General features: G+C 70.1%; 55 protein-coding genes, 2 tRNA genes, 1 rRNA gene and 1 pseudogene (1 of these 59 cut by a window edge). 37 read left to right on the top strand and 22 right to left on the bottom strand.

Features of this window, described 5'->3' with window-relative positions; translation table 11 throughout:
* From JIG36_RS49560 to JIG36_RS49530, 7 genes are all read left to right on the top strand, one after another.
* Nucleotides 1-459 carry the final stretch of a cobyric acid synthase gene (locus JIG36_RS49560; protein ID WP_203383915.1) on the top strand. The gene continues 1,077 nt to the left of window position 1, outside the view, so 459 of the gene's 1,536 nt are visible here — the last part of the coding sequence; its start codon lies off the left edge, out of view; it ends in the stop codon at nt 457-459.
* A complete protein-coding gene (locus JIG36_RS49555) occupies nt 452-1,054 on the top strand; it encodes a uridine kinase family protein (RefSeq protein ID WP_203383914.1) in 603 nt (200 codons plus the stop codon). Before JIG36_RS49560 ends, JIG36_RS49555 begins: the two co-directional genes overlap by 8 nt.
* Nucleotides 1,051-2,112, top strand: coding sequence for a M48 family metallopeptidase (locus tag JIG36_RS49550; protein WP_203383913.1), 1,062 nt, complete (start codon nt 1,051-1,053; stop codon nt 2,110-2,112). The genes JIG36_RS49555 and JIG36_RS49550 overlap by 4 nt, the downstream gene beginning before the upstream one ends.
* 21 nt (nt 2,113-2,133) lie before the next feature.
* Entirely contained in the window at nt 2,134-3,489 is a 1,356-nt protein-coding gene (locus JIG36_RS49545; protein ID WP_203383912.1) for a dipeptidase, read from the top strand.
* A gap of 10 nt (nt 3,490-3,499) precedes the next feature.
* On the top strand, nt 3,500-4,981 hold the full coding sequence (locus tag JIG36_RS49540; protein ID WP_203383911.1) for an FAD-dependent monooxygenase: 1,482 nt from the start codon (nt 3,500-3,502) through the stop codon (nt 4,979-4,981).
* A gap of 111 nt (nt 4,982-5,092) precedes the next feature.
* Nucleotides 5,093-5,389, top strand: a complete 297-nt coding sequence (locus tag JIG36_RS49535; RefSeq protein ID WP_203383927.1) for a hypothetical protein — start codon at nt 5,093-5,095, stop codon at nt 5,387-5,389.
* Nucleotides 5,390-5,740: 351 nt separating this feature from the next.
* Nucleotides 5,741-7,339, top strand: coding sequence for an ATP-dependent DNA ligase (locus tag JIG36_RS49530; RefSeq protein ID WP_203383910.1), 1,599 nt, complete (start codon nt 5,741-5,743; stop codon nt 7,337-7,339).
* 290 nt (nt 7,340-7,629) lie between these two features.
* On the opposite strand, the pseudogene JIG36_RS49525 reads toward JIG36_RS49530, so the two are convergent.
* Nucleotides 7,630-8,424 (bottom strand): annotated as a pseudogene (locus tag JIG36_RS49525) (SURF1 family cytochrome oxidase biogenesis protein); the annotation flags it as partial.
* 101 nt (nt 8,425-8,525) lie between these two features.
* On the opposite strand from JIG36_RS49525, the gene JIG36_RS49520 reads away from it, so the two are divergent.
* Together JIG36_RS49520 and JIG36_RS49515 are read left to right on the top strand one after the other, a co-directional pair.
* Nucleotides 8,526-9,998: a cobyrinic acid a,c-diamide synthase CobB gene (locus tag JIG36_RS49520; RefSeq protein WP_236050030.1), complete on the top strand. Its 1,473-nt coding sequence runs from the start codon at nt 8,526-8,528 to the stop codon at nt 9,996-9,998.
* A gap of 137 nt (nt 9,999-10,135) precedes the next feature.
* Nucleotides 10,136-10,762: a TIGR03086 family metal-binding protein gene (locus JIG36_RS49515; protein WP_236050029.1), complete on the top strand. Its 627-nt coding sequence runs from the start codon at nt 10,136-10,138 to the stop codon at nt 10,760-10,762.
* 146 nt (nt 10,763-10,908) lie between these two features.
* Here JIG36_RS49515 and JIG36_RS49510 read toward each other — a convergent pair whose 3' ends face one another.
* A complete protein-coding gene (locus JIG36_RS49510) occupies nt 10,909-13,122 on the bottom strand; it encodes a transglycosylase domain-containing protein (protein ID WP_203383907.1) in 2,214 nt (737 codons plus the stop codon).
* 83 nt (nt 13,123-13,205) lie between these two features.
* Here JIG36_RS49510 and cobC point away from each other — a divergent pair, with 83 nt between their 5' ends.
* From cobC to JIG36_RS49490, 4 genes are all read left to right on the top strand, one after another.
* Nucleotides 13,206-14,258: an Rv2231c family histidinol phosphate aminotransferase CobC gene (cobC, locus tag JIG36_RS49505; RefSeq protein WP_203383906.1), complete on the top strand. Its 1,053-nt coding sequence runs from the start codon at nt 13,206-13,208 to the stop codon at nt 14,256-14,258.
* 134 nt (nt 14,259-14,392) lie between these two features.
* Complete coding sequence (gene cobT / locus JIG36_RS49500) at nt 14,393-15,439, top strand: nicotinate-nucleotide--dimethylbenzimidazole phosphoribosyltransferase (protein WP_268919961.1); 1,047 nt, start codon at nt 14,393-14,395, stop codon at nt 15,437-15,439.
* Between the two features lie 277 nt (nt 15,440-15,716).
* Nucleotides 15,717-16,904: a uroporphyrinogen-III C-methyltransferase gene (cobA, locus tag JIG36_RS49495; RefSeq protein WP_203383905.1), complete on the top strand. Its 1,188-nt coding sequence runs from the start codon at nt 15,717-15,719 to the stop codon at nt 16,902-16,904.
* Nucleotides 16,905-16,990: 86 nt separating this feature from the next.
* Nucleotides 16,991-17,368: a VOC family protein gene (locus JIG36_RS49490; RefSeq protein WP_236050028.1), complete on the top strand. Its 378-nt coding sequence runs from the start codon at nt 16,991-16,993 to the stop codon at nt 17,366-17,368.
* Between the two features lie 92 nt (nt 17,369-17,460).
* On the opposite strand, the gene JIG36_RS49485 is transcribed toward JIG36_RS49490, so the two are convergent.
* Nucleotides 17,461-18,900, bottom strand: coding sequence for an alpha,alpha-trehalose-phosphate synthase (UDP-forming) (locus tag JIG36_RS49485; protein WP_307873238.1), 1,440 nt, complete (start codon nt 18,898-18,900; stop codon nt 17,461-17,463).
* Nucleotides 18,901-19,075: 175 nt separating this feature from the next.
* Here JIG36_RS49485 and JIG36_RS49480 point away from each other — a divergent pair, with 175 nt between their 5' ends.
* The 5 genes from JIG36_RS49480 to JIG36_RS49460 all read left to right on the top strand — a co-directional run bounded on the left by JIG36_RS49480 (nt 19,076) and on the right by JIG36_RS49460 (nt 23,173).
* Nucleotides 19,076-19,576 (top strand): hypothetical protein, encoded by a 501-nt coding sequence (locus tag JIG36_RS49480; protein WP_203383904.1) that lies wholly within the window; start codon nt 19,076-19,078, stop codon nt 19,574-19,576.
* A 122-nt stretch (nt 19,577-19,698) separates the two neighbouring features.
* Nucleotides 19,699-21,375: an energy-dependent translational throttle protein EttA gene (ettA, locus tag JIG36_RS49475; RefSeq protein ID WP_184953255.1), complete on the top strand. Its 1,677-nt coding sequence runs from the start codon at nt 19,699-19,701 to the stop codon at nt 21,373-21,375.
* On the top strand, nt 21,368-21,781 hold the full coding sequence (locus JIG36_RS49470; protein ID WP_203383903.1) for an acyl-CoA thioesterase: 414 nt from the start codon (nt 21,368-21,370) through the stop codon (nt 21,779-21,781). Before ettA ends, JIG36_RS49470 begins: the two co-directional genes overlap by 8 nt.
* A 16-nt stretch (nt 21,782-21,797) precedes the next feature.
* Entirely contained in the window at nt 21,798-22,457 is a 660-nt protein-coding gene (locus JIG36_RS49465) for a DUF8185 domain-containing protein (protein ID WP_203383902.1), read from the top strand.
* A 131-nt stretch (nt 22,458-22,588) separates the two neighbouring features.
* Nucleotides 22,589-23,173, top strand: coding sequence for a type III secretion system chaperone family protein (locus JIG36_RS49460; protein WP_203383901.1), 585 nt, complete (start codon nt 22,589-22,591; stop codon nt 23,171-23,173).
* Between the two features lie 285 nt (nt 23,174-23,458).
* Here the strand turns inward: JIG36_RS49460 and JIG36_RS49455 are convergent, their stop codons facing one another.
* The 4 genes from JIG36_RS49455 to JIG36_RS49440 all read right to left on the bottom strand — a co-directional run bounded on the left by JIG36_RS49455 (nt 23,459) and on the right by JIG36_RS49440 (nt 27,888).
* The gene (locus tag JIG36_RS49455; protein WP_203383900.1) at nt 23,459-24,715 is read right to left on the bottom strand and encodes a PKD domain containing protein; all 1,257 of its coding nucleotides are present in this window, start codon (nt 24,713-24,715) and stop codon (nt 23,459-23,461) included.
* 88 nt (nt 24,716-24,803) lie between these two features.
* Complete coding sequence (locus tag JIG36_RS49450) at nt 24,804-25,241, bottom strand: globin (RefSeq protein WP_236050041.1); 438 nt, start codon at nt 25,239-25,241, stop codon at nt 24,804-24,806.
* Complete coding sequence (locus JIG36_RS49445; RefSeq protein WP_203383898.1) at nt 25,238-26,608, bottom strand: MFS transporter; 1,371 nt, start codon at nt 26,606-26,608, stop codon at nt 25,238-25,240. The genes JIG36_RS49450 and JIG36_RS49445 overlap by 4 nt, the downstream gene beginning before the upstream one ends.
* Nucleotides 26,609-26,817: 209 nt before the next feature.
* Nucleotides 26,818-27,888, bottom strand: coding sequence for a mechanosensitive ion channel family protein (locus tag JIG36_RS49440; protein ID WP_438870817.1), 1,071 nt, complete (start codon nt 27,886-27,888; stop codon nt 26,818-26,820).
* A 214-nt stretch (nt 27,889-28,102) separates the two neighbouring features.
* On the opposite strand from JIG36_RS49440, the gene JIG36_RS49435 reads away from it, so the two are divergent.
* On the top strand, nt 28,103-28,651 hold the full coding sequence (locus JIG36_RS49435; RefSeq protein ID WP_203383897.1) for an HNH endonuclease: 549 nt from the start codon (nt 28,103-28,105) through the stop codon (nt 28,649-28,651).
* A 3-nt stretch (nt 28,652-28,654) separates the two neighbouring features.
* On the opposite strand, the gene JIG36_RS49430 is transcribed toward JIG36_RS49435, so the two are convergent.
* Together JIG36_RS49430 and JIG36_RS49425 are read right to left on the bottom strand one after the other, a co-directional pair.
* Nucleotides 28,655-29,458 carry a class F sortase gene (locus JIG36_RS49430; protein WP_307873237.1) on the bottom strand — a complete coding sequence of 268 codons (804 nt, stop codon included), beginning with the start codon at nt 29,456-29,458 and terminating at the stop codon, nt 28,655-28,657.
* 31 nt (nt 29,459-29,489) lie between these two features.
* The gene (locus tag JIG36_RS49425) at nt 29,490-29,993 is read right to left on the bottom strand and encodes a hypothetical protein (protein WP_203383895.1); all 504 of its coding nucleotides are present in this window, start codon (nt 29,991-29,993) and stop codon (nt 29,490-29,492) included.
* Between the two features lie 205 nt (nt 29,994-30,198).
* Here JIG36_RS49425 and ctaJ point away from each other — a divergent pair, with 205 nt between their 5' ends.
* The 3 genes from ctaJ to JIG36_RS49410 all read left to right on the top strand — a co-directional run bounded on the left by ctaJ (nt 30,199) and on the right by JIG36_RS49410 (nt 31,708).
* A complete protein-coding gene (gene ctaJ, locus JIG36_RS49420) occupies nt 30,199-30,537 on the top strand; it encodes an aa3-type cytochrome oxidase subunit CtaJ (RefSeq protein WP_307873236.1) in 339 nt (112 codons plus the stop codon).
* Nucleotides 30,538-30,601: 64 nt separating this feature from the next.
* The gene (locus JIG36_RS49415; protein ID WP_307873239.1) at nt 30,602-30,982 is read left to right on the top strand and encodes a DUF5130 family protein; all 381 of its coding nucleotides are present in this window, start codon (nt 30,602-30,604) and stop codon (nt 30,980-30,982) included.
* Between the two features lie 159 nt (nt 30,983-31,141).
* Entirely contained in the window at nt 31,142-31,708 is a 567-nt protein-coding gene (locus JIG36_RS49410; RefSeq protein WP_236050036.1) for a Uma2 family endonuclease, read from the top strand.
* On the opposite strand, the gene pepN is transcribed toward JIG36_RS49410, so the two are convergent.
* The gene (pepN, locus tag JIG36_RS49405; protein ID WP_203383893.1) at nt 31,705-34,263 is read right to left on the bottom strand and encodes an aminopeptidase N; all 2,559 of its coding nucleotides are present in this window, start codon (nt 34,261-34,263) and stop codon (nt 31,705-31,707) included. The two genes, JIG36_RS49410 and pepN, sit on opposite strands and share 4 nt — an antisense overlap.
* A gap of 128 nt (nt 34,264-34,391) precedes the next feature.
* Between pepN and JIG36_RS49400 the strand changes: the two genes are divergently transcribed.
* The 5 genes from JIG36_RS49400 (at nt 34,392) to JIG36_RS49380 (ending at nt 37,955) form a co-directional block, all read left to right on the top strand.
* Nucleotides 34,392-35,021 carry a DsbA family protein gene (locus JIG36_RS49400; RefSeq protein ID WP_203383892.1) on the top strand — a complete coding sequence of 210 codons (630 nt, stop codon included), beginning with the start codon at nt 34,392-34,394 and terminating at the stop codon, nt 35,019-35,021.
* Nucleotides 35,022-35,111: 90 nt separating this feature from the next.
* Nucleotides 35,112-35,324, top strand: a complete 213-nt coding sequence (locus JIG36_RS49395) for a hypothetical protein (RefSeq protein WP_203383891.1) — start codon at nt 35,112-35,114, stop codon at nt 35,322-35,324.
* 10 nt (nt 35,325-35,334) lie between these two features.
* Nucleotides 35,335-36,531 carry a DUF1015 family protein gene (locus JIG36_RS49390; RefSeq protein ID WP_203383890.1) on the top strand — a complete coding sequence of 399 codons (1,197 nt, stop codon included), beginning with the start codon at nt 35,335-35,337 and terminating at the stop codon, nt 36,529-36,531.
* Nucleotides 36,532-36,535: 4 nt separating this feature from the next.
* Nucleotides 36,536-37,450, top strand: coding sequence for an alpha/beta hydrolase (locus JIG36_RS49385; protein WP_203383889.1), 915 nt, complete (start codon nt 36,536-36,538; stop codon nt 37,448-37,450).
* A 28-nt stretch (nt 37,451-37,478) separates the two neighbouring features.
* Nucleotides 37,479-37,955: a ribose-5-phosphate isomerase gene (locus JIG36_RS49380; RefSeq protein ID WP_203383888.1), complete on the top strand. Its 477-nt coding sequence runs from the start codon at nt 37,479-37,481 to the stop codon at nt 37,953-37,955.
* Here JIG36_RS49380 and JIG36_RS49375 read toward each other — a convergent pair.
* Both JIG36_RS49375 and JIG36_RS49370 read right to left on the bottom strand, forming a co-directional pair.
* Nucleotides 37,952-38,353, bottom strand: a complete 402-nt coding sequence (locus JIG36_RS49375) for a hypothetical protein (RefSeq protein WP_203383887.1) — start codon at nt 38,351-38,353, stop codon at nt 37,952-37,954. The genes JIG36_RS49380 and JIG36_RS49375 overlap by 4 nt on opposite strands.
* Before the next feature lie 24 nt (nt 38,354-38,377).
* A complete protein-coding gene (locus JIG36_RS49370) occupies nt 38,378-39,598 on the bottom strand; it encodes a GNAT family N-acetyltransferase (protein ID WP_203383886.1) in 1,221 nt (406 codons plus the stop codon).
* A gap of 103 nt (nt 39,599-39,701) precedes the next feature.
* On the opposite strand from JIG36_RS49370, the gene JIG36_RS49365 reads away from it, so the two are divergent.
* Nucleotides 39,702-40,331, top strand: coding sequence for a DNA-directed RNA polymerase II (locus tag JIG36_RS49365; RefSeq protein ID WP_203383885.1), 630 nt, complete (start codon nt 39,702-39,704; stop codon nt 40,329-40,331).
* Here the strand turns inward: JIG36_RS49365 and JIG36_RS49360 are convergent.
* The 7 genes from JIG36_RS49360 to JIG36_RS49330 all read right to left on the bottom strand — a co-directional run bounded on the left by JIG36_RS49360 (nt 40,328) and on the right by JIG36_RS49330 (nt 46,906).
* Nucleotides 40,328-41,200 carry an SDR family oxidoreductase gene (locus JIG36_RS49360; RefSeq protein ID WP_203383884.1) on the bottom strand — a complete coding sequence of 291 codons (873 nt, stop codon included), beginning with the start codon at nt 41,198-41,200 and terminating at the stop codon, nt 40,328-40,330. The two genes, JIG36_RS49365 and JIG36_RS49360, sit on opposite strands and share 4 nt — an antisense overlap.
* 28 nt (nt 41,201-41,228) lie before the next feature.
* Nucleotides 41,229-41,585, bottom strand: coding sequence for an AtzH-like domain-containing protein (locus JIG36_RS49355; RefSeq protein ID WP_203383883.1), 357 nt, complete (start codon nt 41,583-41,585; stop codon nt 41,229-41,231).
* A gap of 64 nt (nt 41,586-41,649) precedes the next feature.
* Nucleotides 41,650-43,263, bottom strand: a complete 1,614-nt coding sequence (locus tag JIG36_RS49350) for a SulP family inorganic anion transporter (protein WP_203383882.1) — start codon at nt 43,261-43,263, stop codon at nt 41,650-41,652.
* Nucleotides 43,260-43,919, bottom strand: a complete 660-nt coding sequence (locus JIG36_RS49345; protein ID WP_203383881.1) for a cysteine hydrolase family protein — start codon at nt 43,917-43,919, stop codon at nt 43,260-43,262. The genes JIG36_RS49350 and JIG36_RS49345 overlap by 4 nt, the downstream gene beginning before the upstream one ends.
* Nucleotides 43,920-43,923: 4 nt before the next feature.
* Nucleotides 43,924-44,619: a biuret amidohydrolase gene (biuH, locus tag JIG36_RS49340; RefSeq protein WP_203383880.1), complete on the bottom strand. Its 696-nt coding sequence runs from the start codon at nt 44,617-44,619 to the stop codon at nt 43,924-43,926.
* Complete coding sequence (locus JIG36_RS49335) at nt 44,616-46,208, bottom strand: allophanate hydrolase (protein ID WP_307873235.1); 1,593 nt, start codon at nt 46,206-46,208, stop codon at nt 44,616-44,618. The genes biuH and JIG36_RS49335 overlap by 4 nt, the downstream gene beginning before the upstream one ends.
* Before the next feature lie 62 nt (nt 46,209-46,270).
* The gene (locus JIG36_RS49330; RefSeq protein WP_203383879.1) at nt 46,271-46,906 is read right to left on the bottom strand and encodes a GntR family transcriptional regulator; all 636 of its coding nucleotides are present in this window, start codon (nt 46,904-46,906) and stop codon (nt 46,271-46,273) included.
* A 623-nt stretch (nt 46,907-47,529) separates the two neighbouring features.
* Between JIG36_RS49330 and JIG36_RS54730 the strand changes: the two genes are divergently transcribed.
* On the top strand, nt 47,530-47,943 hold the full coding sequence (locus JIG36_RS54730; RefSeq protein ID WP_369076891.1) for a LapA family protein: 414 nt from the start codon (nt 47,530-47,532) through the stop codon (nt 47,941-47,943).
* 142 nt (nt 47,944-48,085) lie between these two features.
* On the opposite strand, the gene JIG36_RS49320 is transcribed toward JIG36_RS54730, so the two are convergent.
* A tRNA-Gly gene (locus JIG36_RS49320) sits at nt 48,086-48,156 on the bottom strand.
* Nucleotides 48,157-48,289: 133 nt separating this feature from the next.
* Here JIG36_RS49320 and JIG36_RS49315 point away from each other — a divergent pair.
* From JIG36_RS49315 to clpX, 5 genes are all read left to right on the top strand, one after another.
* Nucleotides 48,290-48,363 (top strand) — tRNA-Pro (locus tag JIG36_RS49315).
* A 37-nt stretch (nt 48,364-48,400) separates the two neighbouring features.
* Nucleotides 48,401-49,750 (top strand): trigger factor, encoded by a 1,350-nt coding sequence (tig, locus tag JIG36_RS49310; RefSeq protein ID WP_203383877.1) that lies wholly within the window; start codon nt 48,401-48,403, stop codon nt 49,748-49,750.
* A gap of 264 nt (nt 49,751-50,014) precedes the next feature.
* Nucleotides 50,015-50,644: an ATP-dependent Clp protease proteolytic subunit gene (locus tag JIG36_RS49305; protein ID WP_203383876.1), complete on the top strand. Its 630-nt coding sequence runs from the start codon at nt 50,015-50,017 to the stop codon at nt 50,642-50,644.
* 11 nt (nt 50,645-50,655) lie between these two features.
* Nucleotides 50,656-51,312 carry an ATP-dependent Clp protease proteolytic subunit gene (locus JIG36_RS49300; RefSeq protein WP_203383875.1) on the top strand — a complete coding sequence of 219 codons (657 nt, stop codon included), beginning with the start codon at nt 50,656-50,658 and terminating at the stop codon, nt 51,310-51,312.
* A 216-nt stretch (nt 51,313-51,528) separates the two neighbouring features.
* Nucleotides 51,529-52,818: an ATP-dependent Clp protease ATP-binding subunit ClpX gene (clpX, locus tag JIG36_RS49295; protein ID WP_203383874.1), complete on the top strand. Its 1,290-nt coding sequence runs from the start codon at nt 51,529-51,531 to the stop codon at nt 52,816-52,818.
* A gap of 139 nt (nt 52,819-52,957) precedes the next feature.
* Here the strand turns inward: clpX and JIG36_RS49290 are convergent, their stop codons facing one another.
* Entirely contained in the window at nt 52,958-53,527 is a 570-nt protein-coding gene (locus JIG36_RS49290) for a PadR family transcriptional regulator (protein WP_203383873.1), read from the bottom strand.
* A 69-nt stretch (nt 53,528-53,596) separates the two neighbouring features.
* On the opposite strand from JIG36_RS49290, the gene JIG36_RS49285 reads away from it, so the two are divergent.
* Complete coding sequence (locus JIG36_RS49285; protein ID WP_203383872.1) at nt 53,597-53,956, top strand: nuclear transport factor 2 family protein; 360 nt, start codon at nt 53,597-53,599, stop codon at nt 53,954-53,956.
* Nucleotides 53,957-54,062: 106 nt separating this feature from the next.
* Nucleotides 54,063-54,860 (top strand): carbon-nitrogen hydrolase family protein, encoded by a 798-nt coding sequence (locus JIG36_RS49280; protein ID WP_203383871.1) that lies wholly within the window; start codon nt 54,063-54,065, stop codon nt 54,858-54,860.
* Between the two features lie 62 nt (nt 54,861-54,922).
* On the opposite strand, the gene JIG36_RS49275 is transcribed toward JIG36_RS49280, so the two are convergent.
* Nucleotides 54,923-55,138 carry a hypothetical protein gene (locus JIG36_RS49275; protein WP_203383870.1) on the bottom strand — a complete coding sequence of 72 codons (216 nt, stop codon included), beginning with the start codon at nt 55,136-55,138 and terminating at the stop codon, nt 54,923-54,925.
* A gap of 598 nt (nt 55,139-55,736) precedes the next feature.
* Between JIG36_RS49275 and JIG36_RS49270 the strand changes: the two genes are divergently transcribed.
* Nucleotides 55,737-55,804: ribosomal RNA gene (locus JIG36_RS49270) — 16S ribosomal RNA — on the top strand; the annotation flags it as partial.

The raw sequence follows: 55,804 nt of genomic DNA, 5'->3' as shown, positions 1-55,804 counted from the left end.
ACCGTACGGGGAATGGGTCTTCTGCCCCTGGAGATCGCCTTCGAGAAGATCAAGACGCTCGCGCGCCCGCGCGGTGAGGCGCTCGGCGCGCCCGTCTCGGGTTACGAGATCCACCACGGCGTCGTCTCCCGATCAACAACAAAACCGCTGCTCCGGTACGCCGATGGGCGGCCCGAGGGTGCGATCGAAGGCAACATTTTCGGCACCCACTGGCACGGCGCTTTCGAGTCCGACGAGTTCCGCCGCCGGTTCCTCACGCTGGCCGCGCGTCAGGCGGGCCGGCATGGCTTCACCGTGGCTCCGGCAACCCGGTTCTCCGCCGTACGGGATCAGGCCCTTGACCTGCTGGGCGATCTGATCGAGGAGCATGTCGACACGGCCGCGCTCCGTTTTCTGATCGAGAACGGACCGCCGCCGGGGTTGCCGTTCCTGCCGCCGGGGGCGCCGACGCGTGCCTGAGCAGCGGTTCGACGACCTGGCCGCTTCCGTGACGGGGCTCGAACCCCGGCTCGGCGGGACGCGCCTGATCGCCGTGGACGGGCCGAGCGGCGCGGGCAAGACGCGGTTCGCCGACGCGCTGGCCGACGCGCTCGGCGCCCCGGTCGTGCACACCGACGACCTGCTCAATGGCTGGGACGACCAGTTCATGTTCTGGGCGCGGCTGGAAGAAAAAGTGCTCGATCCGCTGAGGAAAGGGCGGGCGGCGACCTATCGGAGCTTCGACTGGGAAAAGGGTGATTTTTCCGGTACGCCGATCGTGGTGCCACCCGTCGCGGCCGTCGTGCTGGAGGGTGTCAGCGTGGCGCGGCGTGAGATTCGTCCCGAACTTTCCTTCGTCGTGTTCGTCGACGCCCCGGCGCGACTTCGCTGGGACCGCGCGATCGCCCGCGACGGGGACGACAGTGTTGCGTATCGGAAGTACCTTGGGCGCTGGCGGGCCGCCGAGGACGCGCACTTCGCCGTGGACGAGACGGCCGCGTGCGCGGATCTGATCGTCGACGGTGCGCACCAGGCCGTGCAGGGTTATTTCCTCTCGAAGGGACTTCCACGATGACCGACGAAGAGAACCGCCCGGTACGCCGGCGGGTCACCTTGACCGGCATCAGCTCGCGGGCCTGGGAACACCCCGCCGACCGGGGCGCGCTGACCGCCCTGCGCGAGCTGCGCGGCTTCGACGACGTGGTCAAGACGTTCTTCGGCATGTGGAACGAGCGCGGCTTCCGGCTGCAGTTCCTGGCCGGGGCGATCCGCGTCGACCACCGGCAATACCCGCGGGTCTACCAGCGCTTCACCGAGGCCGCCACCACCCTCGACGTGGTCGAGCTGCCCGAGCTCTACGTCACTCAGGACCCCATCATCAACGGGTCCGCGATCGGCCTCGACAAACCGTTCATCGTGGTCACGACCGGCGCTCTCGAGCGCCTGGACGACGATGAGTTGCGCGCGATGCTCGGCCACGAGATCGGCCACGTCCGCAGCGGCCACGCGGTCTACAAGACGATCATGATGATCCTGACCCGCTGGGCCGCCAACCTGAGCTGGCTGCCGGTCGGCGCCATCGCGCTGCGGGCGATCATCGCGGCCATGTTCGAGTGGTGGCGCAAGGCCGAGCTGTCGGCCGACCGCGCCGGGCTGCTCGCCGGGCAGGACCCGGCCGCCTCGACCCGCCTGCTGATGAAGCTGGCCGGCGGCGGCGACCTCTCGCAGATCGACACCGCGGCCTTCCTCGAGCAGGCGGCCGAGTACGAGAGCGGCGGCGACCTGCGCGACAGCATCCACAAGATCGGCATGACGGCGTGGAGCACCCACCCCTTCCCGGTCGCCCGGGCCGCCGAACTGCGCAAGTGGATCGACTCCGGGGCGTACGCGGAAATTCTCGGCGGCGACTACCCGCGCCGCGACAGCGACGGCGACGCCTCGGTCACCGACGACGTCAAGGCGGCCGCCAACTCGTACCGCGAAACGTTCAACAATTCGCAGGATCCGCTCGTCGGACTGCTCCGCAAGCTCGGTGACGGCGCCGCTGACCTGGCCGGATCGGCCGCCCGGGGTGCCCGCGGGTGGATGGGTGACGCGTCACGCCGTGGTCGTCAGGACAACGACGACAACTGAACGAGCCTTAGGATCACTCATATGACGTTGAGTGAGACCGATCTGCGCGCCGCGATCGCGCGGGAGATGCCCGGAGTCCGTGCCGACCTGGAGCGGCTGGTCCGCATTCCGGGCATCGCGTTCGAGGGCTTCGACCACTCCCACGTCGAGCGGTCGGCCGAGGCGGTGGCCGAGCTGCTGCGCGGCTGCGGCCTCGACACGCAGATCGTGAAGCGCGGCGGCCAGCCCGCCGTGATCGGTCGCCGGGCCGCCCCCGAGGGCGCGCCGACCGTGCTGCTCTACGCCCACCACGACGTGCAGCCCGCGGGTGACCCGGCGCTGTGGACGAGCGACCCGTTCGAGCCGGTCGAGCGTGACGGCCGGCTCTACGCCCGCGGCGCCGCCGACGACAAGGCCGGCGTGATGGCCCACGTGGCGGCGTTGCGCGCGTTCGGCGACCAGCTGCCGGTGGGCGTGGTGGTGTTCGTCGAGGGCGAGGAGGAATACGGCTCCGACTCGCTCGACGCGATCATCGAGGAGTTCCGCGACGAGCTGCGCTCCGACGTGATCGTCATCGCCGACTCCGGCAACTGGGACATCGGGCAGCCCGCCCTGACCACCTCGCTGCGTGGCCTGGTCAACCTGTTCGCCGAGGTCAAGGTGCTCAAGAGCGCGGTGCACAGCGGCATGTTCGGCGGCCCGGTGCCCGACGCCCTGACCACCCTGGCCCGCCTGCTCGCGACCCTGCACGACGACACCGGCGAGGTCGCGGTCGACGGGCTGGTCGGTCGTGAGGGCGCGAGCGTCGACTACCCGGCCGACCGTTTCCGGCACGAGGCGGGCATGCTCGACGGCGTCGAACTGGTCGGCCAGGGCACCATCACCGACCGCATCTGGACCAAGCCGTCGATCTCGGTGCTCGGCATCGACGCGCCGCGCACGTTCGAGGCCGCCAACGCACTGCAGCCTGCGGCCAAAGCCAAGATTTCCGTACGGCTGGCTCCCGGCGACGACCCCAAGTCCGCGTACGCGGCGGTGCGCGCCCACCTCGAGAAGCACGTGCCGTGGGGCGCTCAGGTCGAGGTGACCCTGGAGAGCGACGGCTCGCCCTGCGTGATCGACGCGACCGGTCCGGCGTACGAGGCCGCGCGCGCCGCCTTCCGCTCGGCGTGGGACGGCACCGCCCCGGTCGACATGGGCGTGGGCGGCTCGATCCCGTTCATCGCGACCTTCCAGGAACTGTTCCCGCAGGCCGCGATCCTGGTCACCGGCGTGGAAGACCCGTACTCGGGCGCCCACGGCCCGGACGAGAGCCTGCACCTCGGCGAGTTCGAACGCGTCTGTGTCGCCGAGGCCCTGCTCCTCAAGAACGTGGCGGAGTCTCTTTCGACGAAGTAAGGGGCGGCCGATGGCCGAGCTGTCGTGTGACGTGCTGGTGGCGGGCGCGGGTCCGACCGGGCTCATGCTCGCCAACTGGCTGGTCAAACTCGGGGTCGACGTGATCGTCGCGGACGGCAAGGAAGGGCCGACGCGCGAGTCGCGGGCCCTGGTCGTCCAGGCCCGCAGCCTGGAGATCTACGACCAGCTCGGTCTCGCCGACCAGGTGCTCGACGCCGCCAGCCGGGCCGACGCGCTCGCACCCGGCTTCGGCGACCGGGCGTTCGGGCGCATCCCGCTCGGCCCGCTCGGCGGCGACCGCACGCCCTATCCGTACATCGAGATCCTCGAGCAGAGCCGCAACGAGGAGATCCTCTACGAGAACCTGCAGAAACTCGGCGCCGACGTGCGCTGGGAGACGCCGGTGACGGCGGTCAAGCAGGTCGAGAACGGCATCGAGGCCAAGGTCGGCAACGACACCGTCCGGGCCCGCTTCTGCGTGGGCTGCGACGGGTCGAACTCGGCCGTCCGCAAGGCGCGGCGCATCGCCTTCGAGGGCATCACCAACCCCCACCAGTTCTACGTGATCGACGCGCTCGGGGTGGCCGGCCTGGTCGAGAACGCGATCAACGTACGAGCCGGGAGCTCCGACTTCCTGCTCGGCTTCCCGATGCGCGGCCGGCACGCGTGGCGCCTGATCGGCCTGGTCCGCGACGAGGACGGCGACGGCCGCCTCACCGAGGAAGACGTGCGCCCCAAGATCAAAGACTTCGCGGTCACGTACGCCGAGTCGCGCTGGTTCGCCACGTACAAGGTGCACCACCGGGTGGCGGCGACGTTCCGTGACGGGCCTTTCCTGCTCGCCGGTGACGCCGCCCACGTGCACTCGCCGGTCGGCGGGCAGGGCATGAACACCGGCCTGCAGGACGCCCACAACCTGGCCTTCAAGCTGGCCGACGTGCTGCAGGGACGCCGCAAGGACGCGTGGCTCGACCGCTACGACGCCGAGCGCCGTCCGGTGGCCCGCACACTGGTGAGCACCACCGACCGGATCTTCGGGGCGGTGACCTCGCAGCGGCCGATGACCCGGGCGTTGCGCCGCCTGGTCGTGCCGCTGATCGCACCCCTCGGCGTCCGGTTCGTTCCCCGCGGGTCGGGCGGGTCCCGGCTCTTCCAGTACGTCTCGCAGATCCGCATCCACTACTGGATGACGCCGAACGCGCAGGCCGCGGCCGGTGGGCGACGTGATCCCGTGGTCGGGCGGCGGCTGCCGTGGGCCGGGGGCAACTTCGCGGTGCTGCGCGATCTCAAGTGGCAGATCCATGCGTACGGGGGAGTGGCCGCCACGGATGTCCCCGACCTCGGTGTGGCGGTGCACGTCTTCGCGCCCGCGCCCGAGCCGACGGGTCTTCGGGCGGGGCGGCTCTATCTGGTGCGGCCTGACGGGTTCGTCGCCGCCGAGGCCGCTGTGGACGAGGCCGCCGGGGTCTTTCCCGCACTGATGCGGAGCTGAGTTCGGTCCGCCACTCTGCGTCTTACCGCTGGTCACGCTGCGTTTCTGTCTGGCTGGTCACGCAGAGCAAGTTGGTGCGGGGCGCCGTCGCGTCCTGTTAGGATATCGAACATGCGTTCGAACGATGTGCCCGCCTCGGTGTCCCTGGTGGTGCGACCCAAGCTGGCCGCGCCGCGCAACACAATCGATCGCCTGCGCTCCCACGACCGCCTCGAGTCCATCGCCCGCCTGCGGGCGGCCGTCCGGGCCATGGACGGTGTCGACGTCTCGGACTGGGACGACGGCGCGCTCACCGACCACCTCGAAGACCTCTCGGCCACGTTGTGCGCGATCGACGCCCAGGTGGCTCGCGTGGCCGACGCGGTCCGCGCCCGGGGTTTCCGCATCTCCGAGCCGAAAGCGGCCTGACCCGCAGCGACCTTCCGCTGGTTCGCGTGCTGCTTCTCTCCGTCGCCGCTGGTCCGCGCGGGCTGGCTCGGCTTTCCGCTCTTCCTTGCCAGACTTCCGCTGGGCGCTGGGCGCTGGGCGCTGGGCGCTGGGCGCTGGGCGCTGGGCGCTGGGCGCTGGGCGCTGGGCGCTGGGCGCTGGGCGCTGGGCGCTGGGCGCTGGGCGCTGGGCGCTGGGCGCTGGGCGCTGGGGTGATCTCCGGCGCCTTGCTCGCGTTGGATTCTGGCTTCGGCTGTCGCTGCGGGGCGAGAGGTGCAGGTCGGGGGTGGTTCTCGGGCGGAAAATGTCAGGGGGTGCTGCCAGGATGTGGGAGTGCGATTCCTTGACCTGGCGGCGACCTCGGCGGCCGTGGCGGCGACCTCGGGGCGCAAGGCGAAGATCGAGCTGCTGGCCGACGCGCTGCGCCGGCTCGACCCGGATGAGATCGCGCCCGGGTCGGCCTATCTCGCCGGTGAGCTGCGGCAACGGCAGACCGGCGTGGGCTATGCCAGCCTGCGTGAGCGTCCGGCGCCCGCGGCCGAGGCCAGCCTCACCGTGGGCATGGTCGACGCGCTGATCGCTGACATCTCCGTGGTGGCCGGGGCGGGTTCCCAGGCCAAGCGGCGCGAGCTCGTCGCCGCCCTGTTCGGCGCGGCCACGGCCGACGAGCAGCGGCTTCTGGTCGGCCTGTTCAGCGGCGAGCTCCGCCAGGGCGCCCAGTCCGGGCTGCTGGCCGACGCCATCGCCAAGGCGGCCGGGGTGCCGCTCACCGCGGTCCGGCGGGCGCTGCTGCTGTCGGGCGATCTCAAGCAGGTCGCCGTCGCCGCACTCGCCGGGGGCGCCGCCGCGCTGGCCGAGATCCACCTGCGGGTCGGCACCCCGCTCACGCCGATGCTGGCTCAGAGCGCGCCCGACGTCGGCGCCGCGCTGCTGGCGACCGGATCGCCGGCAACCGTCGACGTGAAACTCGACGGCATCCGCATCCAGGTTCACCGCTCCGGCGACGAGGTGGCCGTCTTCACCCGCAGCCTCGACGACATCACGGCCCGCATGCCCGAGGTGGTCGAGGCCGTCCGCAAGCTCCCGCTGCGCGAGGCGGTGCTCGACGGCGAGGCGATGACTCTCGACGCGTCCGGTCGCCCTCGGCCGTTCCAAGAGACGTCGAGCCGGGCCGCCACCCGCGGAGCCGCCGCCACCCGCGGAGCCGCTGCGGGCCGGCAATCCGCGCCCGCCGCGGGCCGCAAGTCTGCCTCCGCCGCGGCCGACCGTCTCGCCCTCGTGCCGTTCTTCTTCGACGTGCTCCACCTCGACGGCACCGACCTGCTCGACGAGCCGGGCCGCGTGCGCTGGCAGGCGCTGGCCGAAGCCCTGCCACCCGAGTTGATCGTCGGCCGCACCACCGTGACCAGCGAGGAGGAGGCCGCCGCAGCCTTCGCCGCAGCGTTGGCGGCAGGCCAGGAGGGCGTGGTCATCAAGGCCGCCGAGGCCCCCTACGACGTGGGCCGCCGTGGCTCGGCCTGGGTCAAGGTCAAACCCCGCCACACTCTCGACCTCGTCGTGCTGGCCGTCGAGTGGGGTCACGGCCGTCGCAAGGGCTGGCTGTCAAACCTGCACCTAGGCGCCCGCGATCCCGAAACGGGCGGGTTCGTCATGCTCGGCAAGACGTTCAAGGGCCTGACCGACGAACTGCTCCGCTGGCAGACCGAACGCTTCCAGGAACTGGCCACCGGCGACGACGGCTGGGTCGTGCGTGTCCGCCCCGTCCAGGTGGTCGAGATCGCTTTCGACGGCGTCCAGACCTCCCCGCGCTACCCAGGCGGCGTCGCCCTCCGTTTCGCCCGCGTCCTGCGCTACCGAGACGACAAGCCCGCCGCCGAGGCCGACACCATCGACACCGTCCGCGCGATCGGCGGCCACACCCCACCCGAGTAGCGTTCCGCCTGACCCCGCACCCCGGAGCTCGGGCCGCGAGCGCTGGATCAATCCTTGTGGGCTCGGTCGGCGTCGGAGACGCGGTCACCCTTCGCGGCCGCTGCTGCGGCGCGCTTGCGGTCGGCCTCCTCGACGCGGTCGCCTGACGTCTTGACGGCCGCGGCGCGACGCCGGTCAGCCTCCTCCACGCGGTCGCCCGAGGGGGCGGCGCGACGACGGTCGGCCTCTTCCACCCGGTCGCCGGAAGCGGCGGCGCGGCGCCGGTCGGCCTCCTCGACGCGGTCGCCGCCGGGGGAGCGGGGGCGGTCGGCCGGGGACTTCGCGCGGGCCGGCTCGCCTCCGCGGGCCTCCTTGCGGGCGTAATACACGTAGGCGGCCAGCGCCATCAGCGCGAACAACCACCACTGCACCGCGTAGCCGCCGTTCTGCCACGAGTCCTCGTGGTCGATCGGGATCTGCCGGAAGGCCGCGTCGCCCGGGGGCGTCTGGGAGGTGAGCAGCACGTAGGCGCCGTACACGGGATAGGGCATTTCCGGCGCCAGGCGGGACAGGGAGATGCGGCGGGTGTCCAGGCGGCCGTTGCGCTGCTCGACCGGGGCGGGTCGGCTTTCCGACAGGTGGATCTGGCCGACCACCGTCACCTCGCCCGTCGGCGCGGGTGGCACCACGGGCGGGGCCAGGGCGCCGCCGGGCGGGGCCGGCACCCAGCCCCGGTCGACCAGCACGGCCGTTCCGTCGGCCAGGACGAGCGGGGTCACGATCTCGAACCCGACGTCGCCGTCGACCGTGCGGCCGCGCGCCTGGATCTCGTGGGTGGGGTCGTACGTGCCCGTGACGGTTACCTTTGTCCAGGCCAGGTCTTTGCCGGGGGCACCGCCGGCGGCTCCGGAGACTGTCGGGCGGCTCAGCGTGGAGGTGAGCGGGACGGCCGCCACGGAGTCTGCGGCGTCGATCCGGTCGTTGATCGCGCTGCGTTCCTCGTAGCGCCTCAACTGCCAGTTGCCGAGCAGCACCATGACCAGCGCGGCGGCCACCGCCAGCGCGGCCGCGGCCAGCCAGCGAGGGCTCAGCAGGAAGCGGTACACGCAACGAGGCTACCCGTCGCCCGGGTGGCCACCGCCTGCGCCGGGTACTGTCCCACTCCGGCAGTCGACAGCAGGCGATACACGCACCGGGAGAGTCATTGATGAGCGCCCAGCCCCGCCTGGTCGTGAGCGCCCCCGCCTCGGGGCACGGCAAGACCGCGATCGCGGTCGGCCTGCTCGCGGCGTGCGCGGCCCGTGGCGTCCCGTCGGCCGGGTTCAAGGTCGGCCCGGATCACACCGACGCCGCGTACCTCGGTCTCGCCGCCGGCCGCCCCGGCCGCAACCTGGATCCGCGCCTGGTCGGGGCGCAGCGTATTGCTCCGCTTTTCCTGCACGGCTCGTCCGGCGCGCAGATCTCGGTGATCGAGGGCGCGATGGGCCTGTTCGACTCGCTGACCGGTCAGCCCGAGATCGACGGCACGGCCGCGGTCGCCGCCGTGCTGCACGCGCCGGTCGTGCTCGTCGTCGACGTCGCCTCGATGGGCCACTCGCTGGCCGCGCTGGTGCACGGCTTCCGCATGTTCGACGAGATGGTGCATCTGGGCGGCGTGATCCTCAACCGGGTCGCCTCCCCGCGCCACGAGCAGATGCTGCGGACGGCCCTCGACGACATCGGCATGCCGGTGCTGGGCTCGCTGCGCCGCGGTGACCTGCCCAACGTGCTGCCGGCCCGCGCTCACGGCCCGGTGCCGGTCGCCCACCGTACGGTCGAGGCGAGCCGGGCCGTACGCCGGCTGGGTGAGGCCGTCTCGGCCGGTCTCGACCTCGACCGCATCATGGCCCTGGCCAACTCCGCGCCCCCGCTTCCGGGCCCGATCTGGACTCCGTCCGAGGCGGCCGGCGCTGAGGTGTTCGAGCAGCGTCCGGTGGTCGCGCTGGCCGGCGGGCCGGGGGCTCCTTACACGTACGTCGAAACGGCCGAACTGCTCACCGCGGCCGGCGCCGACGTGGCCGTGGTCGACCCGCTGCGCGACGAGTGCCTGCCGCCCGGCACCCGGGCCCTGGTCGTCGGCGGTGGCCTGCCCGAGGGCTACGCCGAGGAGCTGTCCGCGAACCGCCGGCTGTGCAACACGGTGGCCAAGTTCGCCGCCGACGGCTGGCCGGTGATCGCCGAGGGGGTGGCCCTGCCGTGGCTGGGCCGCGACTTCGACGGGCGTCCGATGTGCGCCGTGCTCGACGCGTCCGCGGTCACCGGCGACCAGACCGTGGCCGGCTACCGCGAGGCGACCGCGCCTTCCACATCGCCGCTGGCTCCGGCCGGCGCCCGCATCACCGGCTACAAGCAGCACCGGGCCATCGTCACGCCGCGTGCGGGGGCGATCCCGGCCTGGACGTGGTCGGGCGGCAACCCGGAGGGTTTCGTCTGGCGTCAGGTGCACGCCTCGCAGCTGGGCCTGCACTGGGCGGCCGCGCCCGAGATCGCCAAGCGGGTGGTCTCGGCCGCGATTTCCGGCCCGGCGCAGCTGCTGCCGCCCGTGCCCCTGCGGCCGATGCCTCCGACCGCGGCGCCGCCCCTGGTCAAGCAGGCTCCCGAGCCCAACCTGAACGACACCGTGGACATCACCACATCCTGAAGATCATCGCAGATGTGCAAGATCGACGTGCGAAAATGCGCGGCGCCGGGAAGCATCCGTGAAAACGCCCTTCAGCGAGCGGGAAACTGTCGCACCCCGGCCGTAACGTGGTGTTAACAGGTACGACGCGAAGGAGGATGGCCGTGGCCGATCGTGTTCCTCTGGATTTCGACCCCCCGGTCCGGGTGCTGCGGGCATTGTTGCTCGGTGTCGACAACGGTGAGTTGTCGAATCCCACGCCCTGTCCCGAGTGGACCGTCGCCACCCTCCTCGATCATCTGATGGGTCTGTCCGTGGCCTTCACCCAGGCCGCCCACAAGCGGGTCGACGTCCCCGAGACGCAGACCGCGCCCGCCCCCTCGGCGCAGCACCTGTCCCGTCACTGGCGCAGCCGCCTGCCGGTCCTGCTCGAAGATCTCGCCAACGCCTGGAAAGACCCGGCCGCCTGGACCGGCACGTCCCAGGCCGGCGGTGTCACCATGCCGGCCGCGGCCCTGGGCCACGTCGCCATGAACGAACTGATCATGCACAGCTGGGACCTGGCCCGCGCCACCGGTCAGGAATACTTCGCCGACCCGCGCACCCTCGAGATCCTGATCGAGTTCCTGGCCGAGGGTCCCGAGGAGGGGACACCCGGCCTGTTCGGTCCGCGGGCGTCACTCGGCGACGAGGCCACCCTGCTCGATGAGGCGCTGGCCCTGGCCGGCCGCGACGCGAGCTGGCGCCCACCCCGTCGCCGCCACATAGAAGCGCCGGCCGCGTAACGACCGGCGGCAGCGTCGCGGTCAACAGAGGCGGTCGCGGGGTCAAGTGGCGGTCGCGGGGTCAAGAGGTGGTGGCGCGGTCAAGAGGCGGTCGTGCGACAAGGGCGCCAGCGCGATGAGAACTGCGCCGGCACCGGAAGCACGGGTCAGTCGTCCGAATCGTTGCCCGACCGGTCGCGGTCCTCGTCACGGTCGCGATCGCGATCCTCGTCGCGGTCACGGTCGCGGTCCCGGCTGCCCCAGCGCGACACCAGATCGTCCGAGGGTGGCGTGAACTTGGCCTTCGGCTGCCCCTTCAGCGCGTCCTTGAGCGTCTCGGCCACCGTGAACTTCGAGGTGGTCGACCGGTTCGACCCGACGTTCTTCTCCGGGTTGTCGGGGTCGGCCACAAAGGCGGCCGCCGCCAGCTGCGGGGTGAAGCCGCAGAACCAGGCCGACTTGTTGCTGTCGGTCGTCCCGCTCTTCCCGGCGATCGGGCGCTTCAACGTCGAGTAGACCATCTCGGAGGTGCCCCACCCACCGCAGCTGCCCCGGGCCGCGCCATAACCGGTGACGCATCGGGCGGCGTCGGTGGCGGCCCGGGCGACATCGACAGTGACCGCCCGGTGGCATCGGGGCGCGGCCACCGCCTTGCCCTTGTAGGTGACTTCGGCGCCGTCACGGTTCTTGATCGCCCGTACGGGAAGAGGTTGGCAGTAGTTGCCCTCGGCGGCCAGCGTGGCGAAGACGTTGGCCATCTCGATCGGCGTCACGTCGCTCACGCCCAGCGTGAACGCGCCCCACCCCTCGGCGTGCTCGGGCGACGCCAGCTTCCGGTCGATGTCGGTGCGCCAGCGCAGGCCCAGCCGCTCGGCCATCTTGACCGCCTTGTCCGCGCCCACCTTCTGCTCGAGCTGCACGAAGTACGTGTTCACCGACTTGCTGAAGCCGCTCCACATGGTCTGGTCGCCGGTCATCGAGGGCGACGAGTTCTTCGGGCACCAGTGCACGCCGCAGGTCGCCGGCCCGGGCGCCGTGATGTATTTCGAGTAGAACCGCGGCGGGCTGTAGAACGACGTGCTCAGCGGCATGCCCTCGTCCAGCGCGGCCAGCATCGTGAAGATCTTGAAGGTCGAGCCGGCCTGGTAGCCGGCCATCGTCCCACCGCCGAGCAGCGGGTTCACCGTGTTGGGATAGTTGCCCTTGGCGTGGCGGTAGCGGCTGTGCTTCTCGTTGTCGCGCTGGTCGAGCGAGTAGCGCCGGTTCACCGCCATGCTCACCACCCGGCCCGTATCGGGCTCGATGATCACTTGGCCGTGCGCGATCCGGCTGCGCCGCTTCTCCTTGTCGAGGATGTGCTTCATGGCCGAGGCCTGCACCTTCGGGTCGATCGAAGTGATCACCCGGTACCCGCCGCGGCGCAGGTTCTCCTCCCGCTCCATCGGGTTGGTGCCGAACGCCGGCTGGTCCTTCCACCACGACTTGAAGTAGTCGCAGAAGAAGCCCCAGTCGTTGCGCTTGTCGGCGATGCTGATGCAGTCGTTCGGCGGTGAGCTCAGCTTCAGCTTGATCGGCTCCCGCTTGGCGTCGGACGCCTGGGCCGGAGTGATCGCCTTGATCTTGAGCATCTGGTCGATCACGTAGTTGCGGCGGCTGGTGGCGGCCTGCCGGTCCTGGGTCGCCGGGTCGTAGGCCGACGGCGCCTTGACCAGGCCCGCCAGCAGCGCGGCCTCGGTCAGGTTGAGATCGCGGGGCAGCTTCGAGAAGAAGACCTGAGAGGCGGCGAAGATCCCGTACGCCCGGTGGCCGTAGTACGCCGCGTTCAGATAACGCTCCAGGATCTCCTGTTTGCTCATGCGCTTCTCGAGCTCGATGGCCATCCGCATCTCGCGCAGTTTGCGCTGGGTGGTCTGCTCGGTCGCCTCGAGCGCCGCCTTCGGGGTCTGCGCGCCGTCCCGCAGCGCCATCCGCACGTACTGCATGGTCAGCGTGGACGCACCCTGTGACACTCCGCCGGCCTTCTGGTTGGCCACGAAGGCGCGGGCCACACCCTTGGCGTCGACCCCGTTGTGCTCATAGAAGCGGGTGTCCTCGGAGGCCACGATCGCCTGGGTGATGTACGGGGACATGTCGGCAATCCTGATCGGCTTCCGGTGCTCCTCGTAGAACATCGTGAGCAGCGTCCGGCCGTCCTTGGCATAGACGTACGTCGTCTGGGCGGTCGGCACCTCGATCAGCTCTTCGGGCAGGCCCTGAAGAGCCTCGGTGCCCGCCTTGACGCCGAGTCCGGCGAGAGCGGCGAGGGGGTAGGCGAGACCGGCGATCACGAGACCCGCGATCAGGCCGGCACGGACGAGGGGTGCGACTTTTCCGGCTGCCACCTAATGAAGGTATGACAAAGACCTTCATATCCGCACGGATCGGCCGAAAGTAAGACGCCGATCGGGTCGGGCATGCTGAGGCCATGACTGTCGACCTCGGCCATCACGGCGACGCGGAGGTGGGCGCCGGTCTGATCGATCTGGCGGTCAACGTGCGTCACGAGCCCCGGCCGGCCTGGTTGGCCGAGCCCCTGCGGCAGTCGCTGGACGACCTCGCCGCCTATCCGGACGCGACCGCCGCCACCGCCGCCGTGGCCCGGCGCCACGGCCGTGACCCGCGCGAGGTCCTGCTCACGGCCGGTGCGGCCCAGGCCTTCGTGCTGCTCGCCCAGGCCCTGCGCGGCGCCCGCCGCCCGGTCGTCGTGCACCCGCAGTTCACCGAGCCTGAGGCGGCCCTGCGTCACGCCGGCCACGAGGTCGACCGGGTGCTGCTGCCCGAGGAGCATGGTTTCCGCCTCGACGCCTCGCTCGTCCCCGGCGACTCCGACCTGGTCTTCGTCGGCAACCCCACCAACCCCACGTCGGTGCTGCACCCGGCGGCCGAGATCGCGAAGCTGGCCCGCCCCGGCCGCGTGCTCGTCGTCGACGAGGCGTTCTCCGACACCACCCACCGGGAGGGTGTCGCCGGGGAGCCCGAGTCGCTGGCCGGTCGGACCGACCTGCCCGGCCTGGTCGTGCTGCGCAGCCTGACCAAGACGTGGGGGCTGGCCGGTCTGCGCATCGGCTATCTCCTCGGCCCCCGTGACCTGCTGCCCCGGCTGGCCACCGCGCAGCCGCTGTGGGCGGTCTCGACGCCGGCGCTGGCCGCGGCGATCGCCTGCGCGTCCCCGGTGGCGGTCGCGGCCGAACGGGAGATCGCGTCCCGCCTCGCCGACGAGCGCGTCCACCTGGTGCGGAGGCTGCGGCACGTGCCGAACCTCACGGTCGCGGGCGATCCGGCGAGCGCTTTTGTTTCCGTACGGTTGGAAGGCGCCGACAAAATCCGTCTTGAGCTGCGGGAACGTGGTTACGCGGTCCGCCGTGGCGACACGTTTCCGGGGCTGGGCGCCGACTGGCTGCGGATCGCGGTGCGCGACACTGCCACCACCGACGCCTTCGTCGACACCCTGACCACCGTGCTGGAGGAGCGCCCGTGACCACCGAGCCGCAGCAGCCGCCCGTGACCGCCGACTCGGAGCAGCCGTCCGCCGGCACCGCGTCGGAGCCAGGCGCCGCGTCGGAGCTGGGCGCCACGCCGGAGCCGGGGGCCGCGCCGGAGCTGGGCGCCGCGTTGGCCGAGACTCTCGCCGCGATCAAGCCGGCTGACGAGACCGCCATGGCCGCGGCCCGCGATCTGCAGGCCCGCCTCACCAAGCCGGCCGGTTCGCTGGGTGCGCTCGAGGAGCTTTCCGTACGCCTGTCCGGCCTGGCCGGCACATGCCCGCCGCCCCGGCCCACCCCGGCCACGGTGGCCGTCTTCGCCGGTGACCACGGCGTGCACGCCCAGGGCGTCACCCCGTGGCCGCAGGAGGTCACCGCCCAGATGGTGGCGAACTTCGTGGCCGGCGGCGCCGTCGTCAACGCCTTCGCCCGCCAGGTCGGCGCCGACGTGATGGTCGTCGACGTCGGCGTGGGCGTGCCGCTGCACGGCGGCGCCACCCTGCTCGACGCGAACATCCGCCGCGGCACCCGCGACCTCTCCGTAGGCCCGGCGCTGACCCGCGACGAGGCGCTGGCCGCCGTCGAGGTGGGCATCGGCGTCGCCCGAGCCCTGGTCGCCTCGGGCGCGAAGTGCCTGATCACCGGCGATATGGGCATCGCCAACACGACTCCGGCGGCCGCCCTGACCGCCGTCTTCACGGCGACCGACCCGGCCCTCGCGACCGGCCGTGGCACCGGCATCGACGACGCCATGCTCGAGCACAAGGTCGACGTCGTCCGCCGCGCCCTCGCCCTCCACCGGCCCGACCCGGCCGACCCGCTCGGCGTGCTGGCCACGGTCGGCGGCCTCGAACACGCCGCGCTGACCGGTTTCATCCTGGGCGCGGCCGCGCTGCGGATCCCGGTGGTCGTGGACGGCGTCATCGCCGGTTCGGCCGCCCTGGCCGCCGCCGCGTTCGCCCCCGACGCGGTGGCCGCGATGGTCGCCGGGCACCGTTCGGCCGAGCCCGGCGCCTCGGTCGCACTGGCCCACCTCGGCCTCGAACCGCTCCTCGACCTGGGCATGCGCCTCGGCGAGGGCAGCGGCGCCGCGCTCGCCCTGCCGGTCGTCGAGGCCGCCGTCCGCGTCCTGCACGAGGTCGCGACCTTCGACTCAGCCGGGGTGTCCGAGAAATGAGCACGCGGGCGGTCGGGCGTCTCAGAGAAACGAGGGCGCGGGAGGCCGGGCGTGCCGGAGGAGTGGGCACGCGGGCGGTCGGGCGTCTCAGAGAAACGAGGGCGCGGGAGGTCGGGCGTGCCGGAGGAGTGGGCACGCGGGCGGTCGGGCGTCCCCGAGAAACGAGGGCGCGGGAGGTCGGGCGTGCCGGAGGAGTGGGCACGCGGGCGGTCGGGCGTTTCGGAGGAACGAGCGCGCCGGAGATGCCGGGCGCGGTGGAAGCAGGAGTGTCCGAGAAATGAGCATCTATCCCCTCGGGCTCAAACTGGCCGGCCGCCGCGTGCTGGTGGTCGGTGGCGGAGCCGTGGCTACGCGCCGGGTGCCCGCCCTGCTCGCTGCCGGCGCCGTGGTCGAGATCGTGTCGCCCGAGCTGACGCCGGCCCTGCGCGGCCAGGTCGACGCCGGCCGGGCCACCTGGAGCGAACGCCGGTTCGAACCGTCCGACGTCGACGGCGCCTGGCTGGTGCACGTCGCGATCGACGACCCGGAGGCGGCCGCCTCAGTGAGCGCGGCCGCCGAGGAGCGCCGGGTTTTCTGCGTACGGGCGGACGACCGTGACGCCGCGACGGCCTGGACCCCCGCCGTCACCCGGCACGGGCAGGTCACCGTGGCGGTGACCGACGGTGGCGACCGGCGGCGCGCGATGGCCGTCCGTGACCTGGTCGCGCACGCCCTGGAGAGCAGCCCGCCGGCTGCCCCCGAGCACAAGGGCGTGGCCCTGGTCGGCGCCGGCCCGGGCGACCCCGAACTGATCACCGTGAAGGGCCGCCGCCTGCTGGCCGCGGCCGACGTGGTGGTCGCCGACCGGCTGGTGCCCGGCATGCTGCTGGGCGAGCTGCGGCCCGAGGTCGAATTCGTCGACGCCGCCAAGATCCCGTACGGGCCGGCCGCGGCGCAGGAGGAGATCAACCGGATCCTGGTCGAGCGCGCGCTCGTGGGGAAGTTCGTGGTGCGGCTCAAGGGCGGCGACCCGTTCGTCTTCGGTCGCGGTGGCGAGGAGGCCATCGCGTGCGCCGAGGCCGGCGTCCCGGTGCTCGTCGTGCCCGGCGTGACCAGCTCGATCGCCGCGCCCGCGCTGGCCGGCATCCCGGTCACCCACCGCGGTGTGGCGCACGAGTTCACCGTGGTCAGCGGGCACATTCCGCCCGACCACGCCGACTCGCTGGTCGACTGGCCGGCCCTGGCCCGCCTGCGCGGCACCCTGGTCGTGCTGATGGGCCTGAAGAACCTGCCGAAGATCGCCGACCGGCTGATCGCCGAGGGGCGCTCGCCCGGCACCCCCGCCGCCGTCGTCCAGGAGGGCTCGACCAGCCACCAGCGTTCCCTGCGCAGCACGCTGGGCGAGGTCGCGGCGGCGGTCACCGAGGCGGGCATCCGCCCTCCGGCCGTCGTGGTGATCGGCGAGGTCGTGCAGGCGGCGGTATAGAGGCGAGCTCGTGCAAGCGCCGGCATAGAGGCGAGGTCGTGCACGCAGCGGTATAGAACCGTCACTATCTGGGTAGGGCGTTCGTCATGGACGAACGGCCGCAGATGACCATGACGGGAGTAGTGCTGGACGCGCCCGATGCCCGCGAACTGGCCGCCTTCTATCAGCGGCTGCTGGGCTGGAGCGCGACCCAGGACGAGACGGACTGGGTGGTGCTCGGCGCTCCGGGAGGCGGCGCCGGGTTGTCGTTCCAGACCGAGAAGCTTTACGTACGACCGGTCTGGCCCGCGCGCCCGGGCGAACCGCAGATGAGCGTGCACCTCGACATCCGCGTCGAGGATCTGGAAGCGGCGAGCGCGCATGCCACCCAAGCGGGTGCGACGCTCGCCGGCTTCCAGCCGCAGGAGCACGTCCGGGTCTTCCTCGACCCGGCCGGCCATCCTTTCTGCCTCTACGTGGACTGACCGCCTTACGCGAACCGGCCGATCAGGCAGGCCGGCCGATCACCGCGGGCTGACCGATCAGGCAGGCTGGCCGATCACCGCGGGCTGACCGATCAAGCGGACTGACCCTCGATCGTCGGCTGCGGCTCGGGGTCGCGGCCCTCGGCGGCCTCCTTGAGCGCGTCGAGGAACGTGTGGGCCCACGAAGCCACATCATGCGTACGCAGGTGACGCTGCATCACGCGCATCCGCCGCTTCAGCTCAGCCGGCTCGGCCGCCACGGCCCGCAGCAGCGCATCCTTCACGCCGTCGGGGTCGTGCGGGTTGCACAGGAACGACTGGCGCAGTTCGGTCGCCGCCCCCGCGAACTCGCTGAGCACCAGCGCCCCGCCCGTGTCGGCCCGGCAGGCCACATATTCCTTGGCCACCAGGTTCATGCCGTCGCGCAGCGGCGTCACCATCATGACGTCGGCCGCCACGTACATCGCCGCCAGTTCCTGCTTGCTGTACGACTGGTGGAGGTAGTGCACAGCCGGCACGCCGACCCGGCCGAACTCGCCGTTGATCCGCCCGACCTCGCGCTCCACCTTCACCCGCAGCGTCTGGTAGTGCTCGACGCGTTCCCGGCTCGGGGTCGCCACCTGCACCATCACCGCGTCGCCGACCTTGAGCTTGCCGTCGGCCAGCAGTTCGCGGAACGCCTTGAGGCGCAGCTCGATGCCCTTGGTGTAGTCGAGCCGGTCGACGCCCAGGATGATCGTCTTGGGGTCGCCCAGCTCGGCCCGGATCTCCTTGGCCCGGGCCTGCACCTTGGGGTCGGCCGCGAGGCGCTCCATCTCCTTGGTGTCGATGCTGATCGGGAACGCGCCCGCCTTGACCTTGCGCCCGTCCACCTGGATCGACTGGCCCTCATAGCGCAGGCCGAGAAGATGCCGGGCCAGCCGTACGAAGTTCTGGGCGGCCAGCCTCTGCTGGAAGCCCACGAGGTCGGCGCCGAGCAGTCCGCGCAGCACCTCGGCCCGGAACGGCATCTGCATGAACAGCTCGATGGGCGGGAACGGGATGTGCAGGAAGAACCCGATCTTGAGGTCGGGGCGCAGCTCGCGCAGCATGGCCGGCACCAGCTGGAGCTGGTAGTCCTGCACCCAGACGGTCGCGCCGTCGTCGGCCACCTCGGCCGCGGCCTCGGCGAAGCGCTGGTTGACCAGGCGGTAGGTCTCACGCCAGCGGCGCTTGTAGACCGGGGTCTCGACCGCGTCGTGGTAGAGCGGCCAGATCGTCGCGTTGGACTGGCCCTCGTAGTAGCGCTCGAGCTCCTCGGCGCTCAGCGGCACCGGGTGGATCCGGATGCCCTCGAGCTCGAACGGATCCGGCGCCTCGCCGTTGCCCCCGGCCCACCCGATCCAGGTGCCCCCGTGCTCGGTGAGCACCGGGTGAAGCGCTGTGACCAGGCCACCCGGGCTCGTGCGCCACTGGCGCTCGCCCTCCGGTGTGGTTACCTCATCGACGGGCAGACGGTTGGCGACAACGACGAAGGAACTTCGTTCGGCCACGCTGAGTGCACCTCCGGGTCGTTTCTGTTCCCTCTGTGAGCCTACTGTGCGTAGCACCACGGGGCGTGCCCAGTCTCCGCCGCCGCCGATGGACTCGGTGGCAGCCGGGTGCCATCCTGGGCCGGTGACACCGTCCGCTGATCTTTCCCCGCCACGGCGGCCGATCTTCTTTCCTGTGGTCATTGCCACGGTTTTCCTGACGATCATCGCGATGACCGGTGGGTATGTGCTGGGCGAGCGGCAGCGCAACGACGATCGATCCTCCGGCGGCGGGACGGCGCCCAGCGAGGCGTCCGTGCAGTCGCCGGTGCCGGCCTTCACCCCACCCGGCGACTGGTGTCCCGACGAGACCCGGTGGACCTCGAAACGAACCGGTGGCACCTCCGAGCTCTGGCAGGTGCTCAAGATCCGGGCCGACAACGGCAGCACCTACTGGATCTGCGAGGACCGCAAAGGCCTGTTCTACTACCAGGCCTTCACCGGCAAAGAGGGCGACAAGATCATCGAGGGTGACAACGCCCTGTTCCTGACCGGGGTCCAGCACCTCACGGACGACATGTACCAGGCCGTTGATCAGAGGGGGAACCGCTTCCTGATCTCGCCGACCCAGTTCGTCCTCGACTTCGCCGACCCCGGCAAGAAGACGCAGACCAACGAGGCCAAGCAGATCTCCTGACGGGAATCTCGGCGCCCGGGCCGGGGTTGTTGAAAGCGGCCGGCAGGCGACCTGGAAAGATTGGGTCTGCATTCTGCGGTTCATCCGGCACGAAATCATCGATCACGGAGGTAGGGCGCACCGTGGCCCAGTTCATCTACGTCCTGGAAAAGGCGCGCAAAGCGCACGGCGACAAGGTCGTGCTCGACAACGTGACGCTGAACTTCCTGCCGGGCGCCAAGATCGGCGTTGTCGGTCCCAACGGCGCCGGCAAGTCGACACTGCTCAAGGTCATGGCCGGCGTCGAGACGCTGAGCAACGGCGAGGCCCGGCTCATGCCCGGCTACACCGTCGGCATGCTCGCGCAGGAGCCCCCTCTGAACGAGGAGAAGACCGTCCTCGGCAACATCGAGGAGGCCGTCGCCGAGACCAAGGCGAAGCTCGACCGGTTCAACAAGATCGCCGAAGAGATGGCGACCGACTACACCGACGAGCTCATGGAAGAGATGGGCAAGCTCCAGGAGGAGCTCGACAACGTCAACGCCTGGGACCTCGACTCCCAGCTCGAACTGGCGATGGACGCGCTGCGCTGCCCGCCGCCGGACGCCGACGTCACCCAGCTCTCCGGTGGTGAGCGCCGCCGGGTCGCGCTCTGCAAGCTGCTGCTCGAGGCGCCCGACCTGCTGCTGCTCGACGAGCCCACCAACCACCTGGACGCCGAGAGCGTGCACTGGCTGGAGCAGCACCTCGCCAAGTACGCGGGCACCGTCATCGCCATCACCCACGACCGGTACTTCCTCGACAACGTGGCCAACTGGATCCTCGAGCTGGACCGCGGGCGGACATACCCGTACGAGGGCAACTACTCGACCTATCTGGACAAGAAGGCCCAGCGTCTGGCCGTCGAGGGTCGCAAGGACGCCAAGCTCAAGCGGCGCCTCACCGAGGAGCTGGAGTGGGTGCGGTCCAACGCGAAGGCCCGGCAGACCAAGAGCAAGGCCCGCCTCGACCGTTACGAGGAGATGGCCAGCGAGGCCGAGAAGACCCGCAAGCTCGACTTCGAAGAGATCCAGATCCCGCCGGGCCCGCGCCTGGGCAACACGGTGATCGAGACCAAGGATCTGACCAAGGGCTTCGACGGCCGCACGCTCATCGACCACCTGTCGTTCTCGTTGCCCCGCAACGGCATCGTCGGCATCATCGGCCCCAACGGCGTCGGCAAGACCACGCTGTTCAAGACCATCGTCGGGCTGGAGAAGCCGGACGAGGGCACCGTGCGGGTCGGTGAGACGGTCCAGCTGTCGTACGTGGACCAGAGCCGTGAGGGCCTGATGGGTGACCAGACGGTGTGGGAGGTCGTCTCCGACGGTCTCGACCACCTGATGGTCGGCAAGGTCGAGATGCCGTCCCGGGCGTACGTGGCGGCGTTCGGCTTCAAGGGCCCCGACCAGCAGAAGCCGGTCAAGGTGCTCTCCGGTGGTGAGCGCAACCGCCTCAACCTCGCGCTGACGCTGAAGATCGGCGGCAACGTGATCCTGCTCGACGAGCCGACTAACGACCTCGACGTCGAGACCCTGGGCAGCCTGGAGAACGCGCTGCTCGAGTTCCCGGGCTGCGCCGTGGTCATCTCCCACGACCGGATGTTCCTCGACCGGGTCGCCACCCACATGCTCGCGTGGGAGGGCACCGACGAGGACCCCGACAAGTGGTTCTGGTTCGAGGGCAACTTCGAGGCGTACGAGAAGAACAAGATCGACCGGCTCGGCGCCGAGGCTGCCCGCCCGCACCGCGTGACCTACCGCAAGCTCACACGTGACTGAGCGTTTCATCCACAACGTGCCCGTACGGTGGTCCGACATGGACGCGTACGGGCACGTCAACAACGCGCGTTTCCTCACCCTGTACGAGGAGGCGCGTGTTGCCATGTTCTTCATCGGCGCGCGTGAGCACGGGCTGGGGTCGTTCGAGGAGGGCATCGTCATCGCCCGCCACGAGATCGACTACCTGCGTCCGATCGACTACGGAGATCCCGTACGCGTGGAGATGTGGGTCTCGGAGCAGCGCGCGGCGAGCTTCACCGTCGCGTACGAGATGTTCGACAACGACGTGCTGGCCAGCCGGGCCCGATCTGTCTGCGTGCCCTACAACCTGGCCAACGGGCATCCGCGCCGGCTCAGCGAGGCCGAGCGTGACTTCCTGCGGCCCTACCTCGAGGTGACCCCATGACGCCGCGCGGTCGGTCATGAGTTCCCACGGCCTGGTCGGGGTGCCCGATGCGGGCGCGTTCCTGGCCCGGCTGACACGGCTCGACCCCACTGCTCCCGTACGCCTGAGGACCGTCGGCGGGCGAGTGGCGCTCTGGGGTCGTCTGCCGTGGGAGGTGCTCGTCACCCGCGAGGTGGCCGGGCACGGGCCCGAGGACGCCACGGTCTCGGCCGGCGAGCTGCTGGCGGTGCTGGCCCGGGGCGGCGACGAACTGCCGGTCCGGCGCGACGCCCAATGGCGCTGGCCGTTGCCGCCGCCCGGCGGGGAGACCGTCGAAAGTGTCTCGGGGGCCGAACTGAGCCGCCTGGCCGACGCCGCGGCGGGCACGCTGCGTGAGGTTTCGTCGGGCGGGCTCGCCGGGCGCTCGGTGGGCCAGCGCGCCGTCCGCGACGCCCTGCTCGACCACGTGGCGCTGGTGGCGACCCCGGCCGGAGGGCGTTCGGTCGAGGTTTCGCAGCGACTCGTTCAGGCGATCTCGCGCATGGGATTCCTCGGTCCGGTGGAGACTGAAGGACCGGACACCCGAATTCGTGTGGCCGGAACCTGGGTGGGACTTTCTGCACCATATGGAGTGGCGTGGCTACAGTCGGTCAAGAAATTGACCGTTATGCCTATAGGTAGTCACCCGAAAGGGTGATGCCCGGTCGTACGACCGGTCCCGCCCTCCGGTTGGGGGGATGACCTCCGCGACCGGTACGGGTACCGTCGCCATTCGGATCCACTCGCTACGTCCGGCGGTGGGTTCGCTGGGGAGTGAGGTGCACAAAGATGCCGTGGTGGTCATGGCGTCCGGGTTCGGCCGCGGGCAACGCGCCGGAGACCGACGAGGATTCGACGGTGCGGAGCAGCACGGTACGTGTCGGAGTCCCGGCGCAACGTGAGCCGAGCCGGCTGCCGGTTCCGGTCGAGTCCGCCGCGACCGAGGAGCCCGAGGTTGTCGCTCCGGTGACGCTCACGCGCATCGGCAAGGCGCTCGATCTGCTCGACATCCGTTTCCTGGCCGACGGCGGCGGGAGCCTGCTGGCCATGTGGGAACGGCACGCGGTGCTGTTCACCCTCGAGGGCCCCGACGACGAGATCCTGGTCATGCGCGCCCGCCCCCACGCCACGGTCCCGCCCGACTGGGCCGACCGCGCCTACCGCGTGGTCAACGAGTGGAACCACACGCGCCGCTTCTGCAAGGCCTACGTAGGCGACCCCACAGAGCGAGGCCAGCTCCCCATCTACGCCGAACTGCAGGTCCCCCTGGCCGCCGGCTGCCACGACGCCCTCCTGGCAGAGCTCCTGGACTGCGGCGCCGCGGTCGCCACCAGTTTCGTCGACTGGCTGCACGACGAAGGCGCCCTCCTCTAAAGCCCGGCCCTCCGGCCCTTCGGCCCTTCCGAGCCGCCCTACCGGGCGCCGGACGGAGAGAGCGCGTCGGATAACACCCGCAATTGCCGCCGGTGAGTTGGCAAGCGATTTGCCGACGCCCGCGGGGTTTGCGGGTGGCGGGAAATCGCCTGCCAACTCACCGGTTACAAGGCAATTGCCGGCGGAGCGAAGCGGAGCCCAGAAAGACAGTTGCGTTTCGGAAGCGCCCCAAACCAAACGGCCCCCAAACCGAGGTGTCGGGGGCCGTTCTGCATCGGCAATGAGCTAGCTCATGGGGAACATGCCGACGCGGCCGTGGAACTCCTTGCCCAGCTCGTCGGTGTCGGAACCGACCAGCAGACCTTGGGGGACGGCCACAAAAACCCGGACCCCGACACCACGCTTGCGGGTCGGGTTCCACGACAGGGCCCGCCCGGTCGACGAACTGACCGCCCCGATGCCCGGTCTCGACACCGCGCCCGGCCCCGGCCCCTTCGCGTCGGTGCCGTACGGGTTGTCGAAGTAACGCTGGTGCCCACCGAGGTACACGGCCGAGCCGGTCACTGCCACCGCATAGAGCGAGTCACCCCCGGTGCGCTGCACCCAGGTCGGGTTGTGCCGGCCGCTGCCGCCCGCCTCGAAGCGCGCCGCCGAGTCGCAGAGCCGGTCCGGCGAGGACGCCCGCCCGGTCGCCGCGACCACGAAGTAGGAGCCGTCGGGCGAGAACTTCACCTGGCGCAGGTAGGTGTCGAACCCCTTCATGCACTGCGGCTTGTACGCGTCGGTGTACCAGCTGCTCAGCTGGGCCGTGGGCCCGGACACGTCGAACATGGCGATCTGCGTGCGGTCGTACCCGCTGGCGCGCAGCAACGCCCCGACCGCGACCAGCTTGCGGCCGTCGGGGGAGATGTCGAAGTGCTCGACCCGGGTGCGGCTCAGCCCGGGCGCGGTCAGCTTGGTGTCGAAGCGGGTGTCGACGGCCCCCGTTGTTGCGCTCAGGCGGGCCAGGCCGGCCCGGTTCACCCCGTTGATCGCCTGGAACGTCCCGGCCGCGTACAGGCGGGAACCGCGCGCCTGCAGCGCCCGGACGTCGCCCCAGCCGATTTTGGCGGCGAAGGCGCTGACGCGCTGACCGCCGAGCGTGAGCTTGGTGACGCCGCGCTGGGTGGCGCCGTTGACGGTCTTGAAGGCGCCCCCGGCGTAGACCGTGCCGTCGGGGCCGGCCGCGAGCGAGTAGACCGCGCCGTCGACCTGCGGGGCGAACGTGCGGATGGCGCCGTCGTGCAGGTCGAACGCGAAGAGGTTCTTGCGCGCGAAGGTCGACCGGCGGGTGCTGTCGGTGACCTTGGTGAAGGCACCGCCGACGACCACGGTGTCGCCGACCACAGCCATCGACCACACCGTTCCGTCGAGAACGTGGGGTGTGTAGTCCACGGGGTTGGTCGACACCACGGTGGAGTGGGCCATGTCGGCCGCGGCGGGGTGCGCGCACGCCACAGCGGCGGCAACGACGGTAGCGGCGGCGAGCAGGCGGCGGCGCATGGCGGAGCTCCTGGTCGTAATACCCGAATTCTCAGGTGATCAGCGGGTTTGTCACCCGATCAACGACCAAGACGCACGTGGGGGAACGTCAGGAGGGCTCCTCCATCTTGTTGACCATGAAGTACGCGGCCCTTTCCAGGTATGTCCACAGCTCGTCGTGCAGCGGCTGAGGCAGTGAAAGGGAGTCGACCGCGTCTCGCATGTGCTTGAGCCAGGCATCACGCGCGGCCACGTCGACCTGGAACGGCGCGTGCCGCATGCGCAGCCGGGGGTGCCCGCGGGAGGCCGAGTATGTGTTCGGGCCACCCCAGTACTGCATGAGGAACAGCGTCAGCCGGTCGGCCGCCGGGCCGAGGTCTTCCTCGGGATACATCGGCCGGAGCAGCGGGTCTTCGGCGACGCCCTCGTAGAACTTGTCGACGAGGCGCCGGAAGGTCGGCTCGCCGCCCACGGCGTCGAAGAAACTAGCGGGTGCGGTCACCTGTCCATCCTGCCAGCCGCGCGCCCGGCCGACCGCCGCGGTCAGGGCCGCTCGGGTGTGACGCTGGTCGTCGCCACGGTGGGCCGGGGCGGCGGGGCCGGGGTCGGCGGCTGCCCCAGCGCGGCCGCCTCGGTGGCGGCCGTGAACGTGGCCGGGCGGGGCCACCGGTAGGCCAGCAGCCCCAGCGCGACCGTGCCGCCCACGCTCCAGAGCCCGACCACCAGCGGCAGCCAGTAGTGGTCGGCCAGCAGGCCGGTGACCATCACCGCGGCGAACTGGCTGAGCTGCAGGCCGGTCTGCATCACGCCGTAGGCCCGGGCGCGGTAGCCGTGCGGCAGGATCAGCACGAACTTGCCGTTGAGGGTGGGCATGACGCCGCCCTGGGCGATGCCCGAGATCGCCACCAGGACGGCGACGATCGGCGGCGGGGGCGCGGTGACCGCCGGCACCAGGGCGAGCGCCGACAGCACGGCGAGCGGGCGCACCAGGCGGTCGCGCAGGGCGGGCCCGGCGAGCCGGTTGATCAGCAGGCCGCCGATCACGAACCCGATCGGCCCGGCCGCCATGATCAGGCCCTGGTTGAGACCGCGGGCGGCCGCGTCGCCGTTGCTCTCGGCGGCCCAGGCGGCGGCCAGGCCCTCGGGCACGATCGCGAACATCGTGAGGACGAACACCATGATCGCGATGGCGCGCAGCGTGGGGGCGCCGAACACCAGCCGGAATCCCTCGGCCGACTCGTGCAGCAGATGGGTGCGGTGGGCCCGGGTGTGCGCCGGCGGCCGGGGCTGCACCATGGTGACGATCAGCGCGGCCGAGACGGCGAACGTGACCAGGTCGATGACGAGCGCCACCTGCGGGTTGATGGCGCTGGCCAGGGCCGCCCCGGCGAGATAGCCGAAGACCTGGGCGGCCTGCACGCTTGTCGTGTTGGTGGCGATGGCGATCGGCAGCTTGTCCCGGCCCACCACGAGCGGCTGGAGCGCCGACCGGGCGGCCTGGGTGGGCGGCGTGCCGAGGCTGGCCAGGAAGACGATCAGCAACATGACCGGTATCGGCGTGTGCGGGATCAGCAGCAGCGCGATGAGGACCATGCGGTACACGTCGGCCGTGATCAGAACCCGGCGGTACGGGTACCGCTCGGCCAGGGCGGAGAGCAGGGTCCCGCCGATGATCCAGGGAAGGTAGCTGACCGCGAACGCCGCCGCCGAGAGCAGGACGGACTGGCTCTGCTCATAGACGAGGATGGTGATGGCGGCCCGGGCGAGATAGTCGCCGACCCAGTTGGTGACCAGGGAGATGTAGAGGGCCCGGTATTCACGGATGGCAAACAGGTCGCGAAAAGTAACCGCCTTCTCGCGCTCCGTAGTCGCGTCGGCGTCGCCCGCCTTACGCGCATCCGGGTCCTCGGACACCAGGTCCTCCATCGATGTCGGCGTTCCGCCGGGTCGCGGCGGTCACCGGGCACGCCCGCGCGGGGTGTCGGCCCGACGGGAACGTGATGCCGCATGTGCAAATGCTCAAGCGGATTCTGCCCGATCGTCCGAGCCGATGCTAGGGCGTACGGGCGGATAGTCGGCCATTCGGTCGAGGCCGGACATCCCCCGGAAGGACTAACGCCTGCTCAGGCCGTTCCACCCCGGGTCTGATCGATTCCGGAATTCTGGAAGTACATGGGCGGCACCGCGCCGCGGGGCAGCAATCGAGAGGCGGCGATGCGCTCGGAGAGCCCGGAGGTCTCCAGCGACTCGGTCAGGGCGCGGCGAAGGTCGCGCTGCACCGGGATCTGACCGTCGGCCGTCGTCTTCGCGATCGTCCGGATCACCGCGCCGTCGACGGTCAGCTGCTCGACGCCCACCACGTCGGGCGGCTCGAGGAAGTCGGTCTGGTGCTCGGACTGGCTCGCCACCGCCTCGGCGGCGTTCCGCAGCACCGCGATCGCCTCCTCCGAGCTGACGAAGCCGATCGGGATGTCGATCACCACCATGGCCCAGCCCTGGCTCTTGTTGCCGACCCGCACGATCTCGCCGTTGCGGATGTACCAGAGCACGCCGCGGCCGTCGCGGATCTGGGTGATGCGCAGGCCGACCGTCTCGACCACGCCGGTCGCCTCGCCCACGTCCACCGTGTCCCCGACGCCGTACTGGTCCTCCAGCAGCATGAACAGGCCCGCGATCAGATCCTTGACCAGGCTCTGGGCGCCGAAGCCGAGCGCCACACCGACGATGCCGGCGCTGGCCAGCAGCGGGCCCAGGTTGAAGCCGAGCTCGCCGAAGACCAGCAGGAACGCCATCGTGAAGACGACCGCGCTGACGAAGCTGCGCAGCACCGACCCGATCGCCTCGGCCCGCTGCCGCCGGCGCTCCGGGATGAACTGGCCCTCCTCGGCGTTCGCCGACACCCGCTCCTTCAGCGGTTTGAGGAGGGCGGGCATCGAGGCCCGGCTGGTGCTGTGGGTGAGGCGGTCGATGGCCCGGTGGATCAGCCAGCGGATGAGCAGCGCGACCAGGATGATGCCGATGATCCGCAGCGGCTTCACGATGATCACGTAGCTGCTGTTGGCCAGCCACTGGTTGTTCGTCCAGTCGAAAACCTGCTGGCAGAGCGCGTCGACCTTGCAGTTCGCCGTGACGTCGGGAGTGACGTAGATGTCGGGCGAGTCGGACGGTCCGGGATTCGGGGCTAGGGGTAACACGGGGAGCCACCGTACCGGGCGAACCTGGGCCGGCTCTCAGCCACCGCACAGCGCTGTGACCTCAGACGTTTACCGTCCGGCCACGGATTGTGCTCGCAATTTGGTGATTCATCAGGGACTATTGGCGCACGAGGCATCGTCGTCGACGTCTCGTTATCTGACTACGGACTTCATCAGGAGCGGTGACAAGCACCTACACCGGAGGGTGATCGCGATGCCTGACATACGACCCACAGTGGGCTCATCCGCGTTGGTTCTGAACGCCACCTACGAGCCGCTGTGCGTCGTATCGGTGCGTCGAGCGACCATCCTCGTCCTGACGGCCAAGGCCGAGTGTGTCTCCGACGGTGACGGCATTCTGCACAGCGTGCACACCAACCTCCCCGTCCCTTCGGTGGTCCGCCTCACGCGGTACGTGAAGGTCCCGTACCGGACGCATGTGGGTCTTTCCCGCCGTGCGATCTTCGCCCGTGACGGCGGCCGCTGCGCCTACTGCCGTGGTTCGGCCGAGACCATCGACCACGTGTTCCCCCGCAGCCGAGGCGGCCTGCACGCCTGGGACAACGTGGTGGCGGCCTGCGCCAAGTGCAACCACAGCAAGGGCGACAAGACCCCGGCCGAGCTCGGGTGGCGGCTCCACCAGATACCGGCGGCGCCCCGGGGGGTGGCCTGGCGCGTGCTCGGACACCGCACGCCCGACCCCCGTTGGGCTGACTGGCTCGACCTACCCGCCGCCCCGGCTGTCACAGCCGAGGCGGCGTAATTTTTATGCTCGCCTGGTCGAGACCAGCGAGGCGAAGACGATGATGTTGTCGGAATAGCCGGTGCTGCCTCCGACCCAGCGCCCGCCGCAGGTCATGAGCCGCAGCGACGGCCGCGTGTAGTCGCTGTAGACGCGCTGCACCGGCAGCTTGCCCTTGTCGAAGTGCTCGACGGAGTTCACTTCGAACACCGCCACCGAGTTGTCGGCCCGGGTCACCTCGATGCGCTGCCCGGGTTTGAGCTTCGGGAGCTGTTTGAAGACCGAGGGTCCCGTACGCGTGTCCGCGTGCCCCACGATCAGAGCCGGCCCGAACTGACCCGGCGTGGGCCCGCCGTCGAACCAGCCGGCCTCGTTGTGCCGCTTCAGGGGCGGAACGCCGACCGAACCGTCGGAGGCCAGACCCACCTCGAGGATCGGCGCCTGCACGTTGATGGCCGGGATGCTCAGCCGCTCGGGCCGGCTCGGCTCCAGCACCGGGAACGCGCGCGGCGGCGGCTGGTTCTTCTCGGGACCGTTGAACAGGCCGCCGAGGTCGATGGTGGTGGCCGCCCCGATCCCCATGGCCACCACGAACAGCCCGAGGAAGAGCAGGGCGAGCGCGATGAACCCGATCGGCCACGGCTTGCGGCCGCGCATCGGCCGGGGCGGGGTCTTGGGCCGCGGGCCGGGGTCCACGGTGCGAAAGGGGTGGCGTCCTTGCGGGGCCTGCGGCGGGGGAAGGGGCCCGGTGATGACGCCGGGGGGTGGAGCGACGATCTGCGCCGGCCGCTTGCGCAGCACCGACTCGGGCATGCGGGACCCGGTCACGGGGGGTGTCGGTCGGCGGGCCATCCGGGCCTCAGCCGAGCCGCCGGCGGCGCAGCGAGACCGCGCCCAGTCCGATGGCCGCCGCCACGATGGCGAGGCCGCTGCCGATCAGCAGGGGAGCGTTGCGCCCGGGGGCGGTGCCGCCGGCCCCGGTGGCCGGGCCGCGGGCGGGTTGCACCTTGGCCACCACGTGCAGGGTGGCCGACGCGGTCTTGCCGTCGGGGCACCTGAGGTCGACCCGGTAGTCGCCGGGGCGGGTGCTGCCCGGCACCTCGGCGGTCGCGGTGAGGAAACCGAACCGCGGGGCCACCGTGACCGTGCCGAAGAGCCCGGAGGCGACCGTCGCCGCCTTGAGATTGTCGTCACAGGAGGCCCGCAGCCCGACGTCGTCGCCGGCCGGGACCGTGCTCGGGCTGAGTTCGAGGAAGATGGCCGCGCGGGCGGCCGCGGCGGGCTGGGCTACGAGGATCGGGGCGAACAGGACGGATAACCCTAAAGCGAGCGCCGCCGGGGCGGCGGGGACGGGCAGGCGCATCGGTTCCCCCTCCTGCCGTTCGCGGGCGCGTGGGCACGAACGGCGCGTGAGGGTGATTTTCGCATTCCCGGGCCCATTCCGCGAAGATCCCGACGGCGTGAGCCCATCCAACCACCCCGGCCGCCACCCCTGAACCGGACTGAAGGCATTCCTTGATACCCCGGTTCGAGACCCGACGCTCCGGGACGCCGAGCGCTCCGCTACCGTGACTGTTGTTCGGATCAACTGGGATTACAGACGCCTGGGGGCGTTGAGGTTGTCGATATCAATCACCGTTCTGGTTTACGTGGTCATTCCGGCCGCCGTCATCGGGCTCATCGCCGCGCTGTCGATGGCGGGCACCCGTGACGAGAAGCAGCCGGATCGCCGATACCGTCCCGGCCGTCCTTACGACTTCAAGCCGATCTGGTTCCTGGCGGCGCCGGAGCAGGTCGTCGGCGGCGGGCCCGCCCAGCCGGCACTGACCGGCGGCCCGGTGCTGGAGGACAGCAGCGGCGCCCGCGTCAAGCCCGGTTCCACAGGAGGCGCAAGTGACAGCTGGTGACCTGGCCCAGCAGGGTGGGCATGAGCAGCCCCTGACCGAGCTCGACCATCCGGGCGGCGACACGATCGTGGCCCACAACCACGCCGCCGACGGCCCGTTCACGACGCGTCAGCTGCTGCGGCTCGACCACGCGCTGCGCATCGCGAACACCGAGACCGGGCTGACGTTCAGCGTCTACATCGGCGAGTTCGAGACGCCGGCCCGCAACTTCGCCGAGAAGCTGCACGGCCAGATCGAGCACGCCGAGCTGGCCGTCCTGATCGCGGTCTCGCCCAACCAGCGCAAGCTCGAGATCATCACGGGCAACGAGGCCCGCAAGCGCATCTCCGACCGTGACGCGAAGCTGGCCGGCCTGTCGATGGCGGCCGCTTTCGCGGGCGGCGACCTGGCCGGTGGTGTGGTCGCCGGTATCGACCAGCTGGCCTCGCACGCCGGTCGCGCATAGTCAGATCAAGGACAAAGCCCTCGCCCGCCACCGGTGGGACGAGGGCTTTTGTCGTCTGCGCGGAGCGCGCCGGAACTCGTGTCCGCGCCGAAACCCGGCGGTAACAACTGTGTGTGGATAGGCTCGTACCCCTCGGTGATGGAGGTGGTCCGGTTGGTGATGACGAGTCCGGCTTCTTACGCCCCGATCCGGTGGACGGCGCCCGAGGGGCAGTGGACCGAGCCCGACCTTCATCTCTTCCCGCAGGACGGCCACCGTTACGAGATCGTCGACGGCAGCCTGCACGTCGCCCCGCCCGAGCCCGAGTCGCACGAGACGATCGTCCGCGCGGTGGTCGAGCAGCTGCGCGCGGCCGCGCCCGAGGGCTGGTGGGTCTGCGACCGGCTCGGCGTCGAGATCGGCGACAGCAACCTCGTGCCCGACGTCACCGTGCTGCGCCCGCGCTCGTCCGGGGCGATCTGGTGCGACCCGGCCGACGTGGCCCTCGTGGTCGAGGTCGAGACGACGGCCACGCGCCGCTTCGACCGTCTTCTCAAGCCGTCCCTGTACGCCGAGGCCGGCATCCCCTGGTACTGGCGCGTCGAGCCCGGCCGGGGCACCCCGCTGCTGCGCACGTACGAGCTGGGGGCCGCCCGCTACCGGTCCCGGCAGAGCATCGAGGGCGCCGAGCCGGTCAAGCTCGACGCCCCCTATCCCGTCCGGGTCACCCCGGCGGCGTGGATCTAGCCGGCGCTCTTGTCCTTGGCGCGGGCCTTGATCGCGCGGAGCACGCCGTCGCGGCCCTCGGCGACCAGCCGGCGCAGTGAGGCCGGCTGGCCCTCACGAGCCAGCCACGCGTCGGTCAGCGCCACCGTCTTCTCGCTGATCTGATAGACCGGGTAGCCCATCATCACGAACTCCTGCGCGGGCTCGCTGTCCGAGCGCTCCCACACGTCGGCGACTACGTCGAAGTACTTCTCGGCGTAGGGCGCGGTCAGCTCGGCCTGCTTGGCGCTCTGGAAGCCGCTGAGCAGCGACCGGTTGAGCCAGTTGGGCACGTCCTTCTCGCCGGTCAGGTCGGCCCACACGCGGGCCTTGTTCTCGGCCGTGGGGATCAGCGCGCGGGCGATCGCCGCCTCCCGCTCGCCGCTCGCGGTGCGGTCCGAGTTGAGCTCGTTCTCGATCTCGTCGTCGGTCGTCGCGCCCAATGACGCCAGCGACTGCAGCAGCGACCAGCGCAGCTCGGTGTCGACCACGAGACCCTCGGGCACACCCTCGCCGGCCAGCCAGCCGCGCAGCACGGCCTGCTCGTCGGGGGTGCGGGCGGCGCCGATGAACGAGCGGGCCCAGGTGAGCTGCCAGCCGCTGCCCGGTTCGGCCGAGGCCAGCGAGGTGCGGGCCAGCTCGGCCAGCCGGGCCCAGCCGGTGTCCTGCCAGGCCGGGTCGGCGTACTGGGCGACGGCGGTGGCCGCCTGCCGGGCGGTCCAGGTGGTGAGGTTGATGTCGGTCTCGGCCGGCAGACCCGAGCAGACCAGCGTCACGTAGTCGCGGGCGGCCAGCTCGGCGTCGCGCAGCATGTCCCAGGCGGCGTTCCAGCACAGCGCGCGGGACAGCGACGAGTCGAGGCCGTCGATGTGGCGCACCACGGTGGCCATCGAACGCTCGTCCAGCCGCAGTTTCGCGTACGAGAGGTCGTCGTCGTTGAGCAGCAGCACGTCGGCCGCCTTGACGCCGGCCAGCGCGGGGATCTCGGTGCGCTCGCCGGTGACGTCGATCTCGAGCAGGTCGCGCCGCACCAGACGGTCGCCCTCGAGGTCGTAGAGGCCGACGCCGATGCGGTGGGTGCGCAGCGTCGGATAGTCGGCCGGGGCCTCCTGCTGCACGACCACGCTCGCGTACGTGCCGTCGGGGCCGATCTCGACGACCGGGCGCAGCGTGTTGACCTGCGCCGTCTCGAGCCACTGGGCGGCGAACTTGCGCAGCTCGCGGCCGGACGCCGTCTCGAGCTCGGTGAGCAGGTCGTCGAAGGTGGCGTTGCCCCAGGCGTGCTTGCCGAAATAGGCGCGCAGGCCGGTGAGGAAGGAGTCGAGACCCACGTACGCGACGAGCTGCTTGATCACGCTGGCGCCCTTGGCGTACGTGATGCCGTCGAAGTTGACCTCCACCGCCTCGAGGTCGGGCATCTCCGTGTAGACCGGGTGCGTCGAGGACAGCTGGTCCTGGCGGTAACCCCAGCTCTTGCGTACGGAAAGGAAGGTCGTCCAGGCGTCGGTGAAGCGCGTGGCGTGCGTGTTGCACCAGTGGCTGGCCCACTCGGCGAACGACTCGTTCAGCCACAGGTCGTTCCACCAGCGCATGGTCACGAGGTCGCCGAACCACATGTGGGCCATCTCGTGCAGGATCGTGTTGGCGCGCTGCTCGTACTCGAAGTCGGTGACCTGCGAGCGGTAGATGTAGTGCGCCTCGGCGTGCGTCACGCAGCCGAAGTTCTCCATCGCGCCGGCGTTGAAGTCGGGCACCCACAGCTGGTCGTACTTGGGCAGCGGGTAGCGCACGCCGAACTGCTCGTGGAAGAAGTCGAAGCCCTGCTTGGTGACCAGGAACAGGTCGTCGGGGTCGAGGTATTGCGCCATCGACGCGCGGCAGAAGACGCCGAGCGAGATGCCGTCGTGGGAGTCGCGTACCTCGTGGTAGGGCCCGGCACAGATCGCGGTGATGTAGGTGCTCATCCGGGCCGACGTCTGGAAGTGCACGGTCTTCGCACCCGGGCCCGCGGCCTCGTCGCGCTCGGCCGGCATGTTGGAGATGACCTTCCAGTGCTTCGGGACGGTCGCGTGCCAGGTGTAGACGCTCTTGAGGTCGGGCTGGTCGAAACACGCGTACACGCGCTGGGCGTCCGCGGTCTCGAACTGGCTGTAGAGATAGATCTCCTTGTCGACCGGGTCGGGGCTGCGCTGCAGGCCCTGCCCGCTCGCCGAGTAGGCGAAGTCGGCGTCGACCACCAGTTCGTTCTCGGCGGCCAGCCCGGTCAGGGTCAGGCCCTTCTCGGCCGAGAAACCGGCCAGGTCGAGCGGCTCGCCGTTCAGCGTCGCCGACCGCACCGAGGCCGCCGCGGTCTCGATGAAGGTCTCCGCCCCGGGCTCACGGCAGGTGAACGTCACGACCGTGGTGGAGCGGAACGTGCCGTCGCCGGGATTGCCGTGGCCGTCGGTCAGATCCAAGGTGATGTCGTACCCGGTGACATCCAGCAGGCGGGCCCGCTCGGCCGCCTCCACCTGGGTCAAATTTCGAACTCCGGCCACAGTCACTCTCCTCTGAGCGCACAAGCTTTCCTCCGCCAGCCTAGGCGGCGTCCGGGTGTCGCACCTCACCCGGAGTGGACTCGGCCCTCACCGGGCACGAGATAGTTGCCGGGAGGAGTATCTGATTCATGACTGAACGCGCCACGGTCGACATGTGGTTCGACCCCGCCTGTCCGTGGGCCTGGATCACCTCACGCTGGCTGCTCGAGGTCGAGAAGGTGCGCCCTCTCGACATCCGGTTCAACGTGATGAGCCTGTCCGTCCTCAACCAGGGTCGCGACCTGCCCGACGACTACACGAGCTTCCTGGCCAAGGCGTGGGGGCCCGTACGGGTCTGCATCGCCGCCGCCGAGGCCGCCGGTCCACCGGTGCTCCGCGACCTCTACACCGCCCTCGGCACCCGCATTCATCTGCGGAAGTACGAGTTCGGCCCGCAGCTCTACACCGAGGCGCTGACCGAGGTGGGCCTCGACCCGGCGCTGGCCGACGCGGCCGGCAGCAACGCCTGGGACGACGCGCTGCGGGGCAGCCACGACGCCGGGATGAAGCCGGTCGGCATGGACGTCGGCACCCCGGTCATCCACGCCCCGGGCCCCGGCGGCGACGACGAGAAGATCGCCTTCTTCGGCCCGGTGGTCACCCCGGCGCCCAAGGGTGAGGCCGCGGGCCGGCTCTGGGACGGCGTGATGCTGGTCGCCGGAACCCCCGGCTTCTTCGAGATCAAGCGCACACGTGACATCGGTCCCATATTTGACTGAACCTTCGGTGTCACGCCGAAAGCGCTAACCCCGGCCTCCGTCGTCTCGTTGGATGAGGTGATGCACACCTCATCCAACGCGGAGGCTGAAATGGCGGACTCCGACGCCGTCGCCCCGTCCAGCTTCGCGGTCCACCGCGGCGACTGGACCAATCTTCCGGCCGAGCTGGCGGCGCTGGTCGCGCCCCCGGTGACGGTTCAGGCCGTCCCGTTCGAACGTCCGATCGGAAGCTGGCGCCGGGGTCAGCTGGCCAGGTCACGCGGCAACATGCCCGTCGGCAAGCACGTTCGGGCCGCCCGGTAGTTTCGACCCCATGACGGTCGTGCACCCGATCAGCCGGGCCTGGGTCACCACTGGTGGCACCGGCGCCCAGAACTACGACGAATTCGCCGACGACGCCGAAATCACGTCCATCATCGCCGACAATCCGCATAGTTCTCTCGCGATCGAGATGCCGCATCTGGCTCCCGATTCTCTCGGCCAGTCCTTTCCGCAGTCGCTGCCCGACGCGGTGGCCCGGCTCGCACTGATGCGGGCCGAGGGGCTCTACACCCCGGCCGACGACGTGGTCGTGCTCTACCGGATCACCGCGCCCGGCGAGCCCGCGGCGTACGGGCTCTGGAGCATGGTCGACACCGACCAGATCTCCACCAGCGCCGACGAGCCCGGTCTGGTGATCCGCAACGAGGACGTGTTCCTCGAGAAGGTCCGCGAGCGCGTGGCCCTGGCCGAGGCGGTGGCGACGCTGCTGTCGCCCGTCCTGCTGCTGCAGACCGCCCGGGGCGACGAACTGCACGTGGCCCTGGCCGCCGCGACCGAGCAGGCCGGCCCGCCCGCCGCCACCGACACCGACCAGACCGGCCGCACCCACGCCATCTGGGTCGTCGGCCCGGGTCCGCTCCAGACCGAGCTGACCGGGCTGGCCGGCGGCGGCGAACTGGTCGTGGCCGACGGCAACCATCGCAGCCTGGCCGCGCAGACCGCCGGCCTGCCCCGCTTCCTGGCCGTCGTCACCACGCCGGCCTCGGTCGCCATCCAGCCCTACAACCGGCTGGTCAGCGAGCTGCCGCTCCCGCTCGGCGACCTGCTGGCCCGGCTGCGCGCGGCCGGTGCCACGGTCACCGAGGTGCCGCGGCCGGCGCAGATCCCGAGCAAGGGCACGGTCGAGCTCTATGCCGAGGGCCGCTCGTTCACGGTCGGGCTGCCGGTCAACCCCAGCCTGCCCGACGTCGACAACCTCGACCACGCGCTGGTCGAGCGGGTCCTGCTGCGCGACGTGCTGGGTCTCGACCCGGGCGACAAGCGGATCAACTACGTCGGCGGCGACTACCCGGCCGAGTGGTTGCGGGGCGAGGTCGACGCCGAGCGGTCCGAGCTGGCCGTGCTGGTCGCGCCGGTGACCGTGGACGATTTCGTCCGGGTGAACCTGGAACGGCAGAAGCTGCCGCGCAAGAGCACGTGGTTCACGCCCAAGGCGCGTGGCGGTCTCGTCCTCGCCCAGCTCGACTGAGCGGATGCTCAACCCTCAGGTCACCGCGGCGGCCGGGCTCCGGGCCCGGCCGCCGGCCGGTCTCAGCGACCCGCACGAGCAGCTGGACTTCATCCGGCAGGCGATGGAGGACGCGAACGAGGCCGAGACCGGCCCGGCGCTGCCGCTCCCGGTCGTGGTCGACGTCGACGCCGGGGGAGTGCCGGCCCGGCTCTACGCCGCGCGGGTCGACGCGCCCGTGTTCGTCTACGTGCACGGCGGCGGCTGGTGCTACGGCAGCATCGAGACCGTCGACCGGGTGTGCCGCCGCATCGCCGACCGGTCCGGCTGCGCGGTGCTCTCGGTCGGATACCGGCTCGCCCCGGAACACGTGTTCCCGGCCGCCCTGGAGGACGTCGAGGCGGTCCTGGCCTTCGTCCGCAAGTCCGGCGCCGACGAGCTTGGCGTCGACCCGTCCCGGCTGGCCATCGGCGGCGACAGCGCGGGCGGTCAGCTGGCCACGGTCGCGGCCCGCCGGCAACGGGACGCGGCCACACCGCTCGACCTCCAGGTGCTGATCTACCCGGCGATCGACCCGATGACCGCTTCGGAGTCGTACGACGAGGTGGGCTCGTACGGGCTGGACCGCGCGTCGATGAAGCTGGCGTGGGAGACGTACGTCCCCGACCCGATGACCCGCTTCACCCCCGACGTGGCCCCGCTGGCCGCCGAGAGCCTGGCCGGGATGCCCCCGGCCCTGATCATCACGGCCGAGTACGACGCCCTGCGCGACGAGGGCGCCGACTACGCGGACGCTCTGCTGGCGGCCGGGGTGCCCGTGGTGCACACCCGCTACATGGGGGTGAATCATGGTTTCGCCCGCAAGCTGGCGGTGATCGACGACGCGCGCGTGGCCATTGATCAGGTCGCCGCCTACCTGCGCGCGGGCTTGACCTTCTGACCCGTTCCTTTTCTGAGAGAGTGAGTCCATGCGCGTCTACCTGGGTTCCGACCACGCCGGTTACGAGCTGAAGATGCACCTCGTCAACCACCTGATCAAGCAGGGACACGACGTCGTGGACGTGGGACCGCACGTTTACGACCCGGAGGACGACTACCCGGCGTTCTGCCTGCACACGGGGGCCAAGGTGGTCGCCGACGAGGGTTCGCTGGGCATCGTGATCGGCGGGTCGGGCAACGGCGAGCAGATCGCCGCCAACAAGATCGACGGGGTCCGCGCGGCCCTGGTCTGGCGCACCGAGATCGCCCAGCTGGCCCGCCAGCACAACGACGCCAACGTGATCAGCATCGGCGCCCGCGAGCACACCCTGGACGAGGCCACCGCGTTCGTCGAGACGTTCCTGGCCACCCCGTTCTCCGGCAACCCGCGCCACGCCCGCCGCATCGGCCAGCTGGCCGAATACGAGGCCGGCCGGCCCGCCTTGCCCGAGCTTCCCCAGAGCTAGCGGTTGCGGGGCAGGTCCTCGCGCGGAACCCAGTTCCGCCGCACGATCGTCAGGTTGGCGTCGGCGTCGGCCAGGTCCTGATCGGTGGGCCGGGCCGCGTCACGCGCGCGCAGGGCGGCGCCGACGCTCACCTGGGACGACCCGGAACCGACGAGGCCGCGCAGCCCGCGCTCGGCCTCGTCGCCGTTCGCGCCCGCGGGGCGGCGGCTGCCCCCGTTGCCGCCGTTCGTGCGGGGCGGCCGCACCACCCGCTCGACCGGTGGTTCCTCGGCCGCCAGGTCGGCGATGCCGCCGGTCACGGCCGATTCCCCGTCTTCCTCGACGACCGGCGGTGGGGCCGGCACGGCCTGGTGGGACGGGGGACGCAGGCGGCGGCGTCGGCGTTCGGGCTCACCCATGCGCCGACGCTACCCCGGCCGTGCTCAGAACACCTCGATGGAGCTGGGCTGTCGCAGCCACGTGAACGCCGTCGAGGGCAGGTTGTCGGTGAACTTCTCGATCCGGCCCGCTGTGTGCAGCGTGGCCAGGGTGGTCCCGCCCAGATAGGCCGCGCCCAGCTCGGTGATCGAGCAGGCGAAGTCGGGGGCGTCCTGGGTGCGTACGCAGGACGCCTTGTCCGGACCCCCGGTGAGCCGCCACCGGCCGTTGTTGGCCTCGATGATCGGGTCGGTGACCTCGAACACCGCGTCGACCGGGCACGCGTAACGCCGGGCCTCGAGCGCCGTGGGCAGGTCGACCAGACGCACCCAGAGCGCGTCTTGGAAGCTGCGGCCCAGCTTGCGAGGCTCGTCGACGATGAACTGCAGCGGCTCGTCGAGGGCGCCGTAGTGGTACGACGCCGTGCGGGCCAGGTCGAGCGAGAGCAGGAAACGCCACAGCTCGGCATAGACGCCCGGGTTGCCCGCGACCACCTCGCGCACGCGCACCTCACCGGCCGGGCCGTGCGCACCCCAGTCGTTCTTGACGCGCCACAGGGCGTATCCGACCGGTCCCTCGGCCGTCTCGTAGAGCACGCCGCGCGACTCGGTGGCGCCGTTACGATGCCCGTCGCTCTCGGTCAGCAGGTATTGCCACCAGTAGTCGGGGCGGCTCGACCAGCCCACCCGGTGGATCCGCAGATCGTCGTGCACCGCGGTCAGCTCGGCCCGCGCGGCCGCCGGCACGACCAGCCGCAGCCGCCCGGGCGGGGCGGCCGGGGCGGTGATCTTCACCTCGCGGCTGAGGATGTCGAAGCGCAGCCGGCTCGAGGCGGGGCCGTAACCGAAGCGCGGGTAGATCGCGGTCTCGCTGGCCCAGAGCGCCGCCACCGGCTCGCGCCCGGCCTCGGCGATCTCGAGCAGCTGCCCGCGCATCATCGAGGTCAGGATGCCGCGGCGGCGATGGGTGGGTGACACGCCGACCCCGGTGACATGGGCGGTCGGCAACACGCCGCCCGGAATTGTCATCTCGCGGGTCTGGGCGGCCGCCGTGCCGACGACCCGGCCGTCGTCCTCGGCCACCATCGAGCGCCCCGGCTCGATGATCAACTTTTCGAGTTCGCGCAGTTCATCGGTCGCGTGCTCGTTGAAGACATAGATGAGCAGGTCGGCGATCGCGCGCCGATCCTCGTCGGTGGCGGTGCGGAGGCGCACGGATTCGTCCATGGGCACTTGTGTAACGGAACGCGGCCGTGGGGGCGAACGATTTGTCGGCTCGCTACTCTCGATGTGGGCGGGTGGGACGCACCGCCGACCGGAGGGGGAGTCGATGCCTGAGCAACCGCAGTGGTCGGAGCGGACGCTCGACATGCCACCGCAAGACCCGTGGGCCGACGCGCCCACCACGCCGAACCAGGGCGCGTCACACCCGACGACGCCACATCCGACGACGCCTTTCCCGGCGTCGCCGGCGGCCCCGCAGGCCGAGGAGCGGGCCCCGTTCAGCCAGGGCCGGGCCCAGGTGAACGCACGCCCGCACCAGCCTTATGCGGAGCACGAGCCGACCGGCACCGGCTGGCCCGGCGCTCCGTCACCCGCGGCGCACCGGGGCATGAGCTGGAAGTGGAGCGAGCTGCGCCTGGGCAGCGAGTGGACCAGCGCCGCGGTGCTGTTCGCGTTCGTCTGCTGGGGCATCTGGGCGCTTTCCGGCGAGGGCCCGTTCGGCACGCCGACGGTCGTGCTGGTGGTCACGCTGGCGGTCGCGGTCGGCGTGTTCTGCCTGGCCCGCCTGGTGGGCTACCTGGTGCTGGAGCGCCAGATGGGCCGCGTCCGGCGCACCGCACGCGGTTCCCACCTGGTCACGGCCCTGTTCCTGGCCGGTGTCGGCGTCGCCTGGCTCCAGCAGACGGAGTGGGTCATGACCGCCGTCAACTGGGTCACCGGCCTGTTCGGCGGCTAGCTGACCGGCTTGCCGCCAGTCACACCCAGAACCTCGCCCGTCGTGTAGCTCGACTCGGCGCTCGCGAAGTAGACGTACGCTCCGGCGAGCTCGGCCGGCTGGCCGGGCCGCCCGAGCGGCGTGTCGGAGCCGAAGCTCTTCACCTTCTCCGGCGTCATCGTGGTCGGGATCAGCGGCGTCCAGATCGGGCCGGGCGCCACCGCGTTGACCCGGATGCCCTGTTCGGCCAGGTCCTCGGCCAGCGCCTTGGTGAACGCGACGATCCCGCCCTTGGTGGTGGCGTAGTCGAGCAGATGGGCCGACGACTGGTAGGCCTGGATCGACGCCGTGTTGATGATGACCGAGCCCTGGCTCATGTGCGGCACCGCGGCCCGGCAGAGCCAGAACATCGCGTACAGGTTCGTCTTCATCACCCGGTCGAACTGCTCGGTGCTGATCTCGGTGATCCCGCCCGGCTGTGACATCTGGTACGCGGCGTTGTTGACCAGGATGTCCAGGCCGCCCAGTTCGTGCACGGCCCGGTCGACGATCGCCTTGCACTGCGCCTCGTCGCGGATGTCGCCCGGCGCCAGCACCGCCTTCTGCCCCGCCTTCTCGATCAGCTGGGCGGTGTCCGCGGCGTCCTCCTGTTCCTCGGGCAGATAAGAGATCAGCACGTCGGCGCCCTCCCGTGCGTACGCGATGGCCACCGCCCGCCCGATCCCCGAGTCGCCGCCGGTGATGACCGCCTTGCGCCCGCTGAGCCGGCCCGACCCGCGGTAGCTCTCCTCGCCGTGGTCGGGCCGGTCGGGCATGGCGTCGGTCGAGCCGGGCGGGTTCTGCTCGCCGCCGTCGAGGGGAGCTTCCGGATATGCGTTCTTCGGGTCCATGCCTGTCGCATGCCCGGCCCGGGCGGAGTTATTCGCTCGGTTCCGAGACGTGTGCGGCCACGATGCGCCACCCCTCGGGCAGCCGCACCCACGTCTGCGACTGCCGGCCCAGCACGTCACGGCCGGGATATCCGAACTGGGTGTTCACGATGACAACCTGGTTCCCGTACGGCTGGAGGATCGTGTTCTTGAGAAAACGGCCCTCGGGCAGGGGCGGTTGGGCGAGCCGCCAACGTCGTTGCTCGTCCCGCCCGACCTGCTGATCGGCGATGCCGTAGCGGACGGCGTCCTCGGCGAAGAACCCGAGCATCACCTCCACATCGTTGTCGACCAGGGCTTTCTCGTACGCCTGGAAGGCCGCGCTCACCTCGGCGAGGGCATCCATGGCCTCTCCTTCCCATGAGGGGGCGGCTCGTCACCGCCCCCTCGATTCACCACTGCTCGGTTCACTACTGCGAGACGGCCGGTTCTTTCTCACGCGGAGCCGGCACTCCCGCCTCGGCTCCCTCCTCGCGCATCAGCTCGATCTCGGCCGCGTCCGGAATTCGCGGCGTCGGCCGGGTCAGCGCGAACAGCACGCACACCACGGTGAGGAACAGGTAGCCCAGCGACACCTGCCCGTCCGCGTTCCACTGCACCTTCTCGGCGTGGATCAGGCCGATGAAGCTGAGCACCGCCCCCGAGCCCGCGAAGATCGCCGCGTGCCAGAACCGCTTGTCGATGATGAAGGCGACGATCGCCCCGAGCACCAGACCGGCCAGGATCGCGCCCTCGCCGAGCGTCTTCAGGCCGTCGTAGACCACGCCCGCCCCGGCCAGCGCGCCGATGCCGACGTCGCTCGCGGTGGTGCCGGCGGCCGAGAGCACGTTGTCCATCTGGCCCGTGGCCCACGACGCGATGTTGGGTATCAGCGCCGCGACCACCGCCGCCGCGTGCGCCCGCGGGGTGGCCTGGAACGCCTGGGCGCCGATCAGCAGCCCGATGTAGAGCAGGATCGGCACGATCGCGGCCGTCGGGAAGATCGACCCGAGCAGGCCGAACAACCCGAAGAAGCACAGCAGCGCGATCACCACGCCGGTCGCCATCGAATAGCCCGTACGGCCGCCGGCCGCCTTCCACCCGGGGTGCCCGACATAGACGGCGGGCGGGAACGGCGAGCCGAGGCAGGAACCGATCACCGCGCCGGCGCCGTCGGCCAGCAGCACGCTCCGCAGGTTGTACCGGTCACCGGCGGTGGCCGCGCTCTCCACGTTGGTCATCGCCTCGGTGAAGTTGTAGACGCCGAGCGGGATGGCGGTGGCCAGCAGCGGCGCCATGTCCGACAGGCCGTCGAGGAGCAGGTCGAACTTGAGGTGCGGGAAGGCGAACGCGATGTCCCGGGCGGCCGCGGTCACGTCGGGCACCGACATGGCGCCGCCGATCCAGCCGATCGCCGTGCCGACCAGCAGCGCGGCCAGGCCGATGGGGAAGTTGAACGGCAGCTTCACATCGGTGAGCAGGCCGATCAGCAGCAGCCCGAAGACCGGCAGCGCGATCCAGGCGTAGTTCCACATGTTGCCGGCCGGGTTCATCGAGATGAACGTGATCGAGATGCCGGCCAGGGTGCCGAGCAGCGCCGCTCGCGGCGTGTACTTGCGGATGTACGGCCCGACGAACGCGCCGATCAGCACGATGATGCCGATGATGAACGCCCACGCGATACCGGCCGTCCACGCCTGCACCGGGTTCCCGGTGGTCAGATAGATCGGCAACATGATCACGAAGATCACGATGAACATGTGGGGCACGCTCGGGCCGTACGGCATGGCCGTGACGTCGCTGCGACCTTCCTTGGCGGCCAGGCGGCGGGCCAGGAACGTGTAGTAGATGTTGCCGGCGACCAGGGCGACACCCAGCGCGGGCAGTATGACGCCGAAGACGTCGGAGGCCGGCATCTTGATGACGCCGATGCAGAGTCCGGTCAGGGTGAGAACGTTGACCAGCACGTTGACGCCGAAGCCGAAGAAGGCGTTCGTGTCCCCGCGCACCCAGTAGGGAAGCTTGGTTACGGAATTGGTCGTCATTTCTGCTCCTGGAGGGCAGCGATCACGGTGGGGGAGTCGGCGACCCAGCCGAAGATGCCGCCCTGCGCGGCGATCATCTCCAGGCCGACCCGCTGGAATTCCGGGAAGTAGGAGCCGACACAGTCGGCCGGGACGAGACAGTCGTAGCCGCGGTCGTTCGCCTCACGGACCGTCGTGTGCACGCACACCTCGGTCGTGACCCCCGTGACGACCAGCTTCTGGATGTTGTCCTTCTCGAGCAGTTCCTGCAGCTCGGTGGCGTAGAACGCGCCCTTGCCGGGTTTGTCGACGACCGGTTCGCCCGCGAGCGGCGCCAGCTCGTCGACGATGTCGTGGCCGTACTCGCCCCGGATGAGGATGCGGCCGAACGCGCCCTGCTCGCCGATGCCGCCGCGCGCCAGCTTCGACGGTGGGCAGTCGGACAGGTCGGGCTGGTGGCCCTCGCGGGTATGGATGATCGGCAGCCCTTGTGCGCGCCAGGCCGCCATCAGGGCGGAGAGCGGCTCGATGACGCGACTGAGCTGGGACACGTCGTTGCCCAGGCTCTCGCCGAAGCCGCCGGGAAGAAGGAAGTCGCGCTGCATGTCGATGACGAGCAGGGCGACGTTGTCGAGCTCGAAGGTGAAGGTGGATGGTCTGGCGTCTACCGAGGGCATGGGATCACTTCCCTGTGGTTGCCGCTATCACGTCGTCCGAAGTGGCGACGCAGCCGAAGACACCGCCCTGCATGGTGACCATGTGCAGCGCGGCGGTGTGGTTGTCCGGGTCGGTGGCGCCCGTGCAGTCGCTGAGGATCAGGCACTCGTAACCGCGGTCGTTGGCCTCGCGCATCGTCGTGTGCACGCAGACGTCGGTGGTGATCCCGGTCAGGATCAGGTGCGTGATGCCGTGCGTCCGCAGCACGAGGTCGAGGTTGGTGGCATAGAAGGCGCCCTTGCCCGGCTTGTCGACGATCACCTCGCCGGGCGCCGGGGCGACCTCGGGCACGATCTCCCAGCCCGGCTCGCCCTTGATCAGGATCCGGCCGCACGGTCCGTCGCTGCCGATCTCGGCGCCGATCCGGGCCGACCGCCACCGCTTGTTGGCGGGCAGGTCGGACAGATCCGGGTCGTGCCCCTCACGCGTATGGATCACGAGCATGCCGAGCGCCCGTACGTGGTCGAGAAGTCGCGCCGTGGCCGGCAGCCCGGCCCGGGTCAGCTCGATGTCGTAACCCATCGAGTCGACGTAACCGCCCTTGCCGCAGAAGTCGGTCTGCCAGTCGATGCAGATCAGCGCCGTCTTCGCCACGGGCACCGATCCGTCGTACGGCCAGAGGTAGGGGTTCGCTGTCACCGGGCCGATGCGTGCCGTCATGAACGCGGTCCTTCCGTGCGGTAGTTGCGCCAGCCGCCGCTGGCGGTGATGTCGGTGGCGCCGGCCGCCGCGTAGGCCTCGCAGAGGAAGCCGGTGACCTCGGTGCCGTCGTCCAGGGCGATCCGGCCGAGCGACAGCGGCGCCGCGATGCCGGCCAGGAATCCGCCGACCTGCGCGGCGGGGAGCTGCCAGAGTTCGATCTCCACTGCGGAACCGTCATCGCTGCGGACGAGTCCGGGCGCGCCTGACGGCAGGTGGTAGAGCCGGTAGCAGGGCGCGGTGCGGGCGGCGCCGACGAGGGTGGCGCCGCGGTCGACCAGCTCGTGGTTGCGCGGCTCGCCGCTGAGGTGCAGCCCGACCACGGCCAGCGTCATCGTGTCGTCGACCGGCAGGGAACGGGCCAGCAGGGCGAGCGTGTCGTCGCTGAACGCCGGCCCGAACAGCGTGACCGAGGCCGGCCGCCCGTCCGCCGTGAACCCGTTCGGCACGGTCACCGCCGCCATGTCGAGCAGGTTCGCGAACTGCGTGTACCGGCCCAGGTCGAGGTTGCGCCCGATCGGATCCGCGGCGATCTCGGCGTGTGTGTAGGTGGTGCCGATCGTCGGCAGCACGAGCACGTCGATGCGCTCCCACATCCGATCGGCCGCGGCCCGCAGTTCGCGCAGACGGTGCTGGGCCCGGAACGCGTCCGCCGCCGTGAACCCGTGGCCCGTCTCGAGCACGGCCCGGGTCACCGGAAGCACCGACTCCGGATGCGCGGCCAGGAACTCCCCGAGATCGGCCAGCCGTTCCGCCACCCACGGCCCGCGATAGAGCAGGTCACCGGCTTCGAGCAGCGGTCCGATGTCGACGGTGGCATCACCCGGGAACCGCGCGAACGCCTTTTCCTGCCCCGCGTCCGAGAAAAAATCCAGGCTTTCCGGTACGCCCACACGCGGCTCGACGAGGAGTGGCCGCGCGCCTTCCCGCGACCACGGATCCTCCCGTACGCGTCCCCGCGCGACCCGCATCACCCGGTCGGCCATCGGCAGGTCCCGGGCGAACACCGACACGCAGTCGAGCGACCGGCAGGCCGGCACCACACCCAGGGTGCTCAGCAACCCGCGGGTCGGTTTGATCCCCACGATCCCGTTGAGCGCGGCCGGCACCCGCCCCGACCCCGCGGTGTCGGTGCCGAGCGAGAACGCCACGGTCCCGTCCGCGACGGCCACGGCCGACCCCGAACTGGAGCCGCCCGAGATGAGACCGCCGCCGAAGACGCTTTCCGGAGCCCCGTACGGCGACCGGGCCCCGGTCAGCCCCGTCGCGAACTGGTCGAGGTTGGTCTTGCCGGCCACGATCGCGCCCGCGTCGATCAGCCGCTGCACCACCGGCGCGTTGCGCTCGGGCCGGTACGCGAAGTCCAGGCACCCGGCGGTGGTCGGCAGCCCCGCCACGTCGATGTTGTCCTTGACCGCGAACGCCGTGCCCGCCAGCGGGAGCCCGGAATCGACCTCCCGTGCCCGTTTCCGCAGCTCATCGGCCCCGAACGCGCTGATCCACACGTCCGGCCGCTCGCGCACCGCCGCCACAACCGCTTCGACATCCACATCGTCGATTGTCGACAATTCTGTTACGCGAACCGCGACCCTTTGTAACGGGCCGATTTCGCCTAGCTCAGATAAGTGCGGGCGCCGTGGGCGTTCAGGGCCTCCACGACCGCCGCCGCGTCACCGTTCTCGACGGCCGAGAACAGGCGCTCGTGCCGGAGCACGCCGTCTTCGGCCCGGGCCACCTCGGCCTCACGGCGCATGTTGACCGCCATGTAGAGCTGGATGCGCACCAGCACCGAGCTGTAGAGCTCGGCCAACTGCCGGTTGCCCCCGAGCGCGACCACCTCGGTGTGGAACTGCCGGTGCGCGTTCGCCAGTTCGAGCCGGTCGTCGGCCTCGGTGGCCTTGCGCATCACGTCGAGCGCGGCCCGCAGCGCGGTCAGGTCGGGGGAGAGCGGCATCGCGGCCACGGCATGCCGCTCCAGCACGTCGCGCACCTCGTACAGCTCGCGCACGTCGTCGGCCGAGAGCGTCGCCACCCGGGCGCCGCGCCTCGGAATGTGTTCGACCAGCCCTTGCTGGGCCAGCAGCCGCATGGCTTCCCGCAGTGGGGCCCGGCTGATTCCGAGCAGGCGCGTGAGCTGCTCCTCGACCAGTCGCTCGCCCGGCTCGGTCCGGCCGCTCAGGATCTCGCGGCTCAGTCGCTCGACGGCGAGCTCGACGAGGCTGTACGACCGCAGCTCCCCGTTGCTCACGCGTGAAGTGTGCCAGCCCCGCGACAGCCCCGGTCTCAGCCCCCGTCGTGCTCGTCGCCCTCACCACGCGGCCCGCGCCGTCCTCGAGGCCACACCGCGACCACGACCATGCCCACCCCGACAACGGTAAGCGCAGCCCAGACCACAGCCATCGCGCGAGACTAGCGCCGCCCACCCTCATCCGCCCCCATCGAGACAGATCGCTTTCGTGCGCCATGAGCGCAAACTCTTACGCGGCAGCGAAGCCAATGGGGTCGTTCCCGCCTTTGGTGGGGCCGTTACGGCTGTTAGCTCGTCCTAGCGGCGGGTTCGTTCCCGCCTCGGCGGGGTCGTTCCAGCTTCAGGTCCGGTCGTTCCGATCTTCGGTGGGGCCGTTCCGGTCTTTGGTGGGGTCGTTCCAGGGTTTGGTCCGGTCGTTCCGACGTTGAGGGGGCGCGGCGCCGGGCCGCCACCCGGCGCCGCGCGTCTCGGCCGGCGGTGCCCCGGCCGGGAGCTTCTGGAGCCTTGACGCATTCCAGATACCCGCCGGAGACCGTAGTCCGACGCTTAGACGTCCGTCTATTAGGAAACCCTTAAATCGAACCGTGGGATTAACGATCGATCACACAGGGCAACACCCCCACATGGCCCCGTCATCCGCCGGCACCCCACCTGAGCTGCCCCCACGCCCCCCGGCGGCCGCGCCCAACGAGCTCCCACCGCTGGACGATGCCCCCGCGCTTCCTCCACGCGCACAGCCGGACGACGCCCCGCCGCCCCCACCCCCACCCACACGCACCACAACCAAGCTCCCGCACACCCGAATAGGCGCAGCGTGGTTCGGCATCTGGGCCGGCGTCCTGGTGGTAATCCTCTTGATCATCTTCATAGCCCAGAACACAGCCTCAGTCCGCATCAACTTCCTGTGGATGAACGGCCAGTTCCCCGTGGCCTTGGCCCTGCTGATCGCAGGCGTAGCCGGGGCCATAGTCGCCATGGCAGTAGCAGCAGCCCGAATACTCCAGCTACGCCGCATGGTCAGCCGCCGACAGTCCTGACGGGCGCCCTGGGGTTTTTCACGCAGCGCACCCATAGACGGCGGGTGACCGACCGTAACGTGGGGGTCTGGGGGCTCGGCCCCCAGGTCGGAGTGGCGACCGACCCGGCCCGAGCGTTCCGCGGGCACAGCGGTCCTGAGGGAGCGGGCGACGAGAATCGAACTCGCGTAATCAGTTTGGAAGACTGAGGCTCTACCATTGAGCTACGCCCGCGGCAAACCCGCCCATGAGCGGGGTCGTCGGGGATAGCTTACTGAATCATCTCCCGTCGACGCGAACCGGATTCCCCACCAGGTGACTCCAGCGCACGCGTGCGGAAGCGGACCGCATACACTGGCCGTCGCCACGGGGTGTGGCGCAGCTTGGTAGCGCACTCGCTTTGGGAGCGAGGGGCCGTGGGTTCAAATCCCGCCACCCCGACTGATACCAACATTCCGCAGCAACAAGGAGTACGCCTGTGAAGAGCACCGTCGAGACTCTGAGCCCGACCCGGGTGAAGCTCGCCATCGAGGTGCCGTTCGACGAGCTCAAGCCGAGCCTGCAGAAGGCGTACCGGGAGATCGGCGCGCAGGTGCAGGTGCCGGGCTTCCGTCGCGGCAAGATCCCGGCGGCGGTCATCGACCAGCGGGTCGGGCGTGGCGCGGTCCTCAACGAGGCCGTCCAGGAGGCGATCCCGCAGCAGATCCTGGCCGCCGTGCGTGAGCACGACGTCAAGACGCTGGGCCGCCCCGAGGTCGAGATCACCGAGTTCTCCGACAACGAGCCGCTGAAGTTCACGGCCGAGGTCGACGTGCGGCCGGAGATCACCGTCCCCGACCTGAAGACCATCTCGGTCACGGTCCCGGCCGTCGAGATCGGCGACAACGAGATCGACGAGCAGATCAACGGTCTCCGCGAGCGTTTCGCCACGCTGAAGACCGTGGACCGGCCGGCCGCCGAGGGCGACTACGTGCAGCTCGACCTGAAGGCGACCGTCGACGGCCAGGAGGTGCCGGGCGGTTCGGCCACGAACATCTCGCACGAGGTCGGCAGCAAGCAGTTGCTCCCGGGTCTCGACGAGGTGCTGGTGGGCCTGGTCGCCGACGCCGACGCGCAGTTCACCACCCAGCTGGTGGGCGGCGACTTCGCCGGTCGTGACGCCGATGTCGAGGTCAAGGTCCGCAGCGTCAAGGACAAGCAGCTCCCCGAGGTCGACGACGACTTCGCCCAGATGGCGAGCGAGTTCGACACGCTCGACGAGCTGCGCAACGACCTGCGTGAGCGCCTGACCAAGGTCAAGAAGGTCGAGCAGATCTACGCCGCCCGCGACGAGGCGCTCAAGCAGCTGGTCGAGGCCGCGAGCATCCCCGCCCCCGAGGGTGTCGTGAAGGACGAGGTCGAGGGCCGCAAGCAGGCCATGACCGACCAGCTGGAGCGGATCGGCGCGACCCTGCAGGACTACCTCACCTCGGAGGACAAGACCGAGGAGCAGATCGACCAGGAGCTGACCGAGGCCGCCGAGGAGGGCGTCCGCATCCAGCTGCTGCTCGACACGATCGCCGACGCCGAAGACGTCCAGGTCTCCGACGACGAGTTCGGCCACGAGATCGTGCACCGCGCGCAGCGGGCCCAGATGCAGCCTCAGCAGTACTACGACCAGCTGGTGCAGTCAGGTGCGGCGGCCGCCGTGTTCGGCGACGTACGCCGCGGCAAGGCCCTCGCGTCGGTCATGGAGCAGGTCGAGATGAAGGACAGCGAAGGCACCGTCCTGACCCTCGACGACCTCCGGGCCGCGAGCGAGGACGAGCACGCGGGTCACAACCACTGAGTTAGCTGGACCACGATCGCCCCTTCGGGGCCGACGAGGAGCCAGCCGATTTTCCGGCACCGCAAACCCCGCGGCGACGAAAAATCGACTGTCTCCTCGTCGGCGGGGCGATCGTGGTCTTGTATCCCGGCCCGCGTGCGCTGTCAGCGAACACCTGCCCGAGCGGGAAGCTGATGCGCATTCGACCGGTTAGGTTGGTCGTACGACGGACGACCTGCCGGCCCCGAAACCTGAGGCCGACACAGTTAGCTGTGAAGGGCTGCCATGACCGATCTTCATCTCCCCGCGAGCCCCGTGCTCCGCGGTGATTCCCTCAGTGGCAACCTCGACGACTCGGTCTTCAACCGCCTGCTGCGTGAGCGCATCATCTTCCTCGGCAGCGAGGTGACCGACTCGGTGGCCAACCGCATCTGTGCGCAGCTGCTGCTGCTTTCCGCCGAGGACCCCGAGCGCGACATCAACCTCTGGATCAACTCGCCCGGTGGCTCGGTCTACTCGGGCATGGCGATCTACGACACGATGCAGTTCATCGACAACGACGTGCAGACCGTAGCTATGGGTATGGCCGCGTCGATGGGACAGCTGCTGCTCTGCGCCGGCGCCCCGGGCAAGCGTTTCTCGCTGCCGCACGCGCGGATCATGATGCACCAGCCGTCGGGTGGCATGGGTGGCACGGCCGCCGACATCGCCATCCAGGCCGAGCAGATGCTCTACACGAAGCGCATGTTCCAGGAGCGGGTCGCGTTCCACACCGGCCAGACCCAGGAGCAGATCGAAGCCGACTCCGACCGTGACCGCTGGTTCACGGCCGAGGAGGCCAAGGACTATGGCTTCATCGACGCGGTGATCACCGGGGCCACTCAGGTTCCCGAGGGCGCCGGAACGCTGAACTGAGGAGCTGAACCATGACTGACCTGACCTTGCCCTCCGGGTTCGCGCCGGTGCACAACCGTTACGTGCTGCCCTCCTTCGTCGAGCGTTCCTCGAACGGGATGATGAAGGAGACGAACCCGTACAACAAGATGTTCGAGGACCGGATCATCTTCCTCGGCGTGCAGGTGGACGACGCGTCGGCCAACGACGTGATGGCCCAGCTGCTGACGCTGGAGAGCTCGGATCCCGACCGCGACATCCTGATGTACATCAACTCGCCCGGCGGCTCCTTCACCGCCATGACGGCGATCTACGACACGATGCAGTACGTGCGCCCCGACATCTCGACGGTCTGCCTCGGGCAGGCGGCCAGCGCGGCCGCCGTCCTGCTGGCCGGCGGCACGGCGGGCAAGCGCATGGCGCTGCCGCACTCCCGGGTGCTGATCCACCAGCCGGCCACCGAGGGTGGTTACGGCCAGGGCTCCGACATCGAGATCCAGGCCCGCGAGATCCTGCGTATGCGCACGCAGATGGAAGAGATGATCTCGCGTCACTCGGGTCGCACGCCGGAGCAGGTCCGCAAGGACGTCGACCGCGACAAGATCATGACGGCCGATGAGGCCAAGGAGTACGGTCTGGTCGATGTCGTGCTCGCGAGCCGCAAGAAGAGCCTTCAGTCGGTCGGCTGAGGCATGGTGTCAGGGGCCGGCCGGGCCGAGTTAAACTGGCCGACCCCTGACACGCCCGTTTTGGGGGGTCGGAGAACGGCACCTTTGCGGGTAACGTCGAGGAAGCAGCCTCAGTTACGCGGTTCCGCAGACGATGAGATGGCAACGAGGCAAACCGTCCTCGGATCAGGGCAGGGGCCGGTGTTGAGTCGGCCGATGAGCTCAAGGAGAACGTAGGTGGCACGGATCGGCGACGGCGGCGACCTACTGAAGTGCTCCTTCTGTGGGAAGTCGCAGAAGCAGGTCAAGAAGCTCATCGCGGGCCCCGGGGTCTACATCTGCGACGAGTGCATCGACCTCTGCAACGAGATCATTGAAGAGGAGCTGGCCGAGACCGGCGAGGTGAAGTGGGAAGAGCTTCCCAAGCCGATGGAGATCTGCCAGTTCCTGGACCAATACGTGGTGGGCCAGGAGCAGGCCAAGAAGGCACTCTCGGTCGCGGTCTACAACCACTACAAGCGGATCCAGGCCGAGTCGAGCGGCGCCCCCGGTGCGGGCAGCGACGTCGAGGTGGCCAAGTCCAACATCATGCTCATCGGCCCCACCGGCTGCGGCAAGACCCACCTGGCGCAGACGTTGGCCCGCATGCTCAACGTGCCGTTCGCGATCGCGGACGCCACGGCGCTCACCGAGGCCGGCTATGTGGGTGAGGATGTCGAGAACATCCTGCTCAAGCTGATCCAGGCCGCCGACTACGACGTGAAGCGGGCCGAGCAGGGCATCATCTACATCGACGAGGTCGACAAGATCGCCCGCAAGAGCGAGAACCCGTCGATCACCCGCGACGTCTCGGGCGAGGGCGTGCAGCAGGCCCTGCTCAAGATCCTCGAGGGCACGGTGGCGAACGTTCCGCCGCAGGGCGGCCGCAAGCACCCCCACCAGGAATTCATCCAGATCGACACCACCAACGTGCTGTTCATCGTCGGTGGCGCGTTCGCCGGGCTCGACCGCATCATCGAGTCCCGCGTCGGTCACGGTGGGGTCGGTTTCGGCGCCCACCTGCGGTCGATCTCCGAGCGGAACACGGACGACATCTTCAGCCGGGTCATGCCCGAAGACATGCTGAAGTTCGGCCTGATCCCCGAGTTCATCGGTCGTCTCCCGGTCATCACCACGGTCCGCAACCTCGACCGCGAGGCGCTGATCAAGATCCTGACCGAGCCGCGCAACGCGTACGTGAAGCAGTACCAGCGCCTGTTCGAGCTCGACGGCGTCGAGCTGGAGTTCGACCACGGCGCGCTCGAGGCCATCGCCGACCAGGCCATGCTGCGCGGCACCGGCGCCCGCGGTCTCCGCGCGATCATGGAAGAGGTGTTGCTCTCGGTCATGTACGAGGTGCCGAGCAACCCCGACGCCGCCCGCGTGGTCATCACCCGCGAGGTCGTTCTCGAAAACGTGAACCCGACGATCGTCCCGCGCGAGTTCGTCGGCCGCCGTCGTCGCGAGCGCGAAGAAAAATCGGCGTAGTTTGCCTTTCAGCCGCCGCCGTGGTCCCTGTGGGGGATCCGGCGGCGGCTTCTTTTTCCGTACGCGGCGTCGCGCGCGACAACCGCACCAGGTGGCTGGTTTCCGCGCGACGCGGGCCGGGCCGTCGGGGTGCGGGCGGTCACCCGGCCGCCGGCTCTTGTCGGTGGGTGATGGTCGCGATCACGGTTGCGGTCCAGTCGATGTTCAGCTGCTCGTACATGCGGCCGGCCATGAGGGTCAGGTAGGGACCGACCTCGTCGCTGTCGCGCAGGTAGTCCTCTTCGCTGCGCCCTTCGAGCAGCCGGTCGCGCAACTGGTCGTAGCGGGCCAGCTTCTCCCGTGACCGTGCCTCCCGGGCTCGGGCCGCCTCGAGGATGGCCGCCGGGTCGCCGGTCCGGTCGGATGCTTGAACTTTGACGAGGAATTCGTCGCGCATGGCCGGCGGCTTGGACGGCCGCTCCCCGAACGCCCGCAGCTCGGCCAGGCCGGCGTCGGTCATGGTGAACACCCGCTTGTTGGGCCGCCGGGTCTGTTCGACCACCCGGGCCTCGACCAGACCGTCCTGTTCGAGCCGCTCCAGATCGCGGTAGAGCTGCTGGGGCGTGGCCGTCCAGTAGTCGGCCACGGCCACGTCGAACCGCTTGGCGAGCTCGTAGCCGGACGCTTCGCCCTGGGACAGGGCGGCCAGCAGAGCGTGGCGCAGTGACATCTGGACACCTCCCGGATCCGGAGGTTAGCGTAATCCGCACCTAATCAATTTGTTGAATATGGGGTAGCCGTGCACCCGTTCCGTGCCGCCGTCGAGTCCCGCGACATCGAAGCCGCCATCGCCCTGCTCCACGAGGACGTCGTGTTCAAGAGCCCGGCCGTCTTCACCCCCTACCGCGGCCGTTTCGCGGTGGCCCCCCTGCTGCGTGCCGTGATCCAGGTCTTCGAAGACTTCGAGTACACCCGCGAGATCGCCGACGGCTCGTCCCACGCGCTGATGTTCAAGGCCCGGATCGGCGACAAGCACCTGGAGGGCTGCGACTTTCTCGTGGAGACCCCGACCGGCGAGATCACCGAGTTCACCGTGATGATCCGTCCGATGAAGGGTCTCCAGGCCCTCGCCGAAGCCATGCAGGCCCGGCTGTCATGACCGAGGCCCGATCATGACCGAGGTCTTGCTCGCCCCGGGGCAGCGCCGCTTTCTGCGGGGCCTTCTGGGCAGAGCCGCCGGGCGCTGAAGGCCGTAGGCTTCGGACATGCGCGTAGCGGTGTGTCAGGTGAACTCGCGGGCCGACCGGGACGACAACCTGCGGGTGGCTCGCGGCCTGCTGGAACAGGCGGCCGCCGCCGGTGCCGAACTCGCGGTGCTCCCCGAATACGTCGACTATCTCGGCCCCGGAGACACAGCGCCCAAGCCGGAGAGCGCCGACGGGGAGTTCGCGCAGCTCTTCGCGAACGCCGCCCGCGAGCTCGGCATCTGGGTGCACGCCGGCTCCTTCCACGAGAGCGGCCCCGACGAGCGCCGCACCTACAACACGTCGCTGGTCTTCGACCCGCACGGCGAGCTGGTGTCGCGCTACCGCAAGATCCATCTGTACGACGTGGAGATCGCGGGACGGGTCTCCTATCAGGAGTCCCGATCGGTGGCGCCCGGTGACGAGACCGTGGTCGCGGAGATCGCCGGAGTCCGTACGGGGCTCTCGATCTGTTACGACCTGCGCTTCCCCGAGCTGTACCGGCGGCTCGCCGTCGAGGGGGAGGCCCGCGTCCTGGTGGTGCCGGCCGCGTTCATGATGCACACCGGTCGCGACCACTGGGAGGTGCTGCTCCGGGCGCGGGCGATCGAGAACCAGTGCTACGTGGTGGCCGCCGGCCAGATCGGAGACCACGACCCCGGCCGTACGTGTTTCGGCCGCAGCATGATCGTGGATCCGTGGGGGACCGTGATCGCCCAGGCGCCCGACACCGTGGGAATCGTGACCGCCGACCTCGACCTCGAGCGCCTCGAGCGGATCCGCACCGAGCTGCCCAGCCTGGCCAACCGTCGTCTTTAGCGCGTGTTCCCCAGCTGGTGGGAGCAGGGCGCCAGGGTCGGTTCAGTGGGGTGTAGTCGGCGTCACAACAGCTGTACGAGGTAGCCGACGAGGGCCAGTCCGATGACCGCCCCACCACTCAGGAGCATCGCGCCGCCCATGCGTGACGGGCCCCGTTCGAGCAGCTTCCGGGTCGACACCACGAGCGTGACCAGCACAAGCGTGCCGATGAGGAACTGTCCGAAGGGCATGATCATGTCCACGAGCACGTCAGCTGCCAGCGTCCCGGAAGCTCCCATGGGATCACTCTTTCACGGCGTGGAGCGGTTTCGGGCCGTCTCGGCGCAGCGACGGGCACGGGGGTCGATTTGCATCCGCGGCACCCGGTCGCGTAACTTTCTCTCTGCCCGAGGGAAACCCGGACGAACGGCGCGAAAGCGACGCTTGACTGGCAATCCGACGGGCAGGCGTTAAGCTTGACGAACAAGTTCGGGCGGAGCGGGGCAGGGCAACTTGCGCCAGCGAAACCGACCGGGTAAGGTAGTCAGGCCAGCGGGAACCGGGCAAGCAGATCACTCAGGTGGTCGTCGGCCGGTCCGCGAGGCCACTCTCACGATCCACCCGCCGGAAAGCGGGTTCGAGTCGTGGGGCAAACTTGGGCGATGCGGTTGAGATCTTAGATCTTGCGGCCGCGAGGTCGACCAGGTAAGTTTGAGCGGTTGCCCCGGGGCAGTTGACCGGGTGTGGTTGTTCTTTGAGAACTCAACAGGGTGCTTGATAAGCCAGTGCCAATTAAGTAATACCCCGGCCGGCTTGTTTCCTTCTTCGGAGGGTTCAGGTTCGGTGGGTGATTCCTTTGGCAGTTGTTTAACTGCCGGGACATTTTTTCCACAGTTTTTGTTGGAGAGTTTGATCCTGGCTCAGGACGAACGCTGGCGGCGTGCTTAACACATGCAAGTCGAGCG

The sequence above is a fragment of the Paractinoplanes ovalisporus genome (genome assembly GCF_016834655.1).
In the GTDB taxonomy this organism is placed as follows: domain Bacteria; phylum Actinomycetota; class Actinomycetes; order Mycobacteriales; family Micromonosporaceae; genus Actinoplanes; species Actinoplanes ovalisporus.
This window is presented reverse-complemented; position numbering and strand designations above follow the sequence as displayed.

Excerpts from the sequence above, each read along its gene's own strand:
- JIG36_RS49550 (WP_203383913.1), top strand. The coding sequence starts at position 1,051 with ATGACCGACGAAGAGAACCGCCCGGTACGCCGGCGGGTCACCTTGACC.
- JIG36_RS49545 (WP_203383912.1), top strand. The coding sequence starts at position 2,134 with ATGACGTTGAGTGAGACCGATCTGCGCGCCGCGATCGCGCGGGAGATG.
- JIG36_RS49540 (WP_203383911.1), top strand. The coding sequence starts at position 3,500 with ATGGCCGAGCTGTCGTGTGACGTGCTGGTGGCGGGCGCGGGTCCGACC.
- JIG36_RS49535 (WP_203383927.1), top strand. The coding sequence starts at position 5,093 with ATGCGTTCGAACGATGTGCCCGCCTCGGTGTCCCTGGTGGTGCGACCC.
- JIG36_RS49520 (WP_236050030.1), top strand. The coding sequence starts at position 8,526 with ATGAGCGCCCAGCCCCGCCTGGTCGTGAGCGCCCCCGCCTCGGGGCAC.
- JIG36_RS49515 (WP_236050029.1), top strand. The coding sequence starts at position 10,136 with ATGGCCGTGGCCGATCGTGTTCCTCTGGATTTCGACCCCCCGGTCCGG.
- cobC (WP_203383906.1), top strand. The coding sequence starts at position 13,206 with ATGACTGTCGACCTCGGCCATCACGGCGACGCGGAGGTGGGCGCCGGT.
- cobA (WP_203383905.1), top strand. The coding sequence starts at position 15,717 with ATGAGCATCTATCCCCTCGGGCTCAAACTGGCCGGCCGCCGCGTGCTG.
- JIG36_RS49490 (WP_236050028.1), top strand. The coding sequence starts at position 16,991 with ATGGACGAACGGCCGCAGATGACCATGACGGGAGTAGTGCTGGACGCG.
- JIG36_RS49465 (WP_203383902.1), top strand. The coding sequence starts at position 21,798 with ATGAGTTCCCACGGCCTGGTCGGGGTGCCCGATGCGGGCGCGTTCCTG.
- JIG36_RS49460 (WP_203383901.1), top strand. The coding sequence starts at position 22,589 with ATGCCGTGGTGGTCATGGCGTCCGGGTTCGGCCGCGGGCAACGCGCCG.
- JIG36_RS49455 (WP_203383900.1), bottom strand. The coding sequence starts at position 24,715 with ATGCGCCGCCGCCTGCTCGCCGCCGCTACCGTCGTTGCCGCCGCTGTG.
- JIG36_RS49435 (WP_203383897.1), top strand. The coding sequence starts at position 28,103 with ATGCCTGACATACGACCCACAGTGGGCTCATCCGCGTTGGTTCTGAAC.
- JIG36_RS49425 (WP_203383895.1), bottom strand. The coding sequence starts at position 29,993 with ATGCGCCTGCCCGTCCCCGCCGCCCCGGCGGCGCTCGCTTTAGGGTTA.
- JIG36_RS49410 (WP_236050036.1), top strand. The coding sequence starts at position 31,142 with ATGACGAGTCCGGCTTCTTACGCCCCGATCCGGTGGACGGCGCCCGAG.
- JIG36_RS49400 (WP_203383892.1), top strand. The coding sequence starts at position 34,392 with ATGACTGAACGCGCCACGGTCGACATGTGGTTCGACCCCGCCTGTCCG.
- JIG36_RS49395 (WP_203383891.1), top strand. The coding sequence starts at position 35,112 with ATGGCGGACTCCGACGCCGTCGCCCCGTCCAGCTTCGCGGTCCACCGC.
- JIG36_RS49390 (WP_203383890.1), top strand. The coding sequence starts at position 35,335 with ATGACGGTCGTGCACCCGATCAGCCGGGCCTGGGTCACCACTGGTGGC.
- JIG36_RS49385 (WP_203383889.1), top strand. The coding sequence starts at position 36,536 with ATGCTCAACCCTCAGGTCACCGCGGCGGCCGGGCTCCGGGCCCGGCCG.
- JIG36_RS49380 (WP_203383888.1), top strand. The coding sequence starts at position 37,479 with ATGCGCGTCTACCTGGGTTCCGACCACGCCGGTTACGAGCTGAAGATG.
- JIG36_RS49375 (WP_203383887.1), bottom strand. The coding sequence starts at position 38,353 with ATGGGTGAGCCCGAACGCCGACGCCGCCGCCTGCGTCCCCCGTCCCAC.
- JIG36_RS49370 (WP_203383886.1), bottom strand. The coding sequence starts at position 39,598 with ATGGACGAATCCGTGCGCCTCCGCACCGCCACCGACGAGGATCGGCGC.
- JIG36_RS49365 (WP_203383885.1), top strand. The coding sequence starts at position 39,702 with ATGCCTGAGCAACCGCAGTGGTCGGAGCGGACGCTCGACATGCCACCG.
- JIG36_RS49360 (WP_203383884.1), bottom strand. The coding sequence starts at position 41,200 with ATGGACCCGAAGAACGCATATCCGGAAGCTCCCCTCGACGGCGGCGAG.
- JIG36_RS49355 (WP_203383883.1), bottom strand. The coding sequence starts at position 41,585 with ATGGATGCCCTCGCCGAGGTGAGCGCGGCCTTCCAGGCGTACGAGAAA.
- JIG36_RS49350 (WP_203383882.1), bottom strand. The coding sequence starts at position 43,263 with ATGACGACCAATTCCGTAACCAAGCTTCCCTACTGGGTGCGCGGGGAC.
- JIG36_RS49345 (WP_203383881.1), bottom strand. The coding sequence starts at position 43,919 with ATGCCCTCGGTAGACGCCAGACCATCCACCTTCACCTTCGAGCTCGAC.
- biuH (WP_203383880.1), bottom strand. The coding sequence starts at position 44,619 with ATGACGGCACGCATCGGCCCGGTGACAGCGAACCCCTACCTCTGGCCG.
- JIG36_RS54730 (WP_369076891.1), top strand. The coding sequence starts at position 47,530 with ATGGCCCCGTCATCCGCCGGCACCCCACCTGAGCTGCCCCCACGCCCC.
- JIG36_RS49305 (WP_203383876.1), top strand. The coding sequence starts at position 50,015 with ATGACCGATCTTCATCTCCCCGCGAGCCCCGTGCTCCGCGGTGATTCC.
- JIG36_RS49300 (WP_203383875.1), top strand. The coding sequence starts at position 50,656 with ATGACTGACCTGACCTTGCCCTCCGGGTTCGCGCCGGTGCACAACCGT.
- JIG36_RS49290 (WP_203383873.1), bottom strand. The coding sequence starts at position 53,527 with ATGTCACTGCGCCACGCTCTGCTGGCCGCCCTGTCCCAGGGCGAAGCG.
- JIG36_RS49280 (WP_203383871.1), top strand. The coding sequence starts at position 54,063 with ATGCGCGTAGCGGTGTGTCAGGTGAACTCGCGGGCCGACCGGGACGAC.
- JIG36_RS49275 (WP_203383870.1), bottom strand. The coding sequence starts at position 55,138 with ATGGGAGCTTCCGGGACGCTGGCAGCTGACGTGCTCGTGGACATGATC.